The organism is Ruegeria sp. HKCCD7559 (genome assembly GCF_013110575.1).
Taxonomy (GTDB): domain Bacteria; phylum Pseudomonadota; class Alphaproteobacteria; order Rhodobacterales; family Rhodobacteraceae; genus Ruegeria.
The window spans coordinates 111,811-168,018 of the sequence record NZ_WVQU01000001.1; the positions used below are offsets into that span (position 1 = coordinate 111,811).

At 59.4% G+C, this 56,208-nt stretch carries 54 protein-coding genes (2 of these 54 cut by a window edge); 29 read left to right on the top strand and 25 right to left on the bottom strand.

Annotated features, from left to right (window positions below; genetic code table 11):
• Nucleotides 1-2,257: the 3' portion of an efflux RND transporter permease subunit gene (locus tag GS605_RS00580; protein WP_171722762.1), read on the top strand. The gene continues 785 nt to the left of window position 1, outside the view; only the last 2,257 of its 3,042 coding nucleotides appear in the window; the start codon falls outside the window, past its left edge; the stop codon is at nt 2,255-2,257.
• Between the two features lie 248 nt (nt 2,258-2,505).
• Nucleotides 2,506-3,366: a hypothetical protein gene (locus GS605_RS00585; protein WP_171722763.1), complete on the top strand. Its 861-nt coding sequence runs from the start codon at nt 2,506-2,508 to the stop codon at nt 3,364-3,366.
• A gap of 53 nt (nt 3,367-3,419) precedes the next feature.
• Here the strand turns inward: GS605_RS00585 and carB are convergent, their stop codons facing one another.
• Nucleotides 3,420-6,764 (bottom strand): carbamoyl-phosphate synthase large subunit, encoded by a 3,345-nt coding sequence (gene carB / locus GS605_RS00590; RefSeq protein WP_171634390.1) that lies wholly within the window; start codon nt 6,762-6,764, stop codon nt 3,420-3,422.
• A 177-nt stretch (nt 6,765-6,941) separates the two neighbouring features.
• Here carB and GS605_RS00595 point away from each other — a divergent pair, with 177 nt between their 5' ends.
• From GS605_RS00595 to aspS, 4 genes are all read left to right on the top strand, one after another.
• Nucleotides 6,942-8,069 (top strand): aminodeoxychorismate synthase component I, encoded by a 1,128-nt coding sequence (locus GS605_RS00595; RefSeq protein WP_171634384.1) that lies wholly within the window; start codon nt 6,942-6,944, stop codon nt 8,067-8,069.
• Complete coding sequence (locus GS605_RS00600) at nt 8,024-8,671, top strand: aminotransferase class IV family protein (protein ID WP_171722764.1); 648 nt, start codon at nt 8,024-8,026, stop codon at nt 8,669-8,671. The genes GS605_RS00595 and GS605_RS00600 overlap by 46 nt, the downstream gene beginning before the upstream one ends.
• The gene (locus GS605_RS00605) at nt 8,668-9,339 is read left to right on the top strand and encodes a CPBP family intramembrane glutamic endopeptidase (RefSeq protein ID WP_371807716.1); all 672 of its coding nucleotides are present in this window, start codon (nt 8,668-8,670) and stop codon (nt 9,337-9,339) included. The genes GS605_RS00600 and GS605_RS00605 overlap by 4 nt, the downstream gene beginning before the upstream one ends.
• 77 nt (nt 9,340-9,416) lie before the next feature.
• Nucleotides 9,417-11,195 (top strand): aspartate--tRNA ligase, encoded by a 1,779-nt coding sequence (gene aspS / locus GS605_RS00610; protein ID WP_171722765.1) that lies wholly within the window; start codon nt 9,417-9,419, stop codon nt 11,193-11,195.
• A 172-nt stretch (nt 11,196-11,367) separates the two neighbouring features.
• Here aspS and GS605_RS00615 read toward each other — a convergent pair whose 3' ends face one another.
• The gene (locus tag GS605_RS00615; protein WP_171634374.1) at nt 11,368-12,087 is read right to left on the bottom strand and encodes a response regulator; all 720 of its coding nucleotides are present in this window, start codon (nt 12,085-12,087) and stop codon (nt 11,368-11,370) included.
• Between the two features lie 136 nt (nt 12,088-12,223).
• Between GS605_RS00615 and mce the strand changes: the two genes are divergently transcribed.
• Both mce and GS605_RS00625 read left to right on the top strand, forming a co-directional pair.
• Nucleotides 12,224-12,628 (top strand): methylmalonyl-CoA epimerase, encoded by a 405-nt coding sequence (mce, locus tag GS605_RS00620; protein ID WP_170346086.1) that lies wholly within the window; start codon nt 12,224-12,226, stop codon nt 12,626-12,628.
• Nucleotides 12,629-12,652: 24 nt separating this feature from the next.
• Nucleotides 12,653-12,925 (top strand): DUF1467 family protein, encoded by a 273-nt coding sequence (locus GS605_RS00625; RefSeq protein WP_117867937.1) that lies wholly within the window; start codon nt 12,653-12,655, stop codon nt 12,923-12,925.
• Nucleotides 12,926-12,931: 6 nt separating this feature from the next.
• On the opposite strand, the gene GS605_RS00630 is transcribed toward GS605_RS00625, so the two are convergent.
• Together GS605_RS00630 and GS605_RS00635 are read right to left on the bottom strand one after the other, a co-directional pair.
• Nucleotides 12,932-13,630 (bottom strand): EI24 domain-containing protein, encoded by a 699-nt coding sequence (locus GS605_RS00630; RefSeq protein WP_171634371.1) that lies wholly within the window; start codon nt 13,628-13,630, stop codon nt 12,932-12,934.
• A complete protein-coding gene (locus GS605_RS00635; protein WP_171722766.1) occupies nt 13,627-14,205 on the bottom strand; it encodes a nitroreductase family protein in 579 nt (192 codons plus the stop codon). The genes GS605_RS00630 and GS605_RS00635 overlap by 4 nt, the downstream gene beginning before the upstream one ends.
• Before the next feature lie 135 nt (nt 14,206-14,340).
• On the opposite strand from GS605_RS00635, the gene GS605_RS00640 reads away from it, so the two are divergent.
• Nucleotides 14,341-14,616, top strand: coding sequence for a DUF167 domain-containing protein (locus tag GS605_RS00640; protein WP_171722767.1), 276 nt, complete (start codon nt 14,341-14,343; stop codon nt 14,614-14,616).
• On the opposite strand, the gene GS605_RS00645 is transcribed toward GS605_RS00640, so the two are convergent.
• Nucleotides 14,604-14,852 carry a hypothetical protein gene (locus GS605_RS00645; RefSeq protein WP_170346090.1) on the bottom strand — a complete coding sequence of 83 codons (249 nt, stop codon included), beginning with the start codon at nt 14,850-14,852 and terminating at the stop codon, nt 14,604-14,606. The genes GS605_RS00640 and GS605_RS00645 overlap by 13 nt on opposite strands.
• Before the next feature lie 120 nt (nt 14,853-14,972).
• On the opposite strand from GS605_RS00645, the gene GS605_RS00650 reads away from it, so the two are divergent.
• The 5 genes from GS605_RS00650 (at nt 14,973) to GS605_RS00670 (ending at nt 16,910) form a co-directional block, all read left to right on the top strand.
• Complete coding sequence (locus tag GS605_RS00650; RefSeq protein WP_171634361.1) at nt 14,973-15,680, top strand: M48 family metallopeptidase; 708 nt, start codon at nt 14,973-14,975, stop codon at nt 15,678-15,680.
• Nucleotides 15,677-16,045, top strand: coding sequence for a YigZ family protein (locus GS605_RS00655; RefSeq protein WP_171206242.1), 369 nt, complete (start codon nt 15,677-15,679; stop codon nt 16,043-16,045). The genes GS605_RS00650 and GS605_RS00655 overlap by 4 nt, the downstream gene beginning before the upstream one ends.
• A 69-nt stretch (nt 16,046-16,114) precedes the next feature.
• Nucleotides 16,115-16,366: a DUF6455 family protein gene (locus GS605_RS00660; protein ID WP_171634356.1), complete on the top strand. Its 252-nt coding sequence runs from the start codon at nt 16,115-16,117 to the stop codon at nt 16,364-16,366.
• Between the two features lie 14 nt (nt 16,367-16,380).
• On the top strand, nt 16,381-16,650 hold the full coding sequence (locus tag GS605_RS00665) for a DUF6455 family protein (RefSeq protein ID WP_171634354.1): 270 nt from the start codon (nt 16,381-16,383) through the stop codon (nt 16,648-16,650).
• Nucleotides 16,650-16,910, top strand: coding sequence for a DUF6455 family protein (locus tag GS605_RS00670; RefSeq protein WP_171634351.1), 261 nt, complete (start codon nt 16,650-16,652; stop codon nt 16,908-16,910). The genes GS605_RS00665 and GS605_RS00670 overlap by 1 nt, the downstream gene beginning before the upstream one ends.
• Here GS605_RS00670 and GS605_RS00675 read toward each other — a convergent pair whose 3' ends face one another.
• Nucleotides 16,911-17,153 (bottom strand): CDGSH iron-sulfur domain-containing protein, encoded by a 243-nt coding sequence (locus tag GS605_RS00675; RefSeq protein WP_171634349.1) that lies wholly within the window; start codon nt 17,151-17,153, stop codon nt 16,911-16,913.
• Between the two features lie 229 nt (nt 17,154-17,382).
• On the opposite strand from GS605_RS00675, the gene GS605_RS00680 reads away from it, so the two are divergent.
• Nucleotides 17,383-17,571, top strand: coding sequence for a hypothetical protein (locus tag GS605_RS00680; protein ID WP_050604769.1), 189 nt, complete (start codon nt 17,383-17,385; stop codon nt 17,569-17,571).
• Between the two features lie 136 nt (nt 17,572-17,707).
• Here the strand turns inward: GS605_RS00680 and GS605_RS00685 are convergent, their stop codons facing one another.
• On the bottom strand, nt 17,708-18,067 hold the full coding sequence (locus GS605_RS00685; protein ID WP_171722768.1) for a hypothetical protein: 360 nt from the start codon (nt 18,065-18,067) through the stop codon (nt 17,708-17,710).
• Between the two features lie 112 nt (nt 18,068-18,179).
• Entirely contained in the window at nt 18,180-19,568 is a 1,389-nt protein-coding gene (rimO, locus tag GS605_RS00690; RefSeq protein ID WP_171722769.1) for a 30S ribosomal protein S12 methylthiotransferase RimO, read from the bottom strand.
• A 40-nt stretch (nt 19,569-19,608) separates the two neighbouring features.
• On the opposite strand from rimO, the gene GS605_RS00695 reads away from it, so the two are divergent.
• Nucleotides 19,609-21,618 carry an AsmA family protein gene (locus tag GS605_RS00695; RefSeq protein ID WP_253283226.1) on the top strand — a complete coding sequence of 670 codons (2,010 nt, stop codon included), beginning with the start codon at nt 19,609-19,611 and terminating at the stop codon, nt 21,616-21,618.
• 47 nt (nt 21,619-21,665) lie between these two features.
• Here GS605_RS00695 and GS605_RS00700 read toward each other — a convergent pair whose 3' ends face one another.
• The 4 genes from GS605_RS00700 to GS605_RS00715 are packed head-to-tail and all read right to left on the bottom strand — an operon-like array spanning nt 21,666 to nt 26,231.
• Complete coding sequence (locus GS605_RS00700; RefSeq protein ID WP_171722770.1) at nt 21,666-23,162, bottom strand: phosphomannomutase/phosphoglucomutase; 1,497 nt, start codon at nt 23,160-23,162, stop codon at nt 21,666-21,668.
• Between the two features lie 15 nt (nt 23,163-23,177).
• Complete coding sequence (gene kdsA, locus GS605_RS00705) at nt 23,178-24,011, bottom strand: 3-deoxy-8-phosphooctulonate synthase (RefSeq protein WP_171722771.1); 834 nt, start codon at nt 24,009-24,011, stop codon at nt 23,178-23,180.
• Between the two features lie 5 nt (nt 24,012-24,016).
• The gene (locus GS605_RS00710; protein WP_171722772.1) at nt 24,017-25,594 is read right to left on the bottom strand and encodes a capsule biosynthesis protein; all 1,578 of its coding nucleotides are present in this window, start codon (nt 25,592-25,594) and stop codon (nt 24,017-24,019) included.
• Nucleotides 25,572-26,231 (bottom strand): ABC transporter ATP-binding protein, encoded by a 660-nt coding sequence (locus GS605_RS00715; RefSeq protein ID WP_152458943.1) that lies wholly within the window; start codon nt 26,229-26,231, stop codon nt 25,572-25,574. The genes GS605_RS00710 and GS605_RS00715 overlap by 23 nt, the downstream gene beginning before the upstream one ends.
• Before the next feature lie 224 nt (nt 26,232-26,455).
• Here GS605_RS00715 and GS605_RS00720 point away from each other — a divergent pair, with 224 nt between their 5' ends.
• A complete protein-coding gene (locus GS605_RS00720; RefSeq protein WP_371807717.1) occupies nt 26,456-27,067 on the top strand; it encodes a uracil-DNA glycosylase family protein in 612 nt (203 codons plus the stop codon).
• A complete protein-coding gene (locus GS605_RS00725) occupies nt 27,060-27,848 on the top strand; it encodes an SseB family protein (protein WP_171722773.1) in 789 nt (262 codons plus the stop codon). Before GS605_RS00720 ends, GS605_RS00725 begins: the two co-directional genes overlap by 8 nt.
• A gap of 60 nt (nt 27,849-27,908) precedes the next feature.
• Here the strand turns inward: GS605_RS00725 and yghU are convergent, their stop codons facing one another.
• On the bottom strand, nt 27,909-28,787 hold the full coding sequence (gene yghU, locus GS605_RS00730; RefSeq protein ID WP_171722774.1) for a glutathione-dependent disulfide-bond oxidoreductase: 879 nt from the start codon (nt 28,785-28,787) through the stop codon (nt 27,909-27,911).
• Nucleotides 28,788-29,022: 235 nt separating this feature from the next.
• On the opposite strand from yghU, the gene GS605_RS00735 reads away from it, so the two are divergent.
• A complete protein-coding gene (locus GS605_RS00735) occupies nt 29,023-29,541 on the top strand; it encodes a YHS domain-containing (seleno)protein (RefSeq protein ID WP_171634317.1) in 519 nt (172 codons plus the stop codon).
• Between the two features lie 49 nt (nt 29,542-29,590).
• Here GS605_RS00735 and GS605_RS00740 read toward each other — a convergent pair whose 3' ends face one another.
• Together GS605_RS00740 and metF are read right to left on the bottom strand one after the other, a co-directional pair.
• A complete protein-coding gene (locus GS605_RS00740; protein WP_171722775.1) occupies nt 29,591-30,256 on the bottom strand; it encodes a J domain-containing protein in 666 nt (221 codons plus the stop codon).
• 230 nt (nt 30,257-30,486) lie between these two features.
• Complete coding sequence (gene metF, locus GS605_RS00745) at nt 30,487-31,353, bottom strand: methylenetetrahydrofolate reductase [NAD(P)H] (protein ID WP_171722776.1); 867 nt, start codon at nt 31,351-31,353, stop codon at nt 30,487-30,489.
• Nucleotides 31,354-31,447: 94 nt separating this feature from the next.
• On the opposite strand from metF, the gene GS605_RS00750 reads away from it, so the two are divergent.
• Entirely contained in the window at nt 31,448-32,353 is a 906-nt protein-coding gene (locus GS605_RS00750; protein ID WP_171723621.1) for a LysR family transcriptional regulator, read from the top strand.
• 98 nt (nt 32,354-32,451) lie between these two features.
• Nucleotides 32,452-33,237 (top strand): inositol monophosphatase family protein, encoded by a 786-nt coding sequence (locus GS605_RS00755; RefSeq protein ID WP_171722777.1) that lies wholly within the window; start codon nt 32,452-32,454, stop codon nt 33,235-33,237.
• A gap of 18 nt (nt 33,238-33,255) precedes the next feature.
• Here the strand turns inward: GS605_RS00755 and GS605_RS00760 are convergent, their stop codons facing one another.
• Together GS605_RS00760 and putA are read right to left on the bottom strand one after the other, a co-directional pair.
• A complete protein-coding gene (locus GS605_RS00760; protein ID WP_171722778.1) occupies nt 33,256-33,999 on the bottom strand; it encodes a rhomboid family intramembrane serine protease in 744 nt (247 codons plus the stop codon).
• 42 nt (nt 34,000-34,041) lie between these two features.
• Nucleotides 34,042-37,440 carry a bifunctional proline dehydrogenase/L-glutamate gamma-semialdehyde dehydrogenase PutA gene (putA, locus tag GS605_RS00765; protein ID WP_171722779.1) on the bottom strand — a complete coding sequence of 1,133 codons (3,399 nt, stop codon included), beginning with the start codon at nt 37,438-37,440 and terminating at the stop codon, nt 34,042-34,044.
• Nucleotides 37,441-37,548: 108 nt separating this feature from the next.
• Here putA and GS605_RS00770 point away from each other — a divergent pair, with 108 nt between their 5' ends.
• The gene (locus tag GS605_RS00770) at nt 37,549-38,031 is read left to right on the top strand and encodes an Lrp/AsnC family transcriptional regulator (protein WP_171634300.1); all 483 of its coding nucleotides are present in this window, start codon (nt 37,549-37,551) and stop codon (nt 38,029-38,031) included.
• A 33-nt stretch (nt 38,032-38,064) separates the two neighbouring features.
• On the top strand, nt 38,065-38,628 hold the full coding sequence (locus tag GS605_RS00775; protein WP_171723622.1) for a hypothetical protein: 564 nt from the start codon (nt 38,065-38,067) through the stop codon (nt 38,626-38,628).
• A gap of 114 nt (nt 38,629-38,742) precedes the next feature.
• Here GS605_RS00775 and GS605_RS00780 read toward each other — a convergent pair whose 3' ends face one another.
• On the bottom strand, nt 38,743-39,516 hold the full coding sequence (locus GS605_RS00780; RefSeq protein WP_152458933.1) for a FadR/GntR family transcriptional regulator: 774 nt from the start codon (nt 39,514-39,516) through the stop codon (nt 38,743-38,745).
• Between the two features lie 335 nt (nt 39,517-39,851).
• Between GS605_RS00780 and GS605_RS00785 the strand changes: the two genes are divergently transcribed.
• The 4 genes from GS605_RS00785 to dld all read left to right on the top strand — a co-directional run bounded on the left by GS605_RS00785 (nt 39,852) and on the right by dld (nt 45,947).
• Entirely contained in the window at nt 39,852-40,901 is a 1,050-nt protein-coding gene (locus tag GS605_RS00785; RefSeq protein WP_171722780.1) for a TRAP transporter substrate-binding protein, read from the top strand.
• 120 nt (nt 40,902-41,021) lie between these two features.
• Nucleotides 41,022-43,085, top strand: coding sequence for a TRAP transporter large permease subunit (locus GS605_RS00790; RefSeq protein ID WP_171722781.1), 2,064 nt, complete (start codon nt 41,022-41,024; stop codon nt 43,083-43,085).
• 12 nt (nt 43,086-43,097) lie between these two features.
• The gene (locus tag GS605_RS00795; protein WP_171118676.1) at nt 43,098-44,249 is read left to right on the top strand and encodes an alpha-hydroxy acid oxidase; all 1,152 of its coding nucleotides are present in this window, start codon (nt 43,098-43,100) and stop codon (nt 44,247-44,249) included.
• Nucleotides 44,250-44,267: 18 nt separating this feature from the next.
• Complete coding sequence (gene dld / locus GS605_RS00800; RefSeq protein ID WP_171722782.1) at nt 44,268-45,947, top strand: D-lactate dehydrogenase; 1,680 nt, start codon at nt 44,268-44,270, stop codon at nt 45,945-45,947.
• A gap of 722 nt (nt 45,948-46,669) precedes the next feature.
• On the opposite strand, the gene gph is transcribed toward dld, so the two are convergent.
• Nucleotides 46,670-47,329, bottom strand: coding sequence for a phosphoglycolate phosphatase (gene gph / locus GS605_RS00805; protein ID WP_171722783.1), 660 nt, complete (start codon nt 47,327-47,329; stop codon nt 46,670-46,672).
• Nucleotides 47,330-47,535: 206 nt separating this feature from the next.
• On the opposite strand from gph, the gene hemP reads away from it, so the two are divergent.
• Both hemP and GS605_RS00815 read left to right on the top strand, forming a co-directional pair.
• The gene (hemP, locus tag GS605_RS00810; RefSeq protein ID WP_083445319.1) at nt 47,536-47,703 is read left to right on the top strand and encodes a hemin uptake protein HemP; all 168 of its coding nucleotides are present in this window, start codon (nt 47,536-47,538) and stop codon (nt 47,701-47,703) included.
• Nucleotides 47,700-48,176 carry a hypothetical protein gene (locus GS605_RS00815; protein ID WP_171228953.1) on the top strand — a complete coding sequence of 159 codons (477 nt, stop codon included), beginning with the start codon at nt 47,700-47,702 and terminating at the stop codon, nt 48,174-48,176. The genes hemP and GS605_RS00815 overlap by 4 nt, the downstream gene beginning before the upstream one ends.
• A 50-nt stretch (nt 48,177-48,226) precedes the next feature.
• On the opposite strand, the gene GS605_RS00820 is transcribed toward GS605_RS00815, so the two are convergent.
• From GS605_RS00820 to GS605_RS00845, 6 genes are all read right to left on the bottom strand, one after another.
• Nucleotides 48,227-51,292 carry an aminotransferase class III-fold pyridoxal phosphate-dependent enzyme gene (locus tag GS605_RS00820; protein WP_171722784.1) on the bottom strand — a complete coding sequence of 1,022 codons (3,066 nt, stop codon included), beginning with the start codon at nt 51,290-51,292 and terminating at the stop codon, nt 48,227-48,229.
• 104 nt (nt 51,293-51,396) lie between these two features.
• On the bottom strand, nt 51,397-52,269 hold the full coding sequence (locus GS605_RS00825; RefSeq protein ID WP_171634271.1) for an NAD(P)-dependent oxidoreductase: 873 nt from the start codon (nt 52,267-52,269) through the stop codon (nt 51,397-51,399).
• A 101-nt stretch (nt 52,270-52,370) separates the two neighbouring features.
• A complete protein-coding gene (gene cueR / locus GS605_RS00830; protein ID WP_171634268.1) occupies nt 52,371-52,760 on the bottom strand; it encodes a Cu(I)-responsive transcriptional regulator in 390 nt (129 codons plus the stop codon).
• Entirely contained in the window at nt 52,757-55,225 is a 2,469-nt protein-coding gene (locus GS605_RS00835; protein ID WP_171722785.1) for a heavy metal translocating P-type ATPase, read from the bottom strand. The genes cueR and GS605_RS00835 overlap by 4 nt, the downstream gene beginning before the upstream one ends.
• An 80-nt stretch (nt 55,226-55,305) precedes the next feature.
• The gene (locus tag GS605_RS00840; RefSeq protein ID WP_171634261.1) at nt 55,306-56,070 is read right to left on the bottom strand and encodes an SDR family oxidoreductase; all 765 of its coding nucleotides are present in this window, start codon (nt 56,068-56,070) and stop codon (nt 55,306-55,308) included.
• Nucleotides 56,067-56,208: the final stretch of an SDR family oxidoreductase gene (locus tag GS605_RS00845; protein WP_171722786.1), read on the bottom strand. The gene runs 791 nt beyond the window's last position; 142 of the gene's 933 nt are visible here — the last part of the coding sequence; the start codon falls outside the window, past its right edge; it ends in the stop codon at nt 56,067-56,069. The genes GS605_RS00840 and GS605_RS00845 overlap by 4 nt, the downstream gene beginning before the upstream one ends.

Here is a 56,208-nt window from a genome sequence, read left to right on the forward strand (position 1 = left end):
TCGCGCCCGTCAGAACGATCCGGACATCATGATCCGCTATAACGGGACCGAAGCCTTTACCCTCGGTATCGCCGGTCTGGCGACGGAAAACATCGTCGAGGTCGGCAAGCGAGCTGACGCCAAATTCGCCGAGCTGGATGCGAATATCCCCTTCGGTGTCGATATTCTGCCGATCTATCAGCAACATGTGGTGGTCGAGCAGGCCTCGAACGACTTTCTGGTGAATCTGGCCATGTCAGTGGCCATCGTGGTCGCTGTGCTGGGTATCTTCATGGGGTGGCGCGCGGCCATTGTTGTCGGTTCGACCCTGTTGCTGACCGTAGTCGGCACGCTTCTGTTCATGTCACTGTTCTCGATTGAGATGGAACGGATTTCCCTGGGTGCGCTGATCATTGCCATGGGTATGCTTGTGGACAATGCCATCGTGGTGGCCGAAGGGATGCAGATCGCGATGTTGCGTGGCCAATCCTCGCGCGATGCGGCTGAGGATGTGGCGTCCAAAACCCAGATCCCCCTGCTTGGGGCCACCGTGATCGGCATCATGGCCTTTGCCGGGATCGGGCTCAGCCCGGATGCGACGGGCGAGTTTCTGTTTTCCCTGTTTGCGGTGATCGGCATTTCGCTGCTGCTCAGCTGGATACTTGCCATCACGGTCACGCCTTTGCTGGGGCACTATTTCTTCAAGCAGGGCAAGGAGGGTGAGATCGACGCCTACGGGGGCATCCTGTTCCGCACATATGGCGCGATCCTGCGGTTTGCGCTCCGCTTCCGGTGGCTGGTTGTTGCGGGTCTCATCGGCGTAACCGTTGCGTGCTATGCCGGGTTCGGGTTGATGAAACAACAATTCTTCCCCAACTCGAACACGCCTTTGTTCTTTGTGCATTACAAGCTGCCTCAGGGCACGCCGATTGCCCGCACGGCTCAGGACATGGCGGTATTCGAAGATTGGCTGACCCAACGCGATGACGTGGTTTCGGTCACGACATTCGTCGGTCAGGGGGCAACCCGGTTCATGCTGACCTATTCGGCGGAAAAACCGAACCCGAGCTATGGTCACATGATCATCCGCACGGAAAGTCTGGATAACATCCCGGCCTTGCAGGCGGATCTGGAAGCGTTCGGGTCGGTCCAGTTCCCCGAAGGCGAGTTCGGAACCAAGCGCCTGGTGTTTGGCCCCGGTGGCGGTGATCCGATCCAGGCCCGGTTCTCGGGCAGCGATCCGGTGGTCCTGCGTCAACTTGCGGATGAGGCCGTGCAGCGCATGGCGGCGGCGTCGCCCAACGCGCTGCTCGTTCATCATGACTGGCGCGAACAGGAACTGGCGGTGCAGCCGATCTATGCCACAGAACGGGCCCAGACCGCGGGTGTTACGCGCGAAGACATTGCGGCCACGCTGCAATTTTCGACCGATGGCATCACGGGCGGTGTGCTGCGGGAACGTGACCGCCTGATCCCCATCATCTTGCGTCGTCCGGCGGACGGAGATTATTCCATCGTCGATCAGGTGGTGTATTCGGACCAATCCGGGAAATTTGTACCAATCGAACAGATGGTCGATGGATTCGAGTACAAATCCCTCAATACGCTGGTTCATCGCCGCGATCGTGTTCTGACCATCACCGTCGGCGCGGACATCCCGCCCAACCTGACGGCGGCTCAGGTACACGCCGAAGTTCGGGACGCCATCGAGGCAATCGAATTACCCCCCGGATACAAGATGGAGTGGGGCGGTGAGTTCGAAAACTCGCGTGACGCGCAGGAAAGCCTGGGCAAACAGTTGCCGTTGAGCCTGCTGATCATGGTGCTGATCTCGGTTCTGCTGTTCAACGCGATCCGACAGCCGATCATCATCTGGCTGCTGGTTCCGATGTCGGTCAACGGCGTGGTCATCGGCCTGTTGGGCACAGGGCTGCCCTTTACCTTCACGGCCCTTCTGGGCCTGCTCAGCCTGTCGGGCATGCTGATCAAGAACGGCATCGTTCTGGTGGAAGAGATCGACCTGGTTCGCGCCACGGGCAAACCCTTGCGCGCATCCATCGTCGAAGCCTCGGTCTCGCGTTTGCGTCCTGTGATGCTGGCTGCGATCACCACTATTCTGGGCATGGCGCCGCTGCTGACCGATGCGTTCTTCGTCTCGATGGCGGTGACGATCATGGGCGGGCTGGCTTTTGCGACCGTCCTAACAATGGTCGCCGCGCCGGTGTTCTACCTGCTTTTCTTCGCGGGCGATGAAAAACGCCAACTTGCAACGGTGTGATCCCTTTTCAAGATTGCAATGGAATCCCAGCTAAAACACACCGATCCTTGTGTGCCAGTTTAATCGTACCGAACCATTCAAAGTGACTCAGATCAGAAGGCGTCGGGAGGGTCGTAGAATGGTCGCCTGAGGGGCGGCCTTCATGGAACTCGTTGTTTGACGATGGTCGCCGCTCATCGAGAAACGCAAGGCTTGCCAGGCTCTTCTTCATTTGCTTCAGTGTGTTAGGAATTTGCACGAGGAATTCAATGGATAACAAAATTGGCGTGGCGGGCGTCGCTGGGGGGTTGGTCGGTATAGGGACCTTGTTATACACATACATTGATGGGGAACGAGCCAACGCGCGTGAGCAGGATTTGGGATTTAGCCAGTTTGCTGCAAAAATTTCTCGTCTCGAGGCAGATCTTGAACAAATAGACGAAGAACTCACTTTAAAGGATCAAGAGATTTCTTCGTTGCGCGACGCATTGAGTGCCATCAGCGAACGAGCACCGGTTGATCTTACGTTGCTGGAAAAACGTCTTAGCGATCTTGAGGAACAGCCTGTCGGGCAAGGACAAGCCGCTTCTGTAGAGGCTGTGGCAGCTTTTTTAGTACAGAACCACTTGGATGAGCTGCGCGGACCACAGGGACTGGCAGGTCCGCAAGGCCCGGTGGGTCCAAAGGGGGAAGCCGGGGCTGCTGCTAGCTCGGCGGCACTGAATCCGCGCGCTCCTATCGAAGTCACTGGCGACTTTTCGACAGATTTTGAACCGCAGTATTTCGGGTCGACCAAAGCGAACCTCGTGGGATGTGCAGGAAAGGGCGTGCGGGTTTCCTGCACCATGCTTTTGGAACCGGAAGATGCCGCGTCATATCACTTTCAGGCCAGAGGAGACAAAATTCGCCTGGCATTGCCGACGGCGGAATGGGTCCAGGCGAAAGAATTCAAAGTTGGTTCACAAAAAAACTGGGTTGTCGGGGGCAATTTGTCCGCGGGTATCCCCCAGCGTGTAGATATTGCTTTCGACCTGCCGAGCGGTGGGCACAAAGGATTTCTGGCGTTGGAAGTTTTTGAAGGTCAAAGCAGATCAACCGCCGTTTGGAAAGACATCCCTTTGGCAGAATGATGAGGAAGCTCTGGAGCATATCCAGAGCTTCTTAACGCTGATAGCCACGGCGCTTATCCCTGTAGCGACTTCACCTCGACATCCCCTTCGGCCTGCGCCTTGATCGCCAGAGCGGCAGCATGGCTTGCAGCGGCCGTAGTGTAATACGGGATCTTGTCATAAAGCGCGATGGACCGGATGGCCTTGCTGTCCTCGACCGCCTGCGCGCCTTCGGTGGTGTTCATCAGCAGTTGAACCTGACCGTCTTTCAGCATGTCGACCACGTCCGGGCGGCCCTCATAGACCTTGTTGACCACGTCGCATGGCACACCCTGTTCCGCCAGCCAGCTTTGCGTGCCGCGGGTGGCGACCAGCGTGAAGCCTTGTTCGACCAGAACCTGGGCGGCCTCGAGCATCGCCGCGCCCTTGTCGGCATCCTTGATCGAAATAAAGGCCCGGCCTGATGTCGGCAGGACCATGCCCGCGCCCATCTGCGCCTTGAGGAAGGCGCGCGGGAAATCGCGGTCCCAGCCCATGACCTCGCCGGTCGAGCGCATTTCCGGGCCAAGGATGGTATCGACGCCCGGGAAACGGGCGAAGGGCAGGACCGCCTCTTTCACCGAGAACCATGGCATGTCCGGGTCGGCCAGCGTCATCTGATCCGCGATCTTTGTGTCGTCCACGGTCTTGTAGGGCGGACGCTGCGGGAAGCTCGCCAGCTTTTCGCCTGCCATGACGCGCGCGGCGATGGACGCAATCGCGCTGTCGGTGGCCTTTGCCACGAACGGCACGGTGCGCGAGGCGCGCGGGTTGACCTCGATCAGGTAGATCTCATCATCCTTGATCGCGAACTGAACATTCATCAGGCCGACAACGTTCAGCGCCTTGGCCAGCTTGAACGCCTGATCCTTGATCTGCGCGATGATCTCTTTCGACAGCGAATAGGGCGGCAGCGAACAGGCCGAGTCGCCCGAGTGCACGCCGGCCTCTTCGATATGCTGCATGATGCCTGCCACATGCACATCGGTGCCGTCGCACAGCGCGTCCACGTCCAGCTCGACCGCGCCAGCCAGATAGCTGTCCAGCAGAACGGGGCTGTCGCCCGAGACCACCACGGCCTCGTTGATGTAGCGTCGCAGCTGGTCCATGTCGCGAACGATCTCCATCGCGCGGCCGCCCAGAACGTAGGACGGGCGGATCACCAGCGGAAAACCGATTTCCTCGGCGATTTCCAGCGCCTGCGCGTCGGTCGAGGCGATGCCGTTCTTGGGCTGTTTCAGCCCCAGTTCATTGACCAGTGCCTGAAAACGCTCGCGGTCTTCGGCCAAGTCAATCGCGTCAGGCGTGGTGCCCAGGATCGGGATGCCCTCGGCCTCGAGCGCGTTGGCCAGTTTCAGCGGTGTCTGTCCACCGAACTGAACAATGACGCCGTGCAGCGTGCCGTTTTCCTGTTCCTTCGTCAGGATTTCCATGACGTGTTCAAAGGTCAGCGGCTCGAAATACAAGCGATCCGAAGTGTCATAATCGGTCGAAACCGTCTCGGGGTTGCAGTTGATCATGATGGTTTCATACCCCGCTTCGGTCAGCGCGAAGCAGGCGTGGCAGCAGCAATAGTCGAACTCGATGCCCTGACCAATGCGGTTTGGGCCGCCGCCAAGAATGACGACCTTTTTGCGGTCGCTCGGGCGCGCCTCGCATTCGACCTCGCCCATCATGGGCGCTTCGTAGGTTGAGTACATGTAAGGTGTCTGCGCCTCGAACTCGGCGGCGCAGGTGTCGATGCGTTTGAACACCGCTGAAACGCCCAGATTGCGGCGCGCGCGGCGGACGTTGTCTTCGTCACGGCCCGTCAGCTTGCCCAGACGCGCATCGGTGAATCCCAGCATTTTCAGCTTGCGGATACCATCCTCGGTGACGGGCAGACCGTCCTTGCGGAGCTGACGCTCGGCCTCGACGATCTCGCGGATGCGAGCCAGGAACCAGGGGTCGAACTTGGTGACGCCGAAAATCTCGTCATCGCTCAGGCCATGGCGCATCGCTTGTGCAATGGTGCGCAGGCGGTCGGGTGTCTGCTGGCTGATCGCCTTGATCACGGCGGCCTTGTCGTCGGCCTCGTCCCAGAGGCCTACGTTCAGGCCGGGGATTTCGACCTCATCAAAGCCGGTCAGGCCCGATTCCATCGAGGCCAGTGCCTTCTGCATCGATTCGTGGATCGTACGGCCAATCGACATCGCCTCGCCCACCGACTTCATCGCGGTGGTCAGATAGGGTTCGGAACCGGGGAATTTCTCAAACGCGAATTTCGGAATTTTTGTCACGACATAGTCGATTGTCGGCTCGAACGAGGCGGGGGTGACTTTGGTGATGTCGTTGTCCAGCTCGTCCAGCGTATAGCCCACGGCCAGTTTTGCGGCGATCTTGGCAATCGGGAAACCGGTCGCCTTCGACGCCAGCGCCGACGAGCGCGACACGCGCGGGTTCATCTCGATCACGACCATGCGACCATCGACCGGGTTGATCGCCCATTGCACGTTTGAGCCGCCGGTTTCGACACCGATTTCGCGCAGCACGGCAATCGAGTGATTGCGCATGATCTGGTATTCTTTGTCAGTGAGCGTCAGGGCAGGGGCCACGGTGATCGAGTCACCCGTATGCACGCCCATCGGATCGACGTTTTCGATGGAACACACGATGATGGCGTTGTCGGCAGTGTCGCGCACCACCTCCATTTCGTATTCTTTCCAGCCCAGAAGGCTTTCGTCGATCAGGATTTGACCCACGGGCGAGGCATCCATACCCGAGCGGCAAATGTGGATGTAATCCTCACGGTTATACGCCACGCCGCCACCGGTGCCGCCCAGTGTAAAGGCCGGGCGGATGATGGCAGGAAGCCCCACGGTTTCAAGGGTTTCAAGCGCCAGCGCCACGCCAGCGTCAAGGTCTTTCTTGCCGCTCTCGTCCTTGGGGGCGGTCACAATCTCGGCCTTGGGGTTTTCGATGCCCAGCCGGTCCATCGCCTCGCGGAACAGGGCGCGGTCTTCGGCCATTTCGATGGCATCGCGCTTGGCGCCGATCATCTCGACGCCGAACTTGTCCAGCACGCCCATTTCTTCCAGTGCCAGAGAGGTGTTCAGGCCGGTCTGTCCGCCCATGGTGGGCAACAGGGCGTCAGGGCGTTCTTTCTCGATGATCTTGGCGACCACTTCGGGTGTAATCGGCTCGATATAGGTGGCGTCGGCCAGACCGGGGTCGGTCATGATCGTCGCCGGGTTCGAGTTCACCAGAATGACCCGGTATCCTTCCTCGCGCAGGGCCTTGCAGGCCTGAGCACCGGAATAGTCGAATTCACAGGCCTGACCGATAACAATGGGGCCCGCCCCAATGATCATGATCGACTGGATGTCGGTTCTTCTCGGCATGGCCTTGTTCCTTCGATTGTCCGCGAGTCAGGGCACCGCCCCAGCGCCCAAATTGTCCTGCGTTATAGGGACCGCGCAAAAAGGTGCAAGAGGTATCGGAAACAGGGACGAAATTGCCGCTTTCCCCTCTTTCACTTGGCAGAGTATTCTCTATATGGCCCCTCACGGCAAATGAGGATGCAAGTGCGTATTCGTTTCGATCAGGGACCGGCCGGGCGAGGAACCCGGTTTCAGCGTCCGTCTCAGGTGATCCGCGCGGATGTGGCGGAGGACGTGCCCCAGGCTCTGGCGGCGCTGGACGAGGCGCGCGCAGGCGGTGCCTGGCTGGCAGGGTATGCCAGTTACGAGCTGGGCTATGCGCTTGAACCCCGGCTCAATGGTCTATTGCCGGAAGAACGACGCCTGCCTTTGTTGTGCTTTGGGGTCTATGATGCACCGGATCGTGTCGCCCTTCCGTCGCCTGCGGGTGAAGTGGGCGCATTCCGGCCGCGCTGGGATGAAGCGCGCTACGGCAAGGCCTTCAGGGCCGTGCATGACGCCATCGGTGCCGGCGACATCTATCAGGCCAATCTGACATTTCCGATTGATCTGTCCGTCTCGGGCAACAGCGAAACGCTCTATGCCGCGCTGGCGGTGGGGCAGCCAGTGGGCCACGGAGCACTGGTGCAGCAGGATGGGCTGCCCGATCTTCTCAGCCGCTCGCCGGAGTTGTTTTTCCGCACCGATGAGGGTGGGCGGATCGAAACCCGGCCGATGAAGGGCACGCAACCGCGCAGTGAAGACCCGGATGAGGATGCGCGCCGCCGAGCTTTTCTGAGCGCGGACGAAAAGAATCGGGCCGAGAACCTGATGATTGTTGATTTGCTGCGCAACGATATCAGCCGCGTCGCGCTGCCCGGATCCGTTCATGTGCCTGACCTGTTCCGGGTGGAAACCTATGCCACCGTACATCAGATGGTCTCGCTGGTGCGGGCGCAGCTGCACAAATGCGTGGGGTTGGGTGAAATACTGACCGCCCTGTTTCCCTGCGGGTCGATCACCGGAGCCCCCAAGATTCGCGCGATGGAAATTCTTGCGGAACTGGAGCCATGGGCGCGCGACATCTATTGCGGGACGATTGGCTGGGCCGCGCCTGATGGTCGGTCCGAGTTCAACGTGGCCATCCGCACCTTGATGCTTGAGGATGATCAGGCCACTCTGAACGTAGGTGGCGGTGTCGTTTGGGACAGCACCGCCCCGTCAGAGTATGAGGAGGCGTTATGGAAAGCCCGCTTCGCCCGCCAGCTGAACCTGATTTCAGCCTGATTGAAACACTGGCCTTCCGCCCAGATCAGGGCTTTGTCAGGCTGGACCGCCATCTTGCACGAATGGCCCGTACTGCGCGGGTGTTCGAGATTCCTTTCAACCCCGATGAAGCAACCGCCCGACTGAATGGCGCTGCTTGTGACACCCCGCTGCGTTGCCGCCTTACGCTGGATGTGTCGGGATCGTTCGATCTGTCGACCGGCGAACTGGTGGACAATCCCAGAATCTGGCGCGTCGCTCTGTCGGATCAGCGTCTGGCTTCGAATGACCTGTGGTTGCGTCACAAGACCACGCGCCGTGCGCTCTATGATGCCGCGCGCGCAGCGCTGCCCGAGGGGGTGGACGAACTGTTGTTTCTGAATGAACTGGATGAGCTTTGTGAAGGCACCATTACGAACCTGTTTCTGGAAATGCCTGATGGCCGGGTTCTGACGCCCGCTCTGTCCTGTGGGCTCTTGCCGGGGATACTGCGCGAAGAACTGTTGGAAAATAAAGCGGTCACCGAAGCTGTGCTGACCTTGACCGACCTGAAAAATGCGCAAACTGTGCGGATCGGAAATTCACTGCGCGGACTGATCGAGGTGGAGCTGATAGACGGGTGACAAAAAACAGCATGATGATCGGACCGCCGGTTGCATTGCGACAGCTGCGGCTGGAATTTGGCCTGTTCTATATTGGCTTGCCGCTGCTGATCGCTGTTCTTTTCCCTCCGAACTGGATGTTTCCGGCGCTTTTTGCGCTGACCGGGCTTGGTATCGTGCTATTGCACCGGACGCCCGGGTTTCAATGGGCCGAACTTCGTTATGACTGGGCCAACTGGACCCTGCGCGAGGTGGCTTTGTTCTCTGCCATCGTGGCTGCCTTTTGTGTTGGGCTGATTCAGATCACGCGCCCGGATGCCGCGTTCTTCCTGCTTGTGCACCGCCCCGAAATGCTGGCCTTCATCTGGGTCGGCTACCCACTTTTGTCAGCGCTGCCGCAAGAGCTGCTGTTCCGTCCTCTGTTTTTTCGCCGCTATCACGCGATCCTTCCGGATGGGCGTGCGGCCTATCTGCTGAACGCGGCCATATTCTCGTTCGCGCACCTGATGTACTGGAGCTGGATCGTCGCGCTGATGACATTCGCCGGCGGCCTGCTGTTCACATGGGCCTACCGGCAGCGAGGGTCATTCTTCTATGCGGTGTTGCTGCACGCGATTGCGGGCAATATCATTTTTGCGGTGGGGCTGGGCGTATATTTCTACTCGGGCAATGTGCAAAGGCCGTTTTGAAGGGGCAACCCGCCTTGACTTTCCGGGGCTGACAGGGTGTATCGGCGCGACGAATTCTGCGCCCGAAGGGATATTCCATGCACGCCTATCGCAGCCACACCTGCGCCGCCTTGACCGCCGCCAATGTCGGAGAAACCGTTCGCCTGTCCGGTTGGGTGCATCGGGTTCGAGATCATGGGGGCGTGCTGTTCATCGATCTTCGCGACCATTTCGGTGTAACCCAGATCTTGTGCGACGGCGACAGCGCCGCCTTTGCCGAGCTTGAAAAGGTGCGGTCCGAATGGTGCATCCGTATCGACGGCACCGTCAAAGCCCGTGACCCGGACTTGGTGAACCCGAAACTGCCCACCGGCGAGATCGAGGTTTACGTGCGCGAACTGGAAGTTCTGGGGGCCGCCGACGAATTGCCGCTGATGGTCTTCGGCGATCAGGAATACCCCGAGGAAACGCGTCTGCGCTATCGCTATCTGGACCTGCGCCGCGAGGCGATGCAGCGGAACATGACCCTGCGCTCGGACGTGGTAGCCTCCATGCGCAAGCGTATGTGGGATCAGGGCTTCCGCGAGTATCAGACGCCGATCATCACCGCCTCGTCGCCCGAAGGCGCGCGTGACTTCCTGGTGCCGTCGCGTCTGCACCCGGGCAAATTCTACGCGCTGCCACAGGCACCTCAGCAGTTCAAACAGCTGATCATGGTGTCGGGCTTCGACAAATACTTCCAGATCGCACCATGCTTCCGTGACGAAGACCCGCGCGCCGACCGCTCGCCCACCGATTTCTATCAGCTCGACCTCGAGATGTCCTTTGTTGAACAGCAGGACGTGTTCGACACGATCCAGCCCGTTCTGACCGGCGTGTTCGAAGAGTTTGGCGGTGGCCGCAAGGTCGATCAGCACTGGCCGCAGATCTCGTACAAGGACGCGGCGCTGTGGTACGGCACCGACAAGCCGGACCTGCGGAACCCCATCAAGATGCAGGTTGTATCCGACCACTTCCGCGGTTCCGGTTTCGCGATCTTTGCCAAGCTGCTTGAACAGGAAGGCACCGAGATCCGCGCGATCCCCGCGCCGGGCGGCGGCAGCCGCAAGTTCTGCGATCGCATGAACGCCTTTGCCCAGAAAGAGGGTCTGCCGGGCATGGGCTATATCTTCTGGCGCGATCAGGGTCAGGGGATGGAGGCTGCGGGACCGCTGGCCAAGAACATCGGCCCCGAGCGCACCGAGGCAATCCGTCAGCAACTGGGTCTGGGCGTTGGCGATGCGGCGTTTTTCCTGGGCGGCAAGCCAAAAGCCTTTGAAAAGGTTGCCGGCAAGGCGCGTGACGTGATCGGTGAGGAATTGAACCTGACCGAAAAAGACCGTTTTGCCTTTGCCTGGATCGTCGATTTCCCGATCTATGAGCAAGACGAGGAAACCGGCGCGATCGATTTCGAACACAACCCGTTTTCGATGCCGCAGGGCGGTATGGAGGCGTTGCAGGGCAACCCGCTGGATGTGCGCGGCTACCAGTATGATCTGGCGTGCAACGGGTACGAGCTGGTTTCAGGCGCGATCCGGAACCACAAGCCGGAAATCATGCTGAAGGCCTTTGAACTGGCGGGCTATGGCGAGGATGAAGTGAAATCCCGCTTTGGTGCCCTGTTCAATGCCTTCCACTACGGCGCCCCGCCACACGGTGGATGCGCGGCTGGTATCGACCGGATCGTGATGCTGTTGGCAGATGAGGCCAATATCCGCGAAGTCATGATGTTCCCGATGAACCAGCGAGCCGAAGATCTGATGATGGACGCACCTTCGGACCCGACCTCGGATCAGTTGATGGAGCTGGGTCTTCGCATTATCCCTCAGGACCAGTAAAAAAACCGCCCGCTTGTCGCGGGCGGTTTTTTTGCACGCAGGCAGTCTGTGTCAGTCCAGCGGGTCTTTCAGATTGGTTCGGTTGACGCGGATGGAACGCGCGGCCTGCCGTGTTTGGCGGTACAGCCAGATGCACAAAAGGGTTGCAGTGATGAAATACGCTGTCACCATTTCAAATCGCCTCTCGCTGTTCCAGTCGGTTCTGCACCATCCCGGCAACCTGTGCCGCCTGCGCCATGATCGGCGTCCCATTCGCGCGTGACAATGCCAGCTTTCGCGCTGCTTCCGCCAAGGGCCTGTCATTTGCTTCGCGCGCGACGCCGTGCAGGAACTGTGCGGCGTAGTCCAATGTACGGTGATCGTTGGGACCTGCGAGCACATCGGCGATATGGGCCATGTCGTCCTGATAGGCCAGAGGGTCCGGGCGGATGATTTCATCGCGCACGGCATGAAGCCCGCTGGGGCGCCGGTCCTCTGGCAGGCGTTCCAGAATGGATTTCTGAAAATGGGACATTGATTTTAGCGGCTTGGACAAAAAGCCATCCGCGCCGGCCGCAAGAGCCATGTCTTCGCTGCCGTCATCGCCCGAAAGGCCCATGATGACACTGATACGGGGCGTGGCCTCGGCCAATTCGGCGATCAGGTCGGCGCCGGAACCGTCCGGCAGGCCCATATCGACCAGGATAACCGAAGGCCGATAGATCTGTAGGTGCCTTCGGGCCGATTTCAGGCAATCCGCACGGCGAATGCGCGCGCCGCTGTGCAGGCACATCAGGCGGATGGCATCGCAAGCGTACCGGCTGTCTTCGACAACCAATATGGTCTGACCCAGCAAGGGTCGAGTCGCGGTAGGCGCGGCGGCGGTGGTGGCAAGTAGGCCCGAATCGTCCATGGCAGCTCTCCTATGCAGCAGATGCTTCACGCTAGGAACTTCTGGCTAACACGACGTTAACGCGCGATTTGGCGCACTTGTCCTTTGGCGGATCAGCCCCCATAACCCATGCAACGCAGGACAGCAGGAGTGAGACATGATTGGACGTCTGAACCACGTCGCCATCGCCGTACCGGATCTTGAGGCGGCGTCTGAGCAATACCGCAACGCGCTGGGCGCCAAAGTCGGCGCGCCGCAGGACGAGCCGGATCATGGTGTCACGGTCGTGTTCATCGAACTGCCCAACACCAAGATCGAACTTCTGTATCCACTGGGTGACGACAGCCCGATCAACGGGTTCTTGGAAAAGAACCCGGCCGGCGGCATCCACCATGTATGTTACGAGGTCGAGGATATCATCGCGGCCCGTGATCATCTGAAAGCGACCGGAGCCCGTGTTCTGGGATCAGGTGAGCCCAAGATCGGTGCGCATGGCAAACCGGTTCTGTTTCTGCACCCCAAGGATTTCAACGGCTGCCTGGTCGAGCTGGAGCAGGTATAACCCCCCAGCCCCGGAGGGCCTGAAATGACCATTACTGCCGCGCTGGTGTTGTTTGCCGTCATCTGGTTCATGACGTTGTTGGTGGTGCTGCCCATTCGCATCAAAACCCAGGGCGATCTGGGCGACATCGTTCCCGGCACGCATGCGGGCGCGCCGGAAGTGCATCACATGAAAAGAAAGATGTGGATCACCACCGGTATCTCTGTGGTTCTGTGGGCGATCATCGCCGGGATCATCCTGTCGGGCGTGATCTCGGTGCGGGATTTCGATTGGCTGAACCAGTTGGAGCCAAGGTAATCCCCGTCAGGCCTTTTGGCCTGACAAGGCATGATAGATATGGGTGAACGTGGCGGCTCCGATGATCGGGATCACGAGGTTCACCAGCGGCACTGAAAGCGGAATGGCCATCAGTGTGCCCGCCACCCAGATCGTCGTTGAATGTTTGGCCCGCAGTTTGCGCGCGCCGTCGCGCCCGATCCTTCGCATCGCGGCAAGGGTAAAATATTCACGCCCCAGCAAAAATCCGTTCATCGCCCAGAAGATGAAAGGCGCAAGCGGGGTGAAAATCGCATAGAGGATCAGCGCCAGCAGGTTTGCCACAATCAGAAGGCCAAGGAAGCTGAGACCGTCCATAAGCGCCTCTGACACCGGGATGCGCCGTGCGGGCGGCAATGTCGGAAAATGTTTGTCCTCAACCGCCTGGGCCACCTCGTCCAGAAAGATCGAGGTGATGGCCGACGCGACCGGCACCATCAGGAAAACGGGCAGGATCAGAACGAGCACGATACCGGAATAGTTCAGAACGTCGTTCAGCCACGGCACAGCTCCCACAAACGGCAGTGAGATTTCGCTGCCGGACAGCCAGTTGATCAACCAAATCGCACCTGCACAGGCCAGAACCAGCAGCAGAATGGTCAGGCCCACGCCGCGCAGCAATACGGCGCGAAACCTGGGGTCTCCGGTCTGGCCAAGTGCGCTGAAAAAGGCGTTCAGGATGATCATTCCGAAACCCACTCTGTCAACGCGGCCACGTTGGGCCGCGGGCGTTCCGGCGGGGTCGCTCCCTCGGTGGCGATATGAATCAAACCGGCCACGCGTTCGTTTTCGGCAAGCCCGAAAGCATCGACACAGAATTCGCGATCATGTGTTTGCCAACCCGACAGCCAATTGGCGCCCCAGCCCGCAGCCAGCGCGGCATTCAGCAGCGCCAGACAGACCGCGCCAGCAGAGTAGGATTGTTCGATGGCCGGAATCTTTTCGGATTGTTTGCGAACCTCGATGACCGCGACGGCCAGATGCCCCATATCGAACTGGCTGCGCGCTTTGGCGATGTCTTCCGGGCTCTTGTTCAGCCTTTGTCCGCAGGCCTCGGTCAGGGTCGCCAGGCGTGACATGGCGCCCTTTTCCAGAACGATAAATCGCCAGGGCTCCAGTTTGCCGTGATCGGGGCTGCGGGCTGCGGCCGTCAGCAACGGCAGCAACTCTTCCCGGGTTGGGGCCGGAGCAACCAGTGTCTTGGCCGGCCGGGACCGGCGCGACTGCAAAAACTCCAGAGCGGCGGGGTTTTTCAGGGACATATGTTAACTTCCTTTACATCGGGACTCTGTATCTTGGTCGGTATTCTGCCCGTTTCAAGGGCACGACAATGGATTGCGTGGATCAATTTCATTACGACGTGCTTCGTGCAAGACTTTGAGAAAAAAGAGGAGACAATGGCGAAAACCAAACTGCGCGATCTGCCGGATCTCAGCGCAATGGCGCAGGCCGGGGCCGTGTTCAAACTGAAGGTGACGCCCAAGGCGGCCCGCGATCGGGTGAGCGTCGAAGACGGGCAGATCAGGGTATCCGTTACGGCCCTGCCGGAAAACGGCAAGGCCAACAGGGCCGTGCAGTTGCTGCTTGCAGAATGTCTTGGCGTCGCGCCCTCGACCCTGACGCTGAAGCAGGGGCCAGCCGCACGGATCAAGCTGTTTTCCTATGACCCCTGAGGTCCGGTTTCGCGAATTTGATAAACACCTTCGGGCAGATCCAGCGCGGCCGCCAGATCCCGCACCTGCTCGGGTGACAACGTGATCTTCTGTATTTGATCGGTGCGGGGATCAAGTTGTTCCAGCGTGACGCATTCCGCGAAATTGTTGATCACCACATCTTCCTGCAAAGGTTGTTCACCTTCGTCCACAAGCGTAATGACCGTCGAGTCGAATTCATGCTCAATCGTAAACATGAGGCCAGAGTGCAAGCCGCTGGGGCGCAATGCAAGCCGTTCGTTGAACCGGTGGTGTGGTTTCGCCGGCACGGGCGTACTATGTTGAAATCACGGCCATTCGGTCTCAAAGGATATGACATGCACAGATGGTTTGTTTTATTGCTGTCCCTGCTGCTTGCGGCATGTGGAGGGGGGGCCTTGCGCGTCCAACCCGCCGAGGAATGGCTGGGGGACGAGCCAGAGGCCGAACCGATGGTGCAAACCTTCCGAGAGGTCAGTCGCGCTGTTGGAGCGGAAGCCCGCAGCCAGTGTCTGAAACAGACGACCGGGCAGAATTGCGACTTTCGGATTCTTGTCGACCTGAACCCTCAGGCTTCGGTCAATGCATTCCAGACGCTGGATGAAAACAAGCAGCCGGTGATCATATTCACCCGCTCGATGATCGAATCCACCCAGAACGCGGATGAACTGGCGTTTGTCATGGGGCATGAAGCAGCCCACCACGTGTTGGGGCATATCGGCAGGCAGAGTGAAATCGCCAGCGCCAGCGCGGCTGAGTTCGGGCGGGTGGCAGAGTTGCGCGGCGGGGATGCCGCCGCCATTGAAGAGGCACAAAAGCTGGGCGCGCAGGTTGGCGTTCAGGCTTATGTGAAAGACTTTGAGCTGGAGGCAGACCAGTTGGGAACCATCATCACGTATAATGCAGGATACAATCCGTTGGTCGGGGCAAGATTCTTTGATCGCATCCCGGATCCTGGTGACAGGTTTTTGGGAACCCACCCACCAAATGCACAACGTGTGCAGATCGTGCGGGAAACAGCAGAGCAATTGGGTTTGTCCCAATGACCGAACTTACATGCTTGGGTGTTGTCATGACGGATCGCGGCTCGAAATACGCGGTGTCTGGGGCGCAGGTCACGACGCGGGCTGAAATCGATGCCGTTCTGAACGATTTGAAATCCGACAAGAGCTATGCCAAGGCCACCCACAACACCTGGGCTGCGGCTTTGCCGACCGGCGCGTTGAAAGCTGATGATGGGGAAAGCGGCGCGGGCATGGTGATCCTTCGGATGATCGAACGCGCCGGGCTGAAAAATCACGTAATAATCGTGACGCGCTGGTATGGCGGCAAGAAACTGGGCGGGGACCGCTTTCGCCGTGTTCAGGATGCCACGCGAGCCTATCTGGATCACATCGGCGTCCAATCTTGACCTGAGTCAATGTTTGCCTTCGCAGATGCGCTACCCTTTGGACACAGCGTGAAAGCGAAAGGAAACAGCATGCCCTCCCACGAGACCCTGCGGCTGCATGCCGGATTGGTGGACGATATGGCCAGAATGCTGGACATTGATCTTGAGGAAGCCGCCATTGACGGGTCCGTTTCCGTGGACCAGATTTCTGATGCTGTTTTGCGCTGTACCGACTGCCCGAACCCGGATCACTGCAAGAGTTTGCTGAACAATCCCGGATCTGCCCGGCGGACGCCCGAATACTGCCGAAATCAGGAATTGCTTCACAATCTCCTGCCTTGACACAAAGGTCTGCCATGACACATCTGGGCGAAATCATGACCCATCTGCGCTTGGTGTTGCGTATGGGGCAAACAACCGGAACCGATTTGGCTGCGGCCTATCGGAAAGGTCATCTGAAACAGCAAGAATGGGCTGAAATCGTGCAGCAGTGTCGCGGCTGTTCCTGGGCCAGGGACTGCCCGGAATGGTTGGAACGGCGCGAGCAGGTTGAACAGGCACCGACGACATGCCCGAATCGCAAGTACTTTACTGCCCTCAAAACCAAGCAGGTGGAGAACGCTTGATGTCTCAGGTCACGTTGGGGGAAATCGAAAAGCACTTTTGGCTTACGCGCTCGGTGTCACGCTGTATGGGCATTTCAATGACCGAAGCGATGGCCGAAGGACGTCTTTCACCTGAAAAATACGCCGAGCTTGTCACGCGGTGCCGTGCTGCCGGATGTGACGTACAATGCGAGTTTTGGCTTGCCCGGCAACAGGGCACAGCGACCACTGCCCCGGATTTTTGCCCCAATGCCGAGATACTGAATGGGCTGAAAACCTGATCAAAGCCCGTTGTGCGTTCCGTCGCACAAAGGCGGTTTCGAGCTTTGCTTGCACCCACAAAAGAAGACCTTTTTGCTGTTTTCCGCAGTATATTTCACAGGCTCTAACCCGGTGCCTTTGTGCGATCCGTCGCAAAACGGCTGGCGGCTGGATTTGCCGCAGGCGCACCAGAAATAGGTTTTCCCTTCGACGACCTCGACCGGAAAAGGCGATTTTCGGGCAATGATGGGTGCGTTTGACATATGGCTTCTCCGTCTTTGGATGAATTCGCTGCAACAGTTTAGGGCGCCGGAGTCAGAAGGATAGGTTTTACGCCTCAAAGAACGTCATTGCGCCATTGGATTGGCATGGATTCGCTGTGACTCACGAAGACGTGATCGATTCAGTTGCCAGATTGTCGTTCAGCCCGTATTCTTAACCTGGCCCCGAAAAGCTGGGCAATATCAGAAAAGTAATAAAGGATTGACGGACATGAAACTGAAACTCGCTGCCGTTGGCGCATTTGCACTGATCCTGACTGCCTGTGCGCAGCAGGAAGAACCGACACCTGTTTACGTTCAGCCCAGCTATGACAAAGCCGGCACACCCAGCTGTCCAGGTGGTTATCAATTGGCCACAACCGAGGCTGGCCAAACGGTCTGTGACCCAATCACTCAGTAAGCCATTCGCAGGCGGCCCGGACCCGGACCGCCTGTACGCTTTCGGGAAAAACCGCCACCAGTTGTGGCGGTTTTTTCTTGCCTGCGATTTCTCGGCTATCGGACAGGTTGCGTTCTTCGCTTTGCGTGAACCCTGTTTAGTGCCTTTTGAAGCCGTAGGTATGCTTGAACTTGAATGACTTGAATTTCTGTCGCTTGACCGACCCGTAGGGGATATGCCCGATGACACGCCGTTTGGGGGCGGTGTATCGATAAACCGGGGCCGGCTTTTTGATATGCGCCTTGGGCCGCTTGACATGTGACTTGGCCTTCGGGGCCACGTAATACCGGTTTATCTTGTGACGGCCGTTTTTGTGAAAGCTTAGATGTTTGCCGCCAACCGTAATGAATCCGGCAGAGCCGACCTGTGTAGGCTGGGCGTAACCGGGGGTGGCCACGAAATGCGCGGCCATCAGGAAAACCACGCAATTCAGGCCAAGCTTGAAGATACGAGACATGAAAACCTCCATGATTGGCTTTCAGTCCAAGATCGGGTCTGACCGCGTGTTCGGCCAATAAACTCGGTTCAAGCTTTGCCCATATGCCGTGTGCTCGACGCGGTGTCGGACCTTAGACAGGCTTGCCCCACAAATCGTATTCTCCGGCCTCGTCCACTTCGACCGTGACGATGTCACCGGGCTTGAGGTTTTCGAACCCCTCATCGATGAACAGGTTGCCGTCGATCTCGGGCGCGTCTGCTTTGGTGCGGCAGGTGGCGGCCTCGTGATCGACCTCGTCCACGATCACCTCAAGCGTCTGTCCGACCTTTGCCCGCAACTTGGCCTCCGAGATCGCCTGTGCCTTTTCCATGAAACGATCCCAGCGTTCCTGCTTGATTTCGGCCGGAACGTGATCGGGCAGGTCATTTGACCGCGCGCCGTCGACGTTTTCATATTGAAAACACCCGACCCGATCCAACTGCGCCTCGTCCATCCAGTCCAGAAGGGTCTGGAATTCCGACTCCGTCTCACCCGGATAGCCGACGATAAAGGTCGACCGCAGGGTGATATCCGGGCAGATCGCGCGCCAGGCCTTGATTTCATCCAGCGTTCTGGCCGACGCGGCCGGGCGGGCCATGCGTTTCAGCACATCCGGGTGGGCGTGTTGAAACGGGATATCCAGATAAGGCAGCACGTTGCACCCGGCATCCGCCATCAGTGGAATCAGGTCCCGCACATGCGGGTAGGGATAAACGTAATGCAGGCGAACCCAGGCATCGAGCTGCCCCAGTTCGCGCGCCAGATCGGTGATATGGCTGCGCACTTCACCATCTTTCCACGGGTTGATGTCGTATTTCCGGTCCAGCCCATAGGCCGAGGTGTCCTGCGAAATCACCAGCAGCTCACGCACGCCGTTTTGCACCAGCTTTTCCGCCTCGCGCAGAACCGCATGCGCCGGGCGGCTGGCCAGCTTTCCGCGCATGTCGGGGATGATGCAGAACTTGCACTTGTGGTTGCAGCCCTCGGAAATTTTCAGATAGCTGTAATGGCGCGGCGTCAACTGCACGCTGCTGGCGGGCAACAGATCCACGAACGGATCAGGATCGGGGGGCACGGCGGCATGCACCGCATCCAGCACCTGCTCGTATTGGTGTGGGCCTGTGACAGCCATGATGCGGGGGTGATGTTCGCGAATGTAATCCGGCTCGGCCCCCAGACAGCCGGTCACGATGACTTTGCCGTTTTCCACCAGCGCCTCTCCGATCGCGTCCAGCGATTCCGCTTTGGCGCTGTCGAGGAACCCGCAGGTGTTCACGATGACAGCATCGGCCCCGGCATAATCTGGCGAAATGCCGTATCCTTCGGCACGTAGCCGGGTCAGAATGCGTTCACTGTCGACCAACGCCTTCGGGCAGCCCAACGACACCATGCCGATGGTCGGCTGGTTCGATTGGGGTGTCTCGGTGATCCGGGCAGAAGGTGCCAGGTCGGGGCGGAGGTTCGGCGGGTTTGTCGTCATGCGCGGCATATAGTCGGGAAAGCTTGCCCTTGCAAATGTGATGCGTGATTTGAATGATCACGGCAATGACAAGCCAAAAGGCGGAGAGCAGAATATGAAATGGCTGATGCGCATCCTGTTTATCGTTGTCGCCGTGATCGCGTTGATCATTGGCGCACTTTTGCTGATGCCGGGGGAAAAGCTTGCCGCGATTCTGGCCGAGCAGGTCAAGGCCCAGACCGGGCGTGATCTGACGCTGACCGGTGATGTGCGCATTTCCTTCTGGCCGGTGGTCGGGATGGAAACCGGGCCGGTGCGTTTCGGCAACGCAAGCTGGGCCGGACCGGAGCCGATGCTCAGCGCGGATAGCCTGGCCGTCGGGGTGGACGCTGCCGGGCTGTTGAACGGGGATCTGCGGATCAAACGTGTTTTTGCAAACAATCCCGTGTTGCGGTTGGAACGATCCGATGGGCGCGGCAATTGGGAATTGAGCACCCCGACAACAGCGACAACTGCGGCCACGACCGGGGGCACCACGCCCGCTGAACCATCGGGGCAGGTCACGCTGGATCAACTGGAGCTGACAAATGCACGGCTGATTTACGTGGAAAATGGCGTCACGCAGATGGACTTCTCGGGCGTGACACTATCTACAAGCTGGCCCGAGGTGACGGCCCCGTTGGTGATGGAGGCCGCCATGCCAGTGCCCGGAGGTGCGGTTCAGGTTGATCTGAAAATCCCGGATTTACCGGCTTTTGCGGCCGGGTCAGCGACTGATCTGGAACTGGCGTTGACGGCTCCGGGCGGCGAGATCGGATTTGAAGGACGCGTCAATCTTACGGGTGAAATGGATGGAACGACCAATGTGGTGACTCGGGACACGGAAAGGATGCTTGCCGCCTTCGGTCAGGCTGGCACATCCGTACCGCCCGGATTGGGCAAAATCGCCGACATTTCAGCGCATATGACGTATACGCAGGACGGTCGGATTTCCATGCGGAACATGGTTGCGCAATTGGATGACAACCGGTTTGTGGGCGAGGCGGATATCACCATCTCGGACCCGCCGCGTATCGTGGCCCGTCTGGAAGCCGGTGATTTGGATCTGTCGCGGATTTCCGAAACCGCTTCTGCCTCAGGCGGTACGTCTCAGGCAAACGCTCCTGCACCTGAGGGGTGGTCGAAGGACCCTATCGACGCGTCTGCTCTGGCATTGGCGAACGGTAAGATCCGCCTGACGGCGAACTCGATCGCCGTGCCCGGGATGACGTTCGGCAAAAGCGATCTGACCCTGTCGCTGGATCGGTCGCGGGCCGTTCTGGAAATGCACCCGGCCACGCTGTTTGCGGGTCAGTTGCACGGTCAGGTGGTGGCCAACAACCGCAACGGCCTGTCTGTCGGCGGCAACGTGACCGCCACCGGGATCGATCTGAAACAGGCACTGACCACGATGGCCGGGGTCAAACGCCTGTCGGGAACCGCTGCGGGAGCGTTTGAGTTTCTGGGCGTCGGCCAATCCGAGGATCAGATCATGCGGTCCCTCAGCGGCAAGGGAAACTTGGATGTCGGTCCCGGAGTGATTTCCGGGCTCGATCTGGACCGATTGATGGGGCAGGGCACCGGATCAGGCGGAACCACCGTGTTCAACAGCCTGACGGCCAGTTTCACCATCGACCAGGGCGTGTTGACGAACAGCGACCTGCTCATGTCACTGAAGAATTTCCGCGCAGATGGCACCGGTACAGTGGATCTGGGGGCTCGCAACATCGACTATCTGTTCACGCCCGTGGCGCTGCGTGCCAATTCCGGGCAGGGGATATCGGTTCCCGTTCACATCAAAGGCCCCTGGAGCGATCCGGCGATCAAGCCGGACCTGACCAAGGTGATCGAGGCGGCCGCGGATGTGAAGGTCAAGGAACTGGAAGACGACGCCAAACAGAAGGTTTTTGAAAAGGTCGGCAACGAATTGGATACGACGATCACCGACAGTGATCAGATCGAAGACGCCATCAAGAATAAACTTGAAGAAGAGGCAAAAAAAGGTCTGCTCAAATTATTCGGCGGCGACTGAGCAACCATCGTGCTTGGGGCATCGTGATATGCCCCAAGCAGTTGTGTTCAGATGGTTTGGTCGTAATCGCCGACACCGGGCTCGGTTCGGATGACGGCGTCAATGTCCGCGAAGATGGCGCGCATCTCAGCCTCGCTTTCGCTGCTTTCACAGACGACGACCAGATTGGGGGTATTGGACGAAGCCCGCACCAGGCCCCAGCTTCCGTTGTCCAGAATCACGCGTGCGCCGTTCACCGTGACCACTTCTTTGATTGCGCGGCCAGCGAGTGTTTCGCCCGCATCTCCCTTGGCGAGCAGCTTGTCGACCAGCCGCTGAAGGATTTCATATTTCTCGGTATCGGCGGCGTGGGGCGACATCGTGGGGGTGGACCAGGTCTTGGGCAGGGCCTTGCGCAAGTCCGACATGCTTTTGCTCGGGTTGCGGTCCATCAGTTTGCAGATTTCGACTGCGACACGCATCCCGCAGTCGTATCCACGCCCGATCGGTTCGGCCAAAAAGTAGTGGCCTGATTTTTCGAACCCTGCCAGTGCCCCGATTTCCTTGACGCGGCGCTTCATGTGGCTGTGGCCGGTCTTCCAGTAATCGGCTTTGACGCCCAGGGCCTGCAACTCGGGGTCGCTGGCGAACAGACCGGTGGATTTCACATCCGCAACAAAGGTCGATCCGGGGTGAAGCTTGGCCAGGTCGCGGGCCATGATGACGCCAACCTTGTCGGCAAAAATCTCCTCACCCTCATCATCGACGACGCCGCAGCGGTCTCCGTCACCGTCAAACCCCAACGCCAGATCGGCACCGCTGGATTTCACCGTGGCGGCCATGTCGTGCAGCATCTCCATGGCTTCCGGGTTCGGGTTGTAGTTGGGGAAGGTATAGTCCAGCCGGTTATGGCTGGGCACGACCTCAACCCCGATCCGTTCGAAAATCTCGGGCGCAAAGGCCGAAGCCGTACCATTCCCGGTCGCGCAGACCACTTTCAGTGGACGGGACATTTTGAAATCCCCGACCAGGTCGTCGATATAGGCCTCTTTGACGCCATCGACGAACTCGTACGAGCCGCCTTCGCGCGCGACGCCCTCGCCGTTCAGTACGATGTCACGCAGTTCCGACATCTCATCAGGGCCATGGGTCAGCGGGCGGTCAAAACCCATTTTGACCCCGGTCCAGCCGTTCGGGTTGTGGCTGGCGGTGACCATGGCCACCGCAGGCACATCCAGATGGAACTGCGCAAAATAGGCCATGGGGCTGAGCGCAGGGCCGATGTCTTTGACGCGGATACCAGCCTGCATCAGGCCCAGCATCAGGGCATTTTTGATCGCCAGTGAATAATCGCGATAGTCGTTTCCGACCGCGATCACAGGCTCGATCCCGCGCCTGTGCATCTGTGTGCCAAGTCCCAGCCCAAGCGCGGTCATGCCGGGCAGGTTGATCTCTTCAGGATATTTCCAACGGGCATCGTATTCACGGAACCCGGTGGGCGTGATCATCGCGTCGCGCAGAAAGGTCCAGCTGTTGGGTGTTACCTCGGTGAGGGGTTTGATCATAAGAAATCTCAATCGTTAAATCTGAATCGGATTCGCTTTAGCAAGCGCATCAAATCGCATCAATGTGTCAACAAGTTGGGGCATCTGATCGAGCGGGATCATATTTGGCCCGTCCGATGGGGCCGAGTCCGGATCCTGATGGGTTTCAATGAACACGGCCCCGACACCCAGAGAAACCGCGGCGCGGGCCATCACGGGTGCAAATTCGCGTTGTCCGCCCGAAGACCCGCCCTTGCCTCCGGGTTGCTGCACGGAATGGGTGGCGTCCATCACCACCGGATACCCGGTCTTCGCCATTTGGGGCAGCGCACGCATATCGGCAACCAGCGTGTTGTAGCCAAATGAGGTGCCACGTTCGGTCAGTAGGATATTCTGATTCCCGGTGCTTTCGATTTTGTCGACGATGTTGGTCATTTCCCAAGGTGCAAGGAATTGCCCCTTTTTCACATTGACCGCTTTTCCGGTGTTACCGGCCGCCAGCAGCATGTCGGTCTGACGGCACAGGAATGCCGGAATTTGCAGAACGTCCACCGCCTCGGCGGCGATGGCGCATTGCGCTTCGGTATGAACATCGGTCAGAACCGGGATGCCCATCGTTTTACGGATGTCATCCAGTACCTTCAGCCCCGCATCGATGCCCATGCCACGCTTACCCGACAGGGATGTCCGGTTCGCCTTGTCATAAGACGCCTTGAAGACGAATTGCGCCCCGGCTGCGTCGCAGGCTTCTTTCATTTTGCCCGCAATCATCTGCGCATGGTCTGCCGTTTCAAGCTGACATGGCCCAGCTATGATGGTCAGCGGAAGGTCGTTGCCGACTGTCAGGTCGGAGATTTTAACATGTTTCATGAGTTTTATGAGGATACCTGTTCACGAAGGACCGACGCGGTAAGCGAGATCATCAGGTAGATACCAGCAAACAACAGGAATGCCAAAATCGTATTTTCGAACTTGCGCGGATAGCTGGGCTCCTGACTGGGAACAGGGTTGACCGAGACGGTCAGATAGCGCACCTGCCGGTTGGCTTCGGACCGGGTCGCTTCCATTTGCTGCATTGCCGTTTGCAGCATCATGTCGCGCGCCGCCAGGTCCGCCTGCGCGATCTGGATACGCACGCTCAGCCGCGCCAGCGAGTTTTCGCCGTCCGAGGCATCCTGCATCTCGGCATTCAGTTCTCTCAGAACTTTTTCCAGGCGGGCGATATCTGCCTTGACGCCATCAACCTTTGCCTTGTTCGGGCGCAGGTTGTCCTGAAGCGCGGCGAGCTCAAGCTCTTTGTCCTGAACCAGTATTTCGATTTCGTTGATGCGGGCACGCAGGCTGGCAATGACGTTTTCGGGGTCAAGAACAGCGCCCTGAAGCTGAAGCTCGATCAACTCTTCCTGAGCCTGCCTGCGCGCTTCCTGCGCCGCTTCGAAACTTTGCAGCGCGTCGCGCATCTGGTCTTCGCGTTTTTTTCCGGACAAGGCGTTCACCCTGTCTTCGGCATAAGAAATCAGGCGCTCGGAAAATTCGGTCGATGTCTGCGCGTCGGGGGCGGCAACCTCCATCCGAATGACCCCTTCGGTCGGGTCATAGCCGATTGTAATCATGCGTTTGAACAGCTTATAGGCGTCTTCAAGCGAGGCGTCTGGCGCCAGTCTTTGAATCGGGTCGATCCATTCCTGCTTGAAAACATCAGAAAACCCGGCATCGCGGTCCAGCAACAGCAAAGCTTCTTTCGATTCCAGAAAGGACTGAACCGAGATCGAATCCTGTGTGGTGGCGAATTGCGTGCCGGCAAGCAGACCGCCGATATTGCCCGGTCCGCCATCCGCTTGCAGAATCAGGAATTCGGAATCGCTGGCATACATCGGCGTGGCGATGCGATAGAAATAGAAGCCGACAATGAAGGTCGGCAGGAACACAAAGGCCGCCAGACGCGCAAACAGTCCAAACAATTTACGCTTGCGACGACGGGCGATGTCTTTTTGGATTTGGCCAATTTCAAAATTGCGCCGCTCAGCTGGGCTGAGCTCGGGCCCGGGCAGATTTGTTTTCTCGGCACCCATGGCCTGCGGCAGTTGAACGTTGATCCTGTCCGTGGGTTTGTCACCCTCGTCCGATGGCCTTGCGGCGGCAAGGTCCAGAAGATTGGTGCGCTGGAAGGGGTCGATGCCCTTTTTGCGCAGCAATCGCACCGCGTCATAGTCCGACGTCGCGGCCAGACCGTGTTTCTGCGCCAGACGTCGTGCGATACGCAATTGACGGCCCGTCAGGCCTTCGCGCTTGATGTCGTCCAGCTGCGTCCCGGGCTGTGCTTCGTCGGCGGCCGCAGGGCCTTGTGTCGCGTTGCGAATACGCGAGATGGCGTCCGATCGCGCCTCGGCCGAGTTTTCCGTCTGGCGTCTGCGGCGCCAGTTGTATTTCCTAACCTTGGGTTTCGTAGTCATACAGCTGCTTTGCCTCTTCCAAGGAGTCAAACATATACAATTGCCCGTCCAGAAGTACGGCCGCTTTCTGGGCGAATTTCTCCAACACGGACGGGCTGTGCGATACGATTACCAAAGTCGTCGTGCGCAACCTTTCCTTCAGGATCGCCCCTGCCTTTTCGTTGAATTCGACATCTGTTGTCGCCGGCATCCCTTCGTCGATGAGATACATGTCAAAGTCCAGCGCCAGCATCAAAGAAAAGGTGAAACGCGCTCTCATCCCAGAGGAGTAAGTGGCAAGGGGCTGGTCGAAATATTCGCCCAGACCGCAGAGCCATTTGCAATAGGCCTCGATATAGTCGGGGTCCATACCGTAGATCTTGGCGATGTAGCGCGCGTTCTCAAGCGCTGACAGTTTTCCCGACACGCCACCGGTGAACCCCATGGGAAAGGACACCCGGCATTCGCGGCGGACCACGCCTTCGTCGGGTTTCTCCAGGCCGGCCATCATGTTGATCAACGTGGTTTTTCCGGTTCCGTTCGGGGCCAGAACGCCCAGTGAGGTGCCCAGTTCGACCCGAAACGAGACCCGATCCAGAATCACCTTGCGGCGCGTTCCGGTCCAGAAGGATTTGCTGACGTTGTCGAATTCTAGCATTCGCGGTCTGCTGCTCGTTTCGTTCGTGTTGTCGCACTTGCGGGCGGCCAGAAAAGGTATTTTTTACCGGCCCATGTTGGCTACATTATGTCGAATTATGAAACAAATGATCAATGCGGTCCGGTTGCGCGCATGAATGTCTGATTGGGTGCAGCAAAGGTTATCGGTCACCTGGTGCCGCGTCAGGTCGTTATTATCTGTTTTGGCAGCCGACAACAGACGGGATGGGCAGGGACCTTCACGATCATATGAACGCTTTACGTCAGGAAATCCGCGCCTGCCGCTTGTGTGCCGACAGGTTCGCGCAAACAAAAACCGCACACGAGCCGCGCCCGGTGGTCTGGTTCCGCCCCGGAACACCGATCCTTGTCGCGGGGCAGGCACCGGGCGCCCGTGTGCACGAGTCGGGGCGGCCCTTCACCGACCCGTCCGGCGACAGGCTGCGGCACTGGCTGGGGATTGATGAGACGGTTTTTTACGATCGCGACCGTGTTTCGATTGTACCGATGGCGTTCTGCTTTCCGGGGTATGATGCGCGCAATGCTGATCTTCCGCCACCTGCGATTTGCCGCAAGACCTGGCATGACCGGGTGATGCAGGACCTGGGGCGTGTGCCGCTGACCGTGTTGGTCGGAGGTCATGCACACAAGTTTCATCTTGGCGCGCGCGGGTCGGTTACGGACACCGTCCGCAACTGGCGGGACCATGCGCCGCGGGTCTTTGCCTTGCCTCACCCGTCCTGGCGCAATACGGCATGGTTGAAGAAAAATCCGTGGTTCGAGGCTGAACTGCTGCCTGTTTTGCGTGCACGGGTCCAAGAGGTGCTGAATGACTGAATCCACGGCGTTGGACACTGCGCATGCCGCGATGCAGGCGGACCCGACAAGTGATGCCGCTCGTCTGCGTTTCTTCGAACGGCTTGCGGATAGCGAGCTGTTTCTGATGCTGACCGAAGAAGCGCGGGACGAGAATATCTCGCCCGAATTGTTCGATGTGGCTGACGGGCGCTTTGTTTTGGCCTTTGATCGTGAGGACCGGCTGGCGCAGTTTGCCGGGCGGCCCGTGCCTTATGTAGCGCTGTCGGGGCGGGTGCTTTCGGGGATGCTTTCGGGGCAGGGCATCGGGCTTGGTCTGAACCTGGAGACTGCGCCATCTTCGATGCTGGTCCCGGCGGAAGCCCTGGAATGGTTGACTGAAACGTTGCAGCACCGCCCGCAAAAGGTCGAGGAAGAGCTTGCCGAGTTTTTGCCCCCTGCCGGCCTGCCGCAGGCCCTGCTGACCGCGTTGGATGCGAAACTGGCGACGGCAGCTGGACTTGCCAGTGCGGCCTATCTGGTTGCCACCAAGTCCAAATCGGGCGCGCAGGGCCATCTTTTGGGATTTGTCGATGCCACCGAGGGGGCCGAGCCCGCTTTGGCCAAGGCCGCGTCCGAGGCGCTGACCTTTTCCGGGATTGAGGCAGGCGCGATGGATGTCGGGTTTTTCACCGCAAGCGAGGCCGCCGCCGCGCTTCTGGCCAAGGTGGGCCTTCGGTTTGATCTGCCCCAGCCGCAAATTGCCGAAGCGGTCCGCGAAGCCCCCGGCAGCAATCCGGACAACCCACCCATTCTGAAATAACCATCCAAACACAAACACGCAGCGCAAGCTGCACCGCGTGTCGTTGCGCCTAGGATATGATTATTCCGCCGCCGCTTCCAGCTTATCCTGCGTGCGGGTTTCGAAATCGCTGGCGTCGTGGCGTTCGTGAAGCTGCGTGTGCGGCTCGCCAAAGGCGCGGTTGACCATGCGGCCGCGCTGAACCGCCGGGCGCGCGTCGATTGCCTTGGCCCATCGCATGACGTTCTTGTAGGATTCCACGTCCAGGAACTCTGCCGCGCTGTAAAGGCGGCCCAGAACCAACTGGCCATACCAGGGCCAAATCGCCATGTCGGCGATCGAATAGTCTTCGCCCGCGATGAAGGTTTTTTCCGCCAGTTCACGATCCAGAACATCCAGTTGGCGCTTGGTCTCCATGGCGAAACGGTTGATCGGGTATTCCCATTTCTCGGGTGCATAGGCGTAGAAATGCCCGAACCCACCGCCCAGGTAAGGCGCGCTGCCCATCTGCCAGAACACCCAGTTCATCACCTCGGTCCGCTCGGGGCCGGATGCGGGCAGAAACGCGCCGAACTTTTCAGCCAGATGGAACAGGATCGAGGCGCTTTCAAAAACACGAACAGGTTTGTCACCTGACCGATCCCAAAGCGCGGGGATTTTCGAGTTCGGGTTGGCCTCGACAAAGCCCGAGCTGAATTGATCGCCTTCTCCGATGTTGATCAGCCAGGCGTTGTATTCAGCGCCTTCATGACCAAGTGCCAACAGCTCTTCCAGCATCACCGTGACTTTTACGCCATTGGGTGTCGCGAGCGAGTAAAGCTGAAGAGGATGCTGTCCGACCGGCAGGTCCTTGTCATGGGTCGCTCCGGCGATCGGTCGGTTGATGTTGGCGAATTGTCCGCCACTTTTACTGTCCCAGGTCCAGACCGCTGGAGGGGTATACGAGGATTGGTCGCTCATCTCTTGCCTTTCTTGCCTATGTCAGGGCTGCCATACAGCTAATATTGCAAACCGCCGAGTCCAACCCCACTCAACTGGCGTATTCTGTAACAATCCGCCTCCAAACTCTCACGTTTTCTCGTGTCGGGTCACAGCGGCGTTAGGGGGACTACGCACCGCTTGGGAATCGCATATTGTCCTGTCAGACCTGCCGCAAGGCATCACGGATTTAGTTGACCCGAAAAGGATGAACGACATGAAACGCTTTGCATTGACACTCGCTGCGGCCATAGCTCTGGCGGTTCCGGCTTTTGCCGGCCCTCAATATATCGACGGCACAGGTTTTGCTGTTTCGGGTTATGATGTCGTTGCCTATCGCAGCCTGGATCAGATGCCAGTTGGCCAGTCGCAGCCTGAAGGTGTGCGTGGAAATGCCAACATCACCGCCGAGTACAACGGTGCGACCTGGGCATTTGCGACCGAGGAAAACCGCGACAAATTCCTTGAAAACCCAGCATACTACGCGCCGCAATATGATGGGCACTGCGCTTACGGCGTGTCGCGTGGTGGCAAGGTTCCTGCAAATCCAAACCTGTGGCGGATCGTGGATGACAAGCTGTATCTCAACATCACCGACGTGGTTGTCGGATTTTTCGAGGAAGACATTCCAGGCAATATCAATCTTGCCGAAGGAAACTGGCCCGGTATCGAACCAAGCGACGCTTCGACCAATGTGATCCCGAAATTCACGTCGGAAGGCCCGGTTTCGAACTGATCCGGCATCAAAAGACCCAAGCCCGGCTGGTCCAGCCGGGCTCAGGCCGTTACCCCGCAAGCCAGAATTGATCCCGAATATCCTGATCGGCATCAAACCTGATCCGCACACTCTTGGCCCCCGGAAATTTCCGTTCGCGGATCGTATCGGGGATGATGACCTCTCCGGCGCCGGTATCTTTTGACTGAAAGCTCAAAATTTCAGCCTCGGTGTGGCGCGCGTTGGTCAGGACGGTCGTCGGCAAGGCCACGCGATTTGCCCCATGATGCACGGGCGTGGTGACAAAATAGGTCAGATGCCGCCCGTAACACCCGACCGCGTCGGGAACGTGATCCGAGACACATGCATCAGATCTGTCCTGAACATCCGCTTCATCGTGCATTTGCGGCAACCTCTGGTCGGGATTCAGCATCGCCTTGCAGGCGGCGATATCCTCCAGCGGAAGTTCGATGATGCGCTTCTTCAAACGGGGTCGGCGCGGTTGCGGAGGGCCGGAACTGGCACCACCTTTCATAACCAAACCTTCTTTGCGCAGAAAATCATAAGCCGCCTTGGCGCGCGAAAAACCGGAACTGTCCCCATCCTTGTGATCGGGGTGTGAATGGAATGCGATCTGCCTCCATGCGTCCCTGATCTCTTGGGAACCGGCGCAGGGGCTCAACCCCAGATCCGCCAACGCATCCGCGCGTGCCCGCACTTTATCGACAGGTTCCATACTCAAAACACTCTTTACAAACTACACATTGCCAGTGTGGTCACAGTCATAGTTTTGTCAATTTTCAAGGATGATTTGCGGGGCTGGTGACAACAATCGCGATGTTGAGATTCAATTGTCCCTCAAAGGCGCCGTTTTATAGGCGTGGTTGTGAAACAGTACACATCTTCCGAAACGACAAACGCCCGGGCGTAAACGTAACCCGGGCGAACCATTGGATTTTTTGAAAGTCAGGCAACGTTTTCCAGTTCAACGCGCGGTGTAATGCCCAGTGCAAAGCAGACATCGCGCGTCAATTCGGGACGGTTCAGGGTATAGAAATGCAGCTTGTCCACGCCGCCTTCGATCAGGTCTGAACACAGCTCTGTGCAGATTGCCGTGGCTAACAGATCCTCACGCTCGTCGCGCACCGCTTTTTCAAACGCCTGTTCGACCCACTGGGGAATATGCGTGCCACAGCGCTTGGCGAAGTTGCGGGCGCCTGCCCAGTTCTCGATCGGCAGGATGCCCGGCACGATCGGTTTGTCGATGCCGGCCTTGGCGCAAGCATCGCGGAACCGGAAAAAGGTTTCGGCTTCGAAGAAGAACTGCGTCAGCGCTTCGTCTGCACCTGCGTCCAGCTTGGCCTTCAGCCAGTCCACATCCGCAGCCATGTTTGCAGCCTCGGGGTGGGTGTCGGGATAGGCCCCGACACGAATGCTGAACATTTCGGTTTCGGCCAGTGCCTCGATCAGTTCAACAGAACTGGAAAACCCGTCGGGGTGCGGCACAAACTTGTCCTGACCCTTTGGCGGGTCGCCGCGCAGGGCGACGATGTCCTGCACGCCGGCGCGGGCAAAGGTGTCTGCGATCTCCAGCGTTTCCTGCCGCGAAGCATCGACACAGGTCAGATGAGCGGCCACGTTCAGGCCCGATGACTTGTGCAGGGTCGAAACCGCGTCGCGCGTCAGTTCACGCGTCGTGCCACCAGCGCCGTAGGTGACGGAAACAAAACGGGGATCCAAAGGGGCCAATGTCTGGACCGTGTCCCAAAGGCGGAAAGAGGCTTCCAGAGTTTTGGGCGGAAAGAACTCGAAGGAAATTTCAGGTTTGGACATCGTGGCCTCACTGGATCAACTGAGCCTCTTGTGCCATGGCATGCATTGTGAAACAAACTCATATTACTCAACAACAACATGAATGCTGTTTGAAATGCATATTGAATTCCGGCACCTGCGCACCATCAAGGCGATCCATGAATGCGGCGGGCTGGCCCGCGCTGCGGATCAGTTGAACATCACCCAGTCCGCATTGAGCCATCAAATCAAAGGGTTGGAGGATCAGGCCGGGGTCGAGCTGTTTCTGCGCCGCTCCAAACCCATGAAACTGTCGGCTGCCGGTTTGCGGCTTTTGCGCCTGGCCGAGCAGATACTGCCGCAGGTCGAAGCCGCCCAGAATGAGTTTTCTTCGCTGCGGGACGGGCGCACGGGGCGGATGCATATAGCCATCGAATGCCACGCTTGTTTCGAATGGCTGTTCCCGGTGCTCGAATCCTTCAGGAAATCCTGGGGCGACGTGGATGTCGATATCCGCCCTGGTCTTGCCTTCGACGCGCTTCCGGCCTTGCAGAAGGAAGAGGTCGATCTGGTGGTCTCGTCCGATCCCGAAGACCTGCCGGGTGTCGAGTTTGTCGAACTTTTTGATTATAACGCGGTGTTTGTGGCCGCTTCGACCCATCCCCTGGCCAAGAAAGACTATGTCGAGGCCGAGGATTTTCGCGGCCAGACCCTGATCACCTATCCAGTGGAACGCACGCGTCTGGATGTGTTCAGCCAGCTGTTGATCCCGGCGCGGGTTGAGCCTGCCACGATCCGGCAGGTGGAACTGACCGCCGTCATCCTTCTGCTGGTGGCATCGAACCGGGGCATTTCAGTGCTGCCGGATTGGGTCGTGCGCGAGGTCAAATACAACTCGGACTACGTCACCCGACCCTTGACGAAAGAGGGCATTACACGGCGTCTCTATGCCGCGGTCCGTTCGGAAGATCTGGAGAAACCCTTTGTGCAGGAACTGGTGAAACTGGCCCGGGAAGAAGCGCGCAAGCTGCAATCCCAGTAACGGCGTTTCCTGCGGGTCTGTTATGCGCATCATTCCTCTTGGCAAGGGCGCATTGCGGCAGTATACGCGCGGTTTGACCGGACAGGAGCCTTTTGACAATGGTTGGCAGCGCAAATCTCAACATCATGATCAAGGCCGCGCGCAAGGCGGGGCGTTCTTTGGTCAAGGATTTCCGTGAAGTCGAGAATCTGCAGGTGTCGATGAAAGGCGCCGGTGATTTCGTCTCGAAGGCCGACATCGCCGCCGAAGCCATCCTGAAAGAAGAGCTGCTGGGCGCACGACCGACCTATGGCTGGCTGGCCGAAGAGGGCGGCTCCGTCGATGGTGAGGATCCGACCCGCCGCTGGATCGTCGATCCGCTGGACGGCACCACCAATTTCCTGCACGGCCTGCCGCATTGGGCGATTTCCATAGCACTGGAACACAAGGGCAAGATCGTTGCCGGCGTGATCTATGACGCCGCCAAGGACGAGATGTTCTTTGCTGAAAAAGGTGAAGGCGCTTGGATGAACGACACCCGTATTCGCGTGTCGGGTCGTCATCGCATGATTGAATCGGTCTTCGCGACCGGTCTGCCCTTTGGTGGCCGCTCGGATCTGCCTGCGACTTTGCAGGATCTGGCGCGTCTGATGCCCGCCTGCGCCGGTGTGCGTCGTTGGGGCGCCGCCGCGCTGGATATGGCATATGTGGCCGCAGGCCGGTACGAAGGCTTTTGGGAACGCCGCCTGAATGCGTGGGATCTGGCTGCCGGTGTGATCATCGTCAAAGAGGCTGGCGGCTTCGTGCAGGCGCTTAACCCTGAAGGCAACGTGCTGGAAGATGGTGAAGTGATCTGTTCGAACGAACCGATCTTCGATCAGTTCGCCAAGGTGATCCGGGGCTAGGCGCCCTTTGAACCGGCTTTAGCGGCGCGGAACGCGCGGAATGCGGGATTGTGACAGCTTGTACTTCGCTTCCGGGTGGGGCGGATGTCCGTGGGTGCGATCCCAGAACTGAATTCCGCCGCGTCTCAGCCACAGCGGGATGCACAGGATCAGGCCAACGGCAAATCCCCCGGTATGGGCCCAATAGGCGATGCCGCCTTCGTCTGGATTGCTGGTGACGCTGCCAAAGAACTGTATCGCCAGCCAGACGCCCAGCATGATGAAGGCGGGGATGGTAAAGACCCTGAAATAGACGATCAGGATCAGCAGGATATCCACCCGTGCTTTCGGGAACAGCAGCAGATACCCGCCCATCACGCCCGCAATCGCGCCCGAGGCCCCAACAGTGGGAACTTGGGATTCGGGCCCGGTGATGACGTGAATCAGGCCCGCGCCGATTCCTGCCGCCATGTAAAACAGCAGGAAGGGCAGATGGCCCATCTCGTCTTCCAGATTGTCACCGAAGATCCACAGAAACAGCATGTTGCCGGCCAAGTGCATCCACCCCCCGTGCAGGAACATGGATGTCACCAGGGTTTCCAGCCCGAACCCGTCGCTGACCCGCGCCGGAATAATGGCGTAGTCGAAAAACAGCCTGCCGATCCGTGGCCCATCATTCATGATCCCCACATAGCTGAGGAAGATCAGGATATTGGCCGCCAGCAAGGCATAGACAACATAAGGTGTGCGCCCCGAAGGGTTATGGTCGCGGATCGGAAACATGCCGTGACGCTGGGCTTTTGTGCGCCCAGCGTCAAGGCAAGCTTATGCCGCACCTCCCAACAACACGGCGTTTCCACCCGCCGCGGTCGTGTCCACGCAGACATGGCGTTCACCCAGAACACGCGCGCGGTCGGGCTTGCCGGGAATAAGCGGCAGAATCGGGCCGTCGCGGCGCGCCAGATGGTGTTCGATCTGCCCCGCTGTTTCCTCGTCTCCCCACCACAACACGCCCGAAATGCCGGTCAGGTTTTCCAACCGGTGCAGGTCAAGCATCCCGGTCGCCTGAATGGCGGTGCCACCCAGCGCAGATACAGCATCGGCCTGCGCACGCGCTGCGGCCTCTCCGGGTCCCAAGCAAAGAAGAGGCGGACGGGGATACACGCTCAGGCGGTTCGATTCACCGGTCGGGCCGGGCAGGGACCGGGTTTTGACCGGCGCAGGTTGACCTTGTGCAGCAGGCAGATCAGCCACGGCGCCCCAGGTATCCGCCGTGCTTTGACGGTCGGGTGCGCAGAACCGGATCATGTAGTTCGGCCCACCCGCCTTGGGGCCGGTGCCTGACAATCCTTCGCCACCAAAGGGCTGAGACCCGACGATGGCGCCGATCTGGTTGCGGTTTACATAGATGTTGCCCGCATGGATCGCCTCGGTCACATGCTGCACGCGGTCGTCTATGCGGGTGTGCAGGCCGAAGGTCAGGCCGTATCCGGTGGCGTTGATATCGGCGATGATCTTGTCGATCTCTTGCGAGTTGAACCGGGCGACGTGCAGCACCGGGCCGAACACCTCGCGTTCCAGCGCGGCGATGCCGGGGATCTCGATCAGCGTCGGAGAAACAAAGATGCCTTCGGGCGGCAACGGAAGCTCCTTCAGCACCCGCCCTTCGTTGCGCGCCTTGGTCACATGTTCGGCGATGCCCTGACGGGCCTGTTCGTCGATCACCGGTCCGCAATCCGTCGACAAAAGCCAGGGGTCGTCGACCGACAGCGCATCCATCGCCCCTTTGAGCATGGTCAGAACGTCATCGGCGATGTCTTCCTGCAAATACAGGCAGCGCAGGGCGGAACAGCGCTGGCCCGCCGACTGAAAGGCGCTTTCGATGATCGATTGCACGGCTTGTTCGGGAAGGGCGGTGCTGTCGACGATCATCGCATTCAGACCGCCGGTTTCCGCGATCAGCGGCGTACCGGGGCGCATGGATCCGGCCATCGCCGCACGGATTTTCAGCGCGGTGTCTGTTGACCCAGTGAAGGCCACGCCCGAGATGCGCGGATCCGACGTCAGCGCCGCACCCACGGCAGGCCCCCCCGGCAACAGTTGCAGCACATCGCGTGGTACCCCCGCCTCGTGCATAAGCTGAATGGCACGATGTGCGATCAGGGGCGTCTGGGGCGCAGGCTTGGCCAGAACCGCGTTTCCGGTTGCCAGCGCAGCAGAGATCTGCCCAGAGAAAATCGCCAGCGGGAAGTTCCACGGGCTGATGCAGGTGAAAATCCCCGCGGGTTCGGCATCGGGGATGTTGGCTGCATAGTAACGCAGGAAATCCACCGCCTCGCGCAGTTCGGCCACCGCATCGGGCAGCGACTTCCCGGCCTCACGCGCCAGCAGGGCAAACAACTCACCATAATGCACTTCGTAAAGATCGGCTGCGGCATTGAGGATGCGGGCGCGTTCGGCAGCGGGGGCATCCCAGGGGTTGGCCGAGGCCAATGCCATTTCCACATCCGCCGCGCTGGCTGGGGCCACCGCGCCGGGCTTGTCCTGAGGCCGTGCCGGATTGATCACCGGCTCATCCGCATCGGGTTTAGCCGCATCGGCCAGCAAGGGTTGCGCATACCAATGATGGGCGCGGAACTGATCCCGTGCCGCATCAATCTGATCCAGGGTTGGTGTGTGATGCAGGTCAAAACCCTTGGAATTCGGTCTTTCAGGCTGGAACAATTCCGGCCCGGTCGGCAGTGCGGGCGGAGGGGTCCGGACCGCAACAAACGGATCGGCGGCGACCACTTCCGGTGGCACATCTTCGTCCACAATCTGGTTGACGAAGGATGAATTCGCGCCGTTCTCCAACAAGCGCCGAACCAGATAAGCCAGCAAGTCGCGATGCGCCCCCACAGGTGCATAGATGCGGCACCGGGTGTTCTGCTTGTCCATCACGATCTGATGCAAGGTCTCGCCCATGCCGTGCAGGCGCTGGAACTCGAACGGTTGATCCTTGGCCATGTGAAGGATGGCGCTGACCGTGTGCGCGTTGTGCGTGGCAAATTGCGGATAAATCCGATCGGTCATGCCCAGCAGTTTGCGTGCATTGGCGATATAGGAGATGTCGGTTGCCGCCTTGTGCGTGAAGACGGGAAAGCCATCCACACCTTCGACCTGCGCGCGTTTGATCTCGGTATCCCAATAGGCGCCTTTGACCAATCGCACCATAATCTGGCGATCGTGACGTTCGGCCATGCCATACAGCGTATCCAGTACCAGGCCTGCGCGCGGGCCATAGGCCTGAACCACGATGCCAAACCCGTACCAGCCGGCAAGGGCCGGGTCGGACATCACCGCCTCTATCACCTGCAACGACAGCGACAGGCGATCCGCCTCTTCTGCATCGACGTTCAGGCCCATTCCGGCCGCCTTGGCCAGCAGAGCCAGTGCCCGCAGCCGCGGCACCAGCTCGTCCATCACACGCTGTTCCTGTGCCAGCTCATAACGGGGGTGCAGGGCGGACAGTTTTACCGAAATGCCCGGGTTGGCGCGGATATCGTCATGGGTGCAGGCCTCGGCAATGGCCGAGATGGCGCGGGAATAGGACAGGTGATAGCGCGCCGCGTCCGCTTCGGTTCGGGCCGCTTCGCCCAGCATGTCGTAGGAATAGGTATAGCCCTTCTCCTCCATCCCGCGTGCGCGGTCCATGGCGGACTGAATGGTTTCCCCCAGAACGAACTGCCGGCCCATCTCTTTCATCGCGCGTGCCACGGCAGTGCGGATCACCGGCTCGCCCAACCGCTTGATCGCACCACGCAGCGCCCCGACCGGAGACGCCTTGCCCTCGTCCAGCACCTTTCCGGTCAACATCAGTGCCCATGTCGAGGCGTTCACCAACGAGGACGAGGATTGCCCCAGATGCTTGCCCCAATCGGAGGGCGCGATCTTGTCTTCGATCAGCGCATCAATTGTGTCGGCATCCGGCACACGCAGCAACGCCTCGGCCAGGCACATCAGGGCGATGCCTTCGTCGGTGGACAGGCCATATTCGGCCAGAAACACCTCCATCAACCCCGGAGAGGTGCTGGACCGGATATCGCGCACAAGCTGCGCAGCCGCGGCGCCGATGGCGCTGCGATCCGTGTCCGTCAGGCTGGCCTGAGAGATCAGTGTCTCAAGAACTGCCGACTGATCGGCATAGGTGGAAGTATCGATGAGGGTGCGCAGGCTGTGTGACATATGTCCTCCGGTCTTTGCGATAATATAATGCGGAAAAATCAGGACAACGGACTGAGTTTGATATATCTGAAGGAGGATGATCTGAATTTTTAGCAGCGGACAGTTCAAATGAGTTTTCCTGATCTTGATCGGTTTGACCGGTCGATTCTGAGGATTCTGGCTGAGGACGGCCGTATCTCGGTGGCCGATCTTGCGCGCGAGATCGGGCTGTCGAAATCTCCGACGCAAGCGCGGCTCAAACGGCTTGAGGCGAGCGGAGTGATCCAGGGCTATCGGGCGATGCTGGATCCGATCCGGCTGGGTCTGGATCACGTCGCGTTTGTCGAGGTGCGTTTGACCGATACCCGCGAAAAGGCGCTGGCCGAGTTCAACGCAGCCGTCCGCAAAACCGCCGAGGTCGAGCAGGCGCATATGATCGCGTCCAATTTTGACTATCTTCTGAAAGTGCGCACCGCCACGATGTCGGAATATCGCCGTGTATTGGCCGAGAAGATTTCGTCTCTGCCGCATGTCGCCAATACTTCAACTTTTGTTGCGATGGAGGCCGTGAAGGAAACCGGTATGCTGGGCGGTTTTGAACATCAGCCTTGACGCGGTGGAATTATGGTCCACCCTTGTTTCGTAATGCGAACCTGTGCTGCAACGTTTCTACTGATCGCGTGTTCATGCTCGGCCATGGCCGAGACATGCCCCGCGGCTCCGGATCATATCGAAGGTGTGGATGCGCTGATCAAGCAGGTCCAAAAGGCGCAATCGCAAAGCGACGCCCGGGTCATCTCGAATAAAATGTGGGAACTTTGGACAGACGCGCCGGATGCCCGATCGCAGACCCTGCTGGATCGTGGAATGGCGCGACGAGAGGCGTGGGATTTGTTGGGCGCATTGGACGATTTCAACCAACTTGTCGAATATTGCCCGGATTACGCCGAAGGCTACAATCAGCGGGCTTTTGTAAACTACCTGAGGCAGGATTTTGACGCGGCATTGCGCGACCTGAATGTCACGATCGAAATGTCGCCAAACCATATCGGTGCGCTAAGTGGGCGGGCTTTGTCCCTGATGGGATTGAGACGTTTGGAAGACGCGCGTGCAGCACTGTCCGAGGCGCTTGAGCTCAACCCGTGGCTGTCCGAGCGGTCCTTGTTGGAGCCAGGCGGCCTTCTGGAGCCGCCCGGAGAAGATATCTGACAGCCGGATCGGGCAAGTTTGGAAACCGGTCGCAAATCGCCAAACAGGTGCCTTTCGCGGCCACCTCGGGGACTGGGGCACCGCAATCAGAAGGGCAAATGGGTGACAAAGCCGTCAGCGTGACAGTATCCGGCGCTTTTCGGCCATGGCTTCGCGTCGCCGCTGCTCGATCCCGAGTTTGAAAGATTCTTCAACAAAGTCGATGTGATCCTTTGCCGCTTTTTCGGCCCGCTTTTCATCCCCTTCGATCACCGCGCGACCAAGTTCGAGATGTTGTTGCAGCAGCTTTTCGCCGGTCCCGTCAATCGTGCGCAGGAAGTCACGATTGTAGAAAACGCCCTTGCGGGTGAGTTCGTAGATCGACGCCATCATGTGGATCAGGGTCGCGTTCTGGCTGGCATCCACAATCGCGGAATGCAGCGCAAAGTCCGCCTCTTGCGAAGCCTTGGCGTCCTGCTCTTGCCAGGCACGCTCGTTTTCATCAAGGATCTCGGAAATCCGTTCCTTGTCTGCCTTGGTGGCGCGACGTGCGGCAAGCCGGGCCGCGAAACCTTCCTGCTCGCGACGATACTCAAGATAGTCGAAGAAAGCCGGCTCGTGGCGTTCGTACAAAGCAAGAAGCGCGGGCATCATGGCTTGTCCGGTCAGGGCTGCGACGAATGTTCCCTCACCGTGTTGCGTTGTGACCAGACCGCGTTCTTCCAGCACCTGAAGGGCTTCGCGCAGCTTCGGGCGCGACACGCGCAACATCTCGGCCAGATCACGCTCGGAGGGCAGTTTCCGGCCCTGCTTCAGGATGCCCGAAGCGATCAGGTCCTCGACCTGTGAAACCACCGCATCAGCCAGCGATTCGTGTCCAACCGGTTCAAAAATCGCCGTGGTGTTCATGAGATGCTGCCCCGTGTGACGCTATAATAACCAGAATAACTGGTAAACAAAGATAACCATATCTGTTCAAATTTCAAGCGCGAGGCTGTTCTTCCCGGACGTGAATTACGTGTCTGTTTATGAATGATTTTTGGAGAATCTGTTGGCTTTTTGAAGCAGTCGCATCGGGATTTTGCAGGGCTTGTCGAAGGCGAGCTTCCAGTTTCGGTTAGCGCCAGTGGTAAACAAAGTTATTGACTGGTTTGAGTTGGTAAAGTTAGTTTACCACCGGAGCGGCGCTGGAAGAGCCTGCGCCACTGATCGGAGAAAACCCGACCAAACCTGGAGGAGATTTCATGAAGAAGACCCTGACAAGCCTGGCCGTGGCCGCCAGCCTGCTGGCGGCACCCGCAGTTGCGGCGGACAAGCTGCTGCTGAAAACACCGATTGCCTTTTCGACCGAACTGCCGGGCCTGGGTTCACCTATTCCACGTGTGGCTGATCAGCTGGAACTGATGTCCGGCGGCACGCTGAAGATGAAGGTGTACGAGCCGGGAAAACTGGTGCCGCCCTTCGAAATTCTGGACGCCGTGTCCACCGGCAAGATCAACTCGGGCTACACCACGGCTGGTTACTGGGCCGGTAAAATCCCGGCTGCGCCGCTGTTCTCGGCCGTGCCGTTCGGCCCCGAGGCGGGCGAATACATGGCTTGGCTGTATTATGGCAACGGCATGACCCTGTATCAGGAGATGTATGATCAGGCCGGTTACAACGTAAAAGTACTGCCCTGCGCCATCATCGCGCCGGAAACCTCGGGCTGGTTCGCGTCCGAGATCAATTCGCCCGAAGACCTGAACGGGCTGAAGATGCGTTTCTTTGGTCTGGGCGGCAAGGTGATGCAGAAACTGGGTGTAGCGACCTCGCTACTGCCAGGTGGTGAGATCTTCCCCGCATTGGAAAAAGGCGCGATTGACGCGACCGAGTTTTCGATGCCTGCCATCGACGCGCGTCTGGGCTTCCACAAGCTGGTCAAGTTCAACTATTTCCCCGGCTGGCATCAGCAGGCGACCGTGTTTGAACTGCTGATCAACAAGGACGTCTGGAACGAAACCAGCGATCAGCACAAGGCAATCATCGAAAGCGCCTGCAAGGCTTCGATGGCGGACAGCTTTGCCGAAGGCGAAGCCATCCAGCACGCGGCCCTGATCGACAACGTTGAAAAAAACGGCGTCACCATCAAACAGTGGTCGCCCGAGATGTTGGATACCTTCCGCGCGACCTGGGAAGAGGTTGCCGCAGAAGAGGCCGCCAATGATGCCTTCTTTGCCAAGGTTCTGGCCGACATGAACGAATTCCGTGACGGCTATAACCTCTGGAAGACGAACGCCTTCCTCCCACGTCAGTAATCTCTCCCTCACTGACGTTGCCGGGGCGGCCCGATCCGCCGCTCCGGCCCCTGCTTTTCGATCTTCGGACTTTCTAACCTTTCACTGCCCGTATTCCGGGTTGCTGAGCGAGGAATGACCATGACAACCCAAAAGAACCTCAACGATCCAGTCGAAGCCTATGAAGGCATCCTGGAACACCCCGAGTCCGACCGCCAGAAAATCGCCGTCGCGATCGACGCCGGGGTCAAGGCTGTGGGTCATGTCGTCATGTGGGCCAATGTCCTGCTGATGGGCGCGATCTTCGCACAGGTCTCGTTGCGCTACCTGTTCAGCCAGAACTACCCGAAACTGGATGAGATCCAGTGGCATTTCTATGGAATCGTCACGATGATCGGCATCTCGTATGCCTTGATCACCGACAGCCATGTGCGTGTGGACGTCCTGCATATGCAGCTTTCGCGCCGCGCGCAGCGGATCATCGAGGTGATCGGCATCCTGACCCTGCTGACCCCGTTCATCTATCTGATGGTCGATCAGGGCTATGATTATTTCTACGAAAGCTTCCGCGTCAACGAACGCTCGGACAGCCCAACCGGCCTGCCTGCGCGTTGGGCTTTCAAGGCGGTCATTCCGATCAGCTTTGTACTGTTGGCGCTGGCCGCGTTGGCACGGTTGATCCATGACGGGCACGCGCTGATCTACGGGCCGGCCTCGGAACGTGAAGGCGCGCCGCTGCGCCGTGTTCTTCTGGTGCTGGCGGTATTCGCAGCCGTCTGTGTTGGCCTGACCTTCCTGGTCGAAACAACCGAGGAAAAGCTGGTCATCGCGATGTTCCTGACCTTTATCGCGCTTTTGTTCACCGGTTACCCGGTGGCGTGGGTGCTGGCCGGTGTCGGCGTCGCCTATTGCGGTCTGGCCTATCTGTTCGACAACGATCTGATGCTGTGGACCGGGTTGGAAAGCACCTTTACCGGGCTTGATTATCTGACGCTTGGCGCGGTGGTGAACCGGGTCTACGCGACCATGTCCAACGCGGTTCTGGTTGCCCTGCCGATGTTCATCTTCATGGGGCTGATGCTGGACGAATCCGGAGTGGCCGAGCGTCTGATGTCCTCGATGCAGCGCCTGTTCGGGACGGTGCGCGGAGGACTGGCCATCACCGTGACCCTGATCGGGATCATTCTGGCGGCTTCGACCGGCATCATTGGTGCCTCGGTTGTACTGCTGGGCGTGCTGTCGCTGCCGTCGATGATGCAGCAGAAATACCAGCCGACGCTGGCTGCGGGCGTGGTTTCGGCCTCGGGGACATTGGGCATTCTGATCCCACCCTCAATCATGTTGGTGATCATGGCCGACCAGATGGCGTTGTCCGTCGGAGACCTGTTCATGGCCGCGGTTTTCCCGGGCGTGATCATCGGCGCCTTGTACCTGACCTACATCTTCATTCTGGCTCTGGTGAAACGCGACGCGGCTCCCGTGCCCGAAGGTGCGAAAGCCCCCGACTGGGCAGCCGTGAAGGACGTTCTCATCGCCGTCATCCCTACGCTGATGCTGATCCTTGCCGTGCTGGGGTCGATCTTTGCCGGTCTGACCACACCAACCGAAGCGTCCGGCATCGGTGCCTTGGGTGCGACCTTGCTGGCGCTGGGCTATCGCAAGCTGACCTTTGCCAAGCTGTGGAACGTGCTGGTGTCGACCTTCAACACCACCGCCTATATCTTTGCGATCTTCCTCGGTGCGACTGTGTTTTCCTATGTGCTGCGCGAACTGGGCGGGGATGAACTGATCGAACATGTGGTGCAATCCACCGGCTTTGGTGCCACCGGAACAATTCTGTTCATCCTGTTCATCGTCTTCCTGCTGGGCTTCGTACTGGACTGGATCGAGATCACGCTGATCGTGCTGCCCCTGATGCGCCCCATCGTGAACGGTCTGGGCATCGACATCCCCGGCTTTGGCGTACTGGATGAACCGGCGCTGGTCTGGTTCGTGATCCTTGTCGCTGTGACGCTGCAAACCAGCTTCCTGACGCCGCCCGTTGGCTTTGCCTTGTTCTATCTCAAAGGTGTTTGCCCGCCCGAGATCAAGCTGACGCATATCTATAAGGGCATCATCCCATTTGTCCTGCTGCAATTGACCGGTTTGGCGCTAGTGTTCCTGTGGCCGACCCTTGCCACCTGGTTGCCGTCGGTCGCCTATTAAGGAGCTTATCGGATGCGTCTGAGCCAATGTCATAACTTCCACGACTTCCGGCGGCTGGCCAAACAGCGGCTGCCGGGGCCGATCTTCAACTATATCGACGGTGGCGCGGATGATGAGGTGACGTATCGGGAAAACACCAAGGCGTTCGACCGCTGCGATCTGTTGCCTTCGGTCCTGCGCGGGGTTTCGGACGTGGACATGTCCGTCACGGTGATGGGGCAGAAACTGGACATGCCGGTCTATTGCTCACCCACCGCGTTGCAGCGCCTGTTCCACCATCAGGGTGAGCGCGCGGTCGCGGCGGCGGCCGAGAAATACGGCACCATGTTCGGAGTTTCCTCTCTGGGAACCGTCTCGCTGGAGGAGCTGCGCCAAAAACACAAAAACCCGCAGGTCTATCAATTCTACTTTCACAAGGATCGCGGGTTGAACGCCGCCATGATGCAGCGCGCCAAAGAGGCGGGTGTTGAGGTCATGATGCTGACCGTCGACAGCATCACCGGCGGCAACCGCGAGCGTGATCTGCGCACGGGGTTCTCGATCCCGTTCCGCTTGACGCTGGGCGGCATGATCCAGTTCGCGATCAAGCCGATGTGGGGGATCAACTATGTCACTCATGAAAAGTTCCGGCTGCCTCAGCTTGAGGAACATGTGGATATGGGCGGTGGGGCCAGCTCGATCGGCGGGTATTTCACCGACATGCTCGACCCGTCGATGAACTGGGATGACGTGGCGCAGATGGTGCGCGACTGGGATGGTCAGTTCTGCCTGAAGGGGATCATGACCGTCGAAGATGCCAAACGCGCGGCTGAGATCGGTTGTACCGGCATCATCCTGTCGAACCACGGTGGCCGACAATTGGACGGATCGCGCACGCCGTTCGATCAACTGGCCGAGATTGTCGATGCCGTCGGCGACAAACTGGACGTGATGATGGACAGCGGCATTCAGCGTGGCACCCATGTGCTCAAGGCGCTGTCGATCGGGGCCAAAGCGGTGGGTATCGGGCGGCACTACCTGTATCCTCTGGCTGCCGCGGGGCAGGCTGGGGTCGAACGGGCCCTTGGGCTGATGCGTGCCGAGATCGAGCGCGACATGAAGCTGATGGGTGTCACCAGTGTTGGCCAGCTCAGCCGCGAGAATATTCGTTTCCGCAATCCCTAACCCGAAACGGGGGCCGATATGACCAATGACGCGTTGATCAAACATTTCCGCTCTATCGTCGGTACGCGTCACGTGCTGATCGGAGCGCGCGCGACAGAGCGCTTTCGGCGCGGTTTCCGCTCGGGCGAGGGTGAGGCGCTGTGCGTCGTTCAGCCGGGGACCCTGCTGGAGCAATGGAAGATCCTGCAAGCCTGCGTTGCAGCCGACAAGATCGTCATCATGCAGGCGGCCAATACTGGTCTGACCGAAGGGTCTACGCCGTCCGGCACCTATGACCGTGACGTGGTTCTGATCAACACGCGCCGGATGGATACTCTGGTGCCCTTGAACGACGCAGAGCAGATCGTCAGCTTTCCGGGCGCCACGCTTTTTGCGCTGGAAAAACTGCTGGCCCCGTTCGGACGCGAGCCGCATTCGGTGATCGGTTCGTCCTGCATCGGCGCGTCGATCGTGGGTGGGGTATGCAACAATTCCGGCGGTTCTCTGGTAGAGCGCGGTCCGGTTTACACGGAACTTTCCGTCTATGCGCAAATCACCGAACAGGGTGAATTGGAACTGGTCAACCATCTGGGCATCGATCTGGGCAGCACGCCGGAAGAGATCCTTGCAAACCTCGATGCAGGCAGGTTCGAACGCAATCCCGGGGCAACCAACAAACGCGCATCGGCCAGCGACTACGCACAGATCGTGCGGGACGTGAATGCGCAAACGCCTGCGCGGTTCAATGCGGACAAGGCCAGGCTTTTCGAATCTTCGGGCTCGGCCGGGAAGCTGGCCGTTTTTGCGGTGCGCCTTGACACCTTTCCCAAGAACGAGGTTGAGAAGGTGTTCTATGTGGGCACCAACAATCCCGACGATCTGGCGGACCTGCGGCGCCACATATTGTCAGAGTTCAAATCGCTGCCGGTTTCGGCCGAATACATGCATCGCGAAGCGTTCGATATTGCAGCACGCTATGGCAAGGACACGGTCGTGATGATCGACAAGCTTGGCACGGACCGTCTGCCGATGTTCTTTGCGATGAAAGGCGCCGTGGATGCACGCCTGCGGCGCATTCCGTTTTTGCGAAATTTCACTGATCGTTTCATGCAGGCAGCTATAGCTTTGTGGCCACGTGTCCTGCCCAAACGTATGACGGATTTTCGCGACAAATACGAACATCACCTTATCCTGAAAATGAAGGATGAAGGTGTATCCGAGGCCGCTGAGTGGTTGCCGCGATTTCTGAGTGGCCGGGATGGCGGATTTTTCGAATGTGATGCGCGCGAGGCCAGAATCGCAGGCCTTCATCGGTTTGCGGCGGCGGGCGCGGCGGTGCGTTACATGGCGATCCATTCGGACGACGTCGAAGATATCATCGCACTGGACGTCGCACTGCGCCGCAACGACCAGGACTGGCTGGAGAAGCTGCCGCCTGAGATCGAAGACCAGTTGGTTCACAAACTCTATTACGGGCACTTCATGTGCCACGTGATGCATCAGGACTACATAGTCAAAAAAGGAGCTGAACCAAAAGCTCTGAAGGCCGCAATGTTGAAACTGTTTGACGAACGCGGCGCGGAATACCCTGCTGAACATAACGTGGGGCACCTTTACAAGGCCAAGCCCGACCTGGCGGCACATTACAAATGCTGCGACCCGACCAACTCGTTCAATCCCGGTATCGGCAAAATGTCCAAGGCGAAGAATTACCAATAACCGGTTTTCCGGCGCGGCAGGGTGCTGTGAAAACGGCCGGCAGATACACCGGGTTCTGATGAAAAGGGTGTTGGTGCCCGACTGTCTGATATCCTGAGCGCAACCCCGCAAGCATCTGCCGCGCAGAAGGCTGCCAAAACCGAATGAGCGTCGCGTGACAGGTATAGGGGAGATTCGGAAGGCGCAGTTGGGGTCGTCGGAATCGGCAGAGAATGTCGCGTTGAGACGCGGAATTCAGTAGCGTTTGACGCAAATCGTTTGGTTTTGAGTATCACAAACACGCATTTGACAGGCTGTCCGGGATCTGAACCGGCGGGTTCATGCGGTCAATTGACAGAGCACCTTTCTGTTCAGGTAATTTCAGGGTCGCGTGATTTCTGGCAGGTTTTCCTAGGGTTGCCCTTGGCTTGCAATCGGTTGCAGATCACCCCTGTGAAGCTGCGGGCCGGAAGCCTGTCTTGCATGCGAAAATTTGCAGATGACCGGGGCCGGGAAAGCGCCACTTATCCCTTATTTTTCGCGTTTTTTGGGGAACTACGGGAAACCCCCAATTTCGCGCCGCGACAAACAGGGGTAAACATATTTTACCGTACTTACCACACAAACACACACGGTACTAACTTTCCCCGATGAGGGGCTGGTCACACCCCCTCGGCCGGCCCCTCTTAACTTTTGGGGTCCATGGCAGTTGGGGTCAGTGGTCATGCGGATCGTTGCCGGTGTCAGCTTTTGATCAATTTGGCGACGAGGGCGGGCAAATCTTGTGATGCGCCATAGGCCACGGTGTGTGGAATTTCGGCGACCGGCGTCTTCCGGTATCCTTCAGTAAACAGCAAAAACGGGATCTTCGCACGCGCAGCCGTTTCCGCGTCAACTTCGCTGTCGCCGACGAACAGACGCGGGCCGGACGCCTGAAGCGCATCGAAGCTTGCGAACAGATGGTTGGGATCCGGTTTTCGCGTCGAAAGGCTGTCGCCACCCAGAACCGCGTCGAAAAACCGGGACAGGTTCAGTGCCTCCAGCACATGCCGCGCCGGTGTTTCGGGTTTGTTGGTGCAGACGCCCAGAACGCATCCCATTTGCTGCAATTTGGCCAGTGCCTCCGGGATGCCGGGGTAGGGAACGGTCGTTTCGCTTGCAGCGGAATTGTAGTGTTTGAGGGTCAGTTGGGTCAGTTCCGCATGGCGATCCAGCGGCAGCCCGCAATGCCGGATCATGCGTTCGACCAGCTTGGGTAAACCGTTGCCGACGAATCCTTTGATGATATCCGTCGCCAATGGATCATGCCCAACGTCGTTCAGCGTGCGGTTGGCCGCCGCCGCCAGATCGCCCAGGCTGTCCACCAGCGTTCCGTCCAGATCGAATACAACTGCTGCGGTCATGTTTGCTTGCCCTTCATCGCCCGACCCAAGACCTAACCCGCCCTGTACCGAGGGGCAATCGCCTGTTTCAAAACCATGCTTGACAATCCTTACTAAAATAATCAGATTAAGCGGCAGGAACAGAAAGCCAACCCTTTCGGGGTCAGCCAAATCAAGTGAAACGCGATAGATATGGCACCATGCCGAAACGCTCTGGAGATGTCCCGATGAACGTACAGAACCCGACCCCAACCCAAGGTTACGCTGTCTCGATGCTTCCCGCGCACAAGGCCGAGGATCTGACCAAGGGCGGCAACCTGGCCCATATAGAACTTGGCGATCAACTCTATACCCTGCGCATCACCCGTGCAGGCAAACTGATCCTGACGAAATGAGCGCGCCTTTCAAGCGCGGCGGTGCAGCGGTTGGCCGCCTTGCCGATCTCGATCCCATCGAAGCGGGCGCCGTTATGTATCTGCGGATGTGGAGCGAAGGCGAGGGCGGTCGTGCCGACGCTGCCAGCGATTTCCAAGTCGCGCTGGGCGCGGATTGCGGGCGTGCGGCAATGCTGACTTTGGATCGTTTATGCTCTCTATGCGCCACCCATGGCCGCCGCCCCCTGATCCGGCATGGTCTTGGATGTGCATGCCTTGGCGCGGACGAGAATTGCTTTGCACAGATGATCGCGGCAGCGTCCGAAGGGGCGCGTGAAGATGCGATGATGCTGGCGTCTTTGATCGTACGTCCGGATTTTGCCCCCGCGCTGGCATCCCTGTCGGAAGAACTGGGGCTGACTCTCAGACGTATGACCGCAGGTTTCAAAATGCCGACCACCGGCCACCAGACCCCCTCGGCCGTGCTCCACTGACCCTGAGTGTGGAACGGTTGAACCCCGGCGCTGCGCCGGGGTTTTTTCGTTCAGCAGCACCCGCATCCGGCATGGTGATGGTCATGATCGCAAACAGGGGCAGGGGTAAAGTCGCCCACCTCGGACAACACATCCCGCAGCGCCCAGAGGATCATGTCAACATCCTCGGCCTCGATGGTCAGGGGCGGACGGATTTTCAGGATGTTGTCTTTGGGCCCTTCGCTGCCGATCAGGATGCGATGATCGCGCATCCGGTTTTTGACATAGCTGCAAATCTCGGTGCCTTCGCTTCCATCGGGGTTGATCAGCTCCACGCCGAGAAACAACCCCATACCCCGCACGTCGCCAACGCAACCAAAGTCGGCTTCGATCTGGCGCAGTCCCGCCATCAGACGATCCCCCATCCGGCGGGCATTGTCCTGCAACCCCACGTCATCGACGATATCCAGCACCTCTTTGCCGATCCGGCAGGACAGGGTCGAGCCGCCAAAGGTCGAAAAGAACTCGATCCCGTTGTTGAAGCTGTCCGCGATCTCGCGGGTTGTCACCAGCACGCCCAGTGGGTGCCCGTTTCCGATTGGCTTGCCCATCACTACGATATCCGGAACCGCGCCCTGGTGTTCGAAGCCAAAGTAATACTCACCCAACCGTCCCAGACCTGTCTGCACCTCATCGGCGATGCAAACACCCCCCGCAGCACGTATTTTTTCGTAAACCGCAGGCAGATAGCCCTTGGGCGGAATGATCTGGCCGCCGACCGACGGGAAGGTTTCCGCGATGAACCCGGCCACGCCCTGTCTCCTGTTGCGAAGGGCGGCAATCGCCGGATCGACAAGATCAGCAAATTTCTGTGCCCGGTCCGCATCGTCCCGCCTGAATGACCCGCGATAGTCATCGGCAACCTCGACCAGTTCAACCCAGTCGGCTTTCCCGATGCCGCCCGGTTTGTTGAATTTGTAGGCCGAGATCGCCACTGCAGCGTTCGTGTTCCCGTGATAGCCGTGATCCGGCGTCACGATCCCCTTTGCGCCGGTATGGGCGCGGGCCAGCCGCAGGGCAAGTTCGTTTGCCTCGGTGCCCGAGTTGACGAAAAAGCAGACCTGTAGGTGATCCGGCATCTTCGACAGAATCTTGTCGGCAAATTCCACCTGTGCCGGATGCAGATAACGGGTGTTCGAATTCATCCGCTTCAGCTGATCCGCCGCCACGGCCTGAATGCGTGGATGCGCGTGCCCCACATGCGGCACGTTGTTGTAGGCGTCCAGATAGGGGCGTCCCCATTCGTCGAACAGGTGATGCTTCCAGCCGCGCACCAGCATGACCGGATCGTCATAGGTCAGGGATAGGTTGCCCCCGAAATGCGCCCGCCGTTTGTGCAGGATTTCCGCTTTGTCAGTTGGGTGATAGAACACCTTGTCATCCGGCAGGTTCAGCAACGCCGCCGGGTTCGGGCAGACCGCGTGCCACAGCTCCAGTTCGTCCGGGTCTCCGACACCGGGCCAGTCCGCTTCCATGCCATCGGTGGTCAGGGCCAGCTGGAAATGCACATGCGGGGCCCATCCGCCATTCTGGTCGGCATCGCCCAACCGCGCAAACGCGGCCCCCTGTGCCACCGGGTCGCCGGGTTTCAGCCGGTCACAGCATTCCGGATCCAGATGGCCATAGAGCGTATAGAACGGGTCGCCTTCGGGCGTTTCGTGATGGAGGATGATCACCCCGCCGTAGTCGAGGTGCTGGTCGCGGTTTTCGACCACTTCGATCCGCCCGCTCATCGGTGCATGCAGAACCGTCCCGGCAGGCGCAAACACATCCACGGCCAGATGAACCGTCCGCCTGTCCGAGGCTTTCCACGGGCCCTTGCGGAACCCCGGCTCGGCATAGATCAGGCGGGGCTCGTTATAGTAACCCAGCCACAGGTCCTGCCCGTATTCCTCGCCAACGCGCGCGGCCTCGGCCAAAGGCATGTGGAACGGGTTCCGGGGCCAGACGCAGTTTTCGACCGAAAGCGAGCCCATGGGCACATCGCCCAGGTCCTGGCCGAACATGTCGGTAAAATGCCCCCGGTGTTCCTGAAGATAGGCGTGGATGCGTTCAGCCCCATCAACCACGGGCAAGCCGCAAGCCGCCCGCAACCGCGCCGACATCAGCCCGCCATTGACTGACGTGTTCTCAAGGAACCGCCAAGCAGGCGCCTGAGAGATCGTCACATAGGGATCATCCGGATTCTCGGCCGCCATCAGGGTCGAGTTGACGACGGATACGGCAAGCCGCATCCTCAGCAACGGCCAGATTAGGTCAACCTCATCCGCCCGCAGCCGGTTGGCCGCGTGATAGCCCTTTACCAACGCAGCCAGTGCCCGTTCCGGCTTGGGGTGATCCAGCACGACATACGCGCCGGCAATCGCCAGATCGCAGATGCGCGGCGCGGCGCACATGTCGCCCAGATCAATCAGGCCCGAGATCCGCCGCCGCTCGCCCAGTTCCCCTTCGACCAGAATGTTGTAGTCATTGGCGTCATTGTGGATGGCCTGTTTCGGCAGGTCCGCAAGGACATCCGCGATTGCAGCGAACCCCTCACAGATTTCCGTCAGCAGTGCCTGCCGCGCGGGGTCAGAGATCGCGTTTAACTTGTCAGCAATCCAGCCCGCCTGCATCAGGTCCCATTTGAAACCGACCCGGTGCAACCCTTCATGCTCAAACCCTTCCAGGGCCCGGTCGGTTGCCCCCAATACGCGGCCAAGTTTCAGGATCAGCTCTTCGGATTTTGGGGCGGCCTTCGCGTAACATTGGCCCGGCAGGCACTCCAACAGCCAAACCAGCTTGCGCTGTCCTTCAGAATCGGCAATCTCGGGCAGCATTGCTCCGGTCAAATCAGGGAACACCTTGGGAAACGGCAACCCCGGTGCCTCAGAAGCGATATGCGCCAGCGCCTTGATTTGCAGATCAACCAGATCCGCATCGCATCCGGCCCGCATGGCCTTAAGCACATAATCCTGACCATTGGTGGCGTGCACCAGAAAGTTCAGATCATATTCACCATCCAACCGCGTCAAGCGGGCGTCCAGCCCCCAGAGCTGCCGCAGCGCGGCCGTCCAAAAAGCACTTAAATCGTCCATTCCCGTCTCCGCTCCGATCGCGCCGGAGCCCTCTTCATCTGGCCAAAAATATCCTCGGGGGGAATCGCGCCTTGGCGCGATGGGGGGCAGACAACCTCCGCGCGTTACCCCAGGGCCCGCAGGCGCTTGATCAACGACGAGGTGTCCCAGCGGCCACCGCCCAGTTTCTGAACATCCTTGTAAAACTGATCGACCAGAGCGGTAACAGGCAGGGACGCACCGGTTTCATTGGCGGTATCCAGACAGATACCCAAATCTTTGCGCATCCAGTCGACGGCAAAGCCATGTTCGAACTGATCATCCAGCATGGTCTCATACCGGTTTGCCATCTGCCAGCTGCCAGCGGCGCCCTGGCTGATCACCTCGACCACGGCCCTTCCGTCCAGCCCGGCCTTCTCGGCGAAGTGCAACGCTTCGCTCAGGCCCTGAACCAACCCTGCGATGGCGATCTGGTTGCACATCTTGGTCATCTGGCCCGCGCCGCTGTCCCCGATGCGGCGGCAGATCTTCGCATAGACCTGCATCACCGGTTCAGCCGCATCATAAGCCGCCTGATCTCCGCCGCACATGATTGACAGAACACCGTTTTCGGCGCCTGCCTGGCCGCCCGAGATCGGCGCGTCCACAAAGGCGATACCCTGTGATTGGCCGGCAGCGTACAATTCCCGCGTGACCTTTGCAGAAACCGTGGTGTGGTCGACGAAAACAGCCCCGCTGGACATGCCGTGAAATGCGCCGTCCTCGCCCGTGCAAACCATGCGCAGATCGTCGTCATTGCCGACGCAGGCCATCACAAACTCGGCGCCTTCAGCCGCGTCTTTCGGGGTGGCTGCCATCGATCCGCCATGCTGCTTTACCCAGGCTTCGGCCTTGGCAGCCGTGCGGTTGTAGACAGTGACGTCATGGCCTGCGGCCTGAAGATGCCCAGCCATGGGATAGCCCATGACGCCCAGGCCAAGGAACGCGACTTTTGCCATTTTGTGATCCTCTCCGCTGTTCGGTCGGCTTCAGCGGTGCGTGCCTGGCCGAAATGTTTGGCGAAGACAAAGCAAAGCTGCGCCCAAAGGGCAACCCCAAGTCAGCCCTTCCCGCCCAGATCCTGCAGGATCGGGCAATCCGGCCTGTCATCCCCGGCGCAGGCGTCGATCAGGTGGCTCAGCGTTTCGCGCATCGCGTTCAGGTCGGCGATCTTGGCTTCGATCTGCGCCAGATGGTCCCGCGCGACCTGTTTCACATCTGCGCTGGCGCGGGTTTCATCCTCGTAAAGCGCCAGCAATGTCCGGCAATCCCCGATGGTGAATCCCAAAGCCCGGGCACGGCCCAGAAAGTTCAGCTTGTGCACATCCTGATCGCGAAATCGGCGATAGCCGTTGTCGTCGCGCAGCGGTTTGATCAGGTCGATGTCTTCATAGTACCGGATCGTCTTTGCAGGCAGGCCGGTGCGGGTGGACACATCTCCGATATTCATGCGTGCACCTCCTTGGCGGGCGGGATCGGGGTTTCCGGCACGCTGGCTTGAACGCGACGCAGACGCAGCGCGTTCGAGACGACAAAGACACTCGAAAGCGCCATCGCGCCCGCGGCCAGCGCCGGAGACAACAGATGGCCTCCGAACGGGTACAGCGCACCAGCGGCGACCGGGATCAGCAGGACATTGTAACCGAATGCCCATCCCAGGTTCTGGCGAATGTTTCGCATCGTTCTACGGCTGATCTCGGTTGCATTTGCAACCCCGCGCAGATCGCCGGACATCAGAACGACATCAGCCGTTTCGATGGCCACATCGGTGCCCGTTCCGATTGCGATGCCGATGTCAGCCGTTGCCAGGGCCGGGGCGTCGTTTATGCCGTCGCCGACGAAAGCCAGCGTTCCGAACTGGTCCCGCAAGGCGGTGATCGCATCCACCTTGCCGTCGGGCAGCACTTCGGCGGTGACGTGATCGATCCCCAGCCGATCAGCCAAGGCCTGCGCGGTGCGCGCGTTGTCTCCGGTGACCATGGCCACGGTCAGACCCATTTGGTGGAGACGCTCCAGCGCCTCTTCGGTGCCGGGTTTGACCGGGTCGGACACAGACAACGTGGCTGCGGCCTGCCCATCCAATGCGACGAACAATGGTGTTGCCCCTTCGGCGGCGCGGGCCTCTGCCTCGCTTGCCAGGGGACCAAGGGCGATCCCGCGTTGTTGCATAAGACGGTGCGACCCGATCAACACGTTCCGGCCTTCAACCAGCCCCTGCATGCCAAGCCCGGTAAGCGACAGGACGTCCGTCGCCTGTGGCAGCGTCGCAGGCCCGGCCCGGGTGATCGCCGAAGCTATCGGGTGTTCCGACCGCGCCTCGAGGGCGGCGGCCAGCCGCACAACCTCATCCCTGTCAAACCCGTTCGCCGTCAGAACATTGTCCAGTTCCGGGCGGCCCAGTGTCAGGGTCCCGGTCTTGTCCAGCGCGATGACGCGTGCCTGCTGAAGCTGTTGCAAGGCATCGCCCTTGCGGAACAACACCCCCAGTTCGGCCGCGCGCCCGGTGCCGACCATGATCGAGGTCGGAGTGGCCAGACCCATGGCGCAGGGGCAGGCTATGATCAGCACGGAAACCCCGGCGACAAGCGCCAGCGGCAGGGCGGGGCTTGGGCCGAAGATCAGCCAGACTGCGACGGTGATCACGGCGACCAGGATGACCGCCGGGACAAAGCGATATGTAATCCGATCGACCAGACCCTGGATCGGCAGTTTGGCCCCCTGCGCCTGCTGCACCATGCGAATGACCTGGGCCAGCACCGTGTCGCCCCCCACGCGCGTCGCCCGAACCCGCAAGGCGCCAGTGCCATTCACGGTGCCACCGACAACAGCCGCGCCGGCTGATTTTCCAACGGGTATCGGCTCGCCCGTGATCATGCTTTCATCGACGTAAGAGGTGCCCTCGAGCACTTCGGCATCCACCGGCACGCGTTCGCCCGGGCGGATGTGCAGGATGTCGCCCACAGCAATCTCGGCGATAGGGCGGTCTTCAATCCGACCATCAACTTCGACCCGCGCGCTTTTGGGCTGAAGGCCCGCCAGTTTACGGATCGCAGCCCCGGTTTTGCCCTTGGCGCGCGCCTCCATCAGACGGCCCAGAAGGATCAGAACGACAATCACAGCCGCCGCCTCGTAATAGACGTTGGCAGTTCCCATCGGTAACGCGCCGGGGGCGAATGTGGCTACCACCGAATACAGATAGGCCGCCCCGGTTCCCAGTGCGACCAGCGCGTTCATATCCGGCGTGCCCCTCAGCAACGACGGGATGCCCTTGCGATAAAACACGCGACCGGGCCCCAGCAGCAGGGCCGTTGTCAGGGCGAACTGAATCAACTGGCTGGTCTGCGTGCCGATGGTGGCGTGTACCCAATGGTGGAATGCGGGGATCATGTGCCCGCCCATCTCAAGAATGAACACGGGCAGGGCAAGAGCGGCCGCCAGCAGAGTGGCCCGGGTCAGCCCTGCTGTTTCAGTGTCTGCGCGATCTTCGGGTGTCGAAACGGCTTGAGGCCGCGCCGGGTAACCGGTGTCGGTGACCACCTGTGCCAGCGCCTGTGGCGATGTTGCCCCCGCGGCGTAGGTCACCGCGGCAGTTTGTGTCGCCAGATTGACCTGCGCTTCGATCACACCGGGGCTGGCCGTCAGCGCGCGCTCGATCTTGGCCACGCACGAGGCGCAGTTCATACTTTCAATGCTCAGATCCGCCCGGCTGGTCTCGGCCGGATACCCTGCCGCGTCCAATGCCTTGGTCAGCGCCGAAGCTGGCCCGTCAAAAGCCACCTGTGCGGACTTGGTTGCAAAGTTGACCGAGGCCGTTTCAACCCCGGGCACATCACGCAGCGCCTCTTCAACGCGTCCCACGCAGGATGCGCATCCCATGCCCGTGATTTTCAGCTCTGTCAGTGATTTTTGCGCCATGCGACTCGCCCATGAAGTTTCCTTACCCACCAGATGGGGGTTCCAGTGACGGGAAGGTCAAGGGCCTGGGGCAGCTTTTTTTAGTGCCCCGAGCCGCGCATGTTTCGTTCCATCATGCGCTGATAGAGGCGCGGTGACAGACGGTTGAGCCACCAGGACAGGCGCGCCACGCGGCCAACCGGGATCATGGGCTGCGATTTGTCCAGCCCGCGCAGGATCGTCTCAGCGGCGGCCTCGGGGCTCATTTCGTCCATCCCGTCCTTCGCCGATCCGGGGCGCGCTGTGCCATCCGCCTGCTCTTGTGCGTTGCCGGGGTTGGTGGCCACAAAGGAGGGCGCAGCGATCAGAACGTCAACGCCATGAGGGGCTTCTTCCGAGCGCAGCGATTTGAAGAACCCCTCCAGCGCGTGTTTCGAGGCAGCATAGGCCGTCCGATGGTAAAGCGGTGCAAACCCGGCCACCGATGAGATGGCCAGATGTGTCCCCTTTGACGCCCGAACCGGGTGCAAGAACGCGCGGGCCATTTCAACGGCCGCAAAATAGTTGATGTCAAACAGAGTTCGGTGGCTGGCCGCGTCGGACTTTTCAAAGCCCCTGATTTGCGTGACGCCGGCGTTGTAGATGACCAGATCGATACTGTCACTGGTCGCGATCACCTTTTGAGTTGCCCTGGCAAGCTGGTCGGGATCCGTTAGATCGCAGCCAACAGGCAACTGGTTCGGCCCGGTGTCCAGACCTGAAACATCGCGATCCAGCAGCACCACCCGCCACCCGCGACTTTGCAGAGCATGGCTGAGGGCCCGCCCCAAACCGCCCGCCCCGCCGGATATGACAGCCGTCTTCATAGCCCCGCCTGCTTTTGCCAGAGCGAGAATACCTGGGCGCTGGTTTTTTTCGGAGTGTAACCGAAGTCGGATTTCAGGGCGGTGTTGTCCAATACCGGTCGATATTGCAGAAATCGCACCTGTTCCGGCCCATAGCGG

Excerpts from the sequence above, each read along its gene's own strand:
- GS605_RS00740 (WP_171722775.1), bottom strand. The coding sequence starts at position 30,256 with ATGGAACCTGTCGATAAAGTGCGGGCACGCGCGGATGCGTTGGCGGAT.
- GS605_RS00770 (WP_171634300.1), top strand. The coding sequence starts at position 37,549 with ATGAGTTTTCCTGATCTTGATCGGTTTGACCGGTCGATTCTGAGGATT.
- GS605_RS00630 (WP_171634371.1), bottom strand. The coding sequence starts at position 13,630 with ATGATCATCCTGAACGCCTTTTTCAGCGCACTTGGCCAGACCGGAGAC.
- dld (WP_171722782.1), top strand. The coding sequence starts at position 44,268 with ATGACCAATGACGCGTTGATCAAACATTTCCGCTCTATCGTCGGTACG.
- aspS (WP_171722765.1), top strand. The coding sequence starts at position 9,417 with ATGCACGCCTATCGCAGCCACACCTGCGCCGCCTTGACCGCCGCCAAT.
- mce (WP_170346086.1), top strand. The coding sequence starts at position 12,224 with ATGATTGGACGTCTGAACCACGTCGCCATCGCCGTACCGGATCTTGAG.
- putA (WP_171722779.1), bottom strand. The coding sequence starts at position 37,440 with ATGTCACACAGCCTGCGCACCCTCATCGATACTTCCACCTATGCCGAT.
- GS605_RS00670 (WP_171634351.1), top strand. The coding sequence starts at position 16,650 with ATGTCTCAGGTCACGTTGGGGGAAATCGAAAAGCACTTTTGGCTTACG.
- GS605_RS00595 (WP_171634384.1), top strand. The coding sequence starts at position 6,942 with ATGCAAGTGCGTATTCGTTTCGATCAGGGACCGGCCGGGCGAGGAACC.
- metF (WP_171722776.1), bottom strand. The coding sequence starts at position 31,353 with ATGTCCAAACCTGAAATTTCCTTCGAGTTCTTTCCGCCCAAAACTCTG.
- GS605_RS00680 (WP_050604769.1), top strand. The coding sequence starts at position 17,383 with ATGAAACTGAAACTCGCTGCCGTTGGCGCATTTGCACTGATCCTGACT.
- GS605_RS00825 (WP_171634271.1), bottom strand. The coding sequence starts at position 52,269 with ATGGCAAAAGTCGCGTTCCTTGGCCTGGGCGTCATGGGCTATCCCATG.
- GS605_RS00760 (WP_171722778.1), bottom strand. The coding sequence starts at position 33,999 with ATGTTTCCGATCCGCGACCATAACCCTTCGGGGCGCACACCTTATGTT.
- GS605_RS00795 (WP_171118676.1), top strand. The coding sequence starts at position 43,098 with ATGCGTCTGAGCCAATGTCATAACTTCCACGACTTCCGGCGGCTGGCC.
- GS605_RS00735 (WP_171634317.1), top strand. The coding sequence starts at position 29,023 with ATGAAACGCTTTGCATTGACACTCGCTGCGGCCATAGCTCTGGCGGTT.
- GS605_RS00700 (WP_171722770.1), bottom strand. The coding sequence starts at position 23,162 with ATGATCAAACCCCTCACCGAGGTAACACCCAACAGCTGGACCTTTCTG.
- GS605_RS00815 (WP_171228953.1), top strand. The coding sequence starts at position 47,700 with ATGAGCGCGCCTTTCAAGCGCGGCGGTGCAGCGGTTGGCCGCCTTGCC.
- GS605_RS00710 (WP_171722772.1), bottom strand. The coding sequence starts at position 25,594 with ATGACTACGAAACCCAAGGTTAGGAAATACAACTGGCGCCGCAGACGC.
- GS605_RS00725 (WP_171722773.1), top strand. The coding sequence starts at position 27,060 with ATGACTGAATCCACGGCGTTGGACACTGCGCATGCCGCGATGCAGGCG.
- carB (WP_171634390.1), bottom strand. The coding sequence starts at position 6,764 with ATGCCGAGAAGAACCGACATCCAGTCGATCATGATCATTGGGGCGGGC.
- GS605_RS00720 (WP_371807717.1), top strand. The coding sequence starts at position 26,456 with ATGGGCAGGGACCTTCACGATCATATGAACGCTTTACGTCAGGAAATC.
- GS605_RS00790 (WP_171722781.1), top strand. The coding sequence starts at position 41,022 with ATGACAACCCAAAAGAACCTCAACGATCCAGTCGAAGCCTATGAAGGC.
- GS605_RS00835 (WP_171722785.1), bottom strand. The coding sequence starts at position 55,225 with ATGGCGCAAAAATCACTGACAGAGCTGAAAATCACGGGCATGGGATGC.
- GS605_RS00645 (WP_170346090.1), bottom strand. The coding sequence starts at position 14,852 with ATGTTTACGATTGAGCATGAATTCGACTCGACGGTCATTACGCTTGTG.
- rimO (WP_171722769.1), bottom strand. The coding sequence starts at position 19,568 with ATGACGACAAACCCGCCGAACCTCCGCCCCGACCTGGCACCTTCTGCC.
- GS605_RS00600 (WP_171722764.1), top strand. The coding sequence starts at position 8,024 with ATGGAAAGCCCGCTTCGCCCGCCAGCTGAACCTGATTTCAGCCTGATT.
- GS605_RS00635 (WP_171722766.1), bottom strand. The coding sequence starts at position 14,205 with ATGTCCCTGAAAAACCCCGCCGCTCTGGAGTTTTTGCAGTCGCGCCGG.
- GS605_RS00655 (WP_171206242.1), top strand. The coding sequence starts at position 15,677 with ATGACCGAACTTACATGCTTGGGTGTTGTCATGACGGATCGCGGCTCG.
- GS605_RS00755 (WP_171722777.1), top strand. The coding sequence starts at position 32,452 with ATGGTTGGCAGCGCAAATCTCAACATCATGATCAAGGCCGCGCGCAAG.
- kdsA (WP_171722771.1), bottom strand. The coding sequence starts at position 24,011 with ATGAAACATGTTAAAATCTCCGACCTGACAGTCGGCAACGACCTTCCG.
- GS605_RS00780 (WP_152458933.1), bottom strand. The coding sequence starts at position 39,516 with ATGAACACCACGGCGATTTTTGAACCGGTTGGACACGAATCGCTGGCT.
- hemP (WP_083445319.1), top strand. The coding sequence starts at position 47,536 with ATGAACGTACAGAACCCGACCCCAACCCAAGGTTACGCTGTCTCGATG.
- GS605_RS00775 (WP_171723622.1), top strand. The coding sequence starts at position 38,065 with ATGCGAACCTGTGCTGCAACGTTTCTACTGATCGCGTGTTCATGCTCG.
- GS605_RS00840 (WP_171634261.1), bottom strand. The coding sequence starts at position 56,070 with ATGAAGACGGCTGTCATATCCGGCGGGGCGGGCGGTTTGGGGCGGGCC.
- GS605_RS00785 (WP_171722780.1), top strand. The coding sequence starts at position 39,852 with ATGAAGAAGACCCTGACAAGCCTGGCCGTGGCCGCCAGCCTGCTGGCG.
- gph (WP_171722783.1), bottom strand. The coding sequence starts at position 47,329 with ATGACCGCAGCAGTTGTATTCGATCTGGACGGAACGCTGGTGGACAGC.
- GS605_RS00675 (WP_171634349.1), bottom strand. The coding sequence starts at position 17,153 with ATGTCAAACGCACCCATCATTGCCCGAAAATCGCCTTTTCCGGTCGAG.
- GS605_RS00685 (WP_171722768.1), bottom strand. The coding sequence starts at position 18,067 with ATGTCTCGTATCTTCAAGCTTGGCCTGAATTGCGTGGTTTTCCTGATG.
- GS605_RS00695 (WP_253283226.1), top strand. The coding sequence starts at position 19,609 with ATGCGTGATTTGAATGATCACGGCAATGACAAGCCAAAAGGCGGAGAG.
- GS605_RS00615 (WP_171634374.1), bottom strand. The coding sequence starts at position 12,087 with ATGGACGATTCGGGCCTACTTGCCACCACCGCCGCCGCGCCTACCGCG.
- GS605_RS00650 (WP_171634361.1), top strand. The coding sequence starts at position 14,973 with ATGCACAGATGGTTTGTTTTATTGCTGTCCCTGCTGCTTGCGGCATGT.
- GS605_RS00625 (WP_117867937.1), top strand. The coding sequence starts at position 12,653 with ATGACCATTACTGCCGCGCTGGTGTTGTTTGCCGTCATCTGGTTCATG.
- GS605_RS00820 (WP_171722784.1), bottom strand. The coding sequence starts at position 51,292 with ATGGACGATTTAAGTGCTTTTTGGACGGCCGCGCTGCGGCAGCTCTGG.
- GS605_RS00585 (WP_171722763.1), top strand. The coding sequence starts at position 2,506 with ATGGATAACAAAATTGGCGTGGCGGGCGTCGCTGGGGGGTTGGTCGGT.
- yghU (WP_171722774.1), bottom strand. The coding sequence starts at position 28,787 with ATGAGCGACCAATCCTCGTATACCCCTCCAGCGGTCTGGACCTGGGAC.
- cueR (WP_171634268.1), bottom strand. The coding sequence starts at position 52,760 with ATGAATATCGGAGATGTGTCCACCCGCACCGGCCTGCCTGCAAAGACG.
- GS605_RS00715 (WP_152458943.1), bottom strand. The coding sequence starts at position 26,231 with ATGCTAGAATTCGACAACGTCAGCAAATCCTTCTGGACCGGAACGCGC.
- GS605_RS00660 (WP_171634356.1), top strand. The coding sequence starts at position 16,115 with ATGCCCTCCCACGAGACCCTGCGGCTGCATGCCGGATTGGTGGACGAT.
- GS605_RS00750 (WP_171723621.1), top strand. The coding sequence starts at position 31,448 with ATGCATATTGAATTCCGGCACCTGCGCACCATCAAGGCGATCCATGAA.
- GS605_RS00665 (WP_171634354.1), top strand. The coding sequence starts at position 16,381 with ATGACACATCTGGGCGAAATCATGACCCATCTGCGCTTGGTGTTGCGT.
- GS605_RS00640 (WP_171722767.1), top strand. The coding sequence starts at position 14,341 with ATGGCGAAAACCAAACTGCGCGATCTGCCGGATCTCAGCGCAATGGCG.